This window comes from Amycolatopsis sp. NPDC051373 (genome assembly GCF_040689465.1).
Taxonomy (GTDB): Bacteria; Actinomycetota; Actinomycetes; order Mycobacteriales; family Pseudonocardiaceae; genus Amycolatopsis.
The window spans coordinates 1-55,924 of record NZ_JBFBAE010000011.1 but is presented as its reverse complement, the minus strand read 5'-3'; the positions used below and the strand labels follow the sequence as shown (position 1 = coordinate 55,924).

General features: G+C 71.1%; 61 protein-coding genes (1 of these 61 cut by a window edge). 24 read left to right on the top strand and 37 right to left on the bottom strand.

Translation table 11 applies throughout. The annotated features are described in order from the left end of the window. Both groL and AB0383_RS21560 read left to right on the top strand, forming a co-directional pair. Positions 1-252, top strand: the 3' end of a protein-coding gene (gene groL, locus AB0383_RS21565) for a chaperonin GroEL (protein WP_364171146.1). 1,398 nt of this gene lie to the left of the window's left edge; the window shows 252 of its 1,650 coding nt (coding positions 1,399-1,650); the start codon falls outside the window, past its left edge; it ends in the stop codon at positions 250-252. A gap of 1,091 nt (positions 253-1,343) precedes the next feature. Continuing rightward, the gene (locus AB0383_RS21560) at positions 1,344-1,667 is read left to right on the top strand and encodes a putative quinol monooxygenase (RefSeq protein WP_354875466.1); all 324 of its coding nucleotides are present in this window, start codon (positions 1,344-1,346) and stop codon (positions 1,665-1,667) included. A 117-nt stretch (positions 1,668-1,784) separates the two neighbouring features. Here AB0383_RS21560 and AB0383_RS21555 read toward each other — a convergent pair whose 3' ends face one another. Further along, complete coding sequence (locus tag AB0383_RS21555; RefSeq protein ID WP_366188371.1) at positions 1,785-2,117, bottom strand: hypothetical protein; 333 nt, start codon at positions 2,115-2,117, stop codon at positions 1,785-1,787. Between the two features lie 191 nt (positions 2,118-2,308). Here AB0383_RS21555 and AB0383_RS21550 point away from each other — a divergent pair, with 191 nt between their 5' ends. Together AB0383_RS21550 and AB0383_RS21545 are read left to right on the top strand one after the other, a co-directional pair. Further along, positions 2,309-2,458, top strand: a complete 150-nt coding sequence (locus AB0383_RS21550) for a hypothetical protein (RefSeq protein WP_366188370.1) — start codon at positions 2,309-2,311, stop codon at positions 2,456-2,458. A 79-nt stretch (positions 2,459-2,537) separates the two neighbouring features. Continuing rightward, on the top strand, positions 2,538-2,825 hold the full coding sequence (locus AB0383_RS21545; protein WP_364171152.1) for an antibiotic biosynthesis monooxygenase family protein: 288 nt from the start codon (positions 2,538-2,540) through the stop codon (positions 2,823-2,825). A gap of 9 nt (positions 2,826-2,834) precedes the next feature. Here AB0383_RS21545 and AB0383_RS21540 read toward each other — a convergent pair whose 3' ends face one another. Beyond that, positions 2,835-3,779 carry a LysR family transcriptional regulator gene (locus tag AB0383_RS21540; protein WP_366188369.1) on the bottom strand — a complete coding sequence of 315 codons (945 nt, stop codon included), beginning with the start codon at positions 3,777-3,779 and terminating at the stop codon, positions 2,835-2,837. A 99-nt stretch (positions 3,780-3,878) separates the two neighbouring features. Between AB0383_RS21540 and AB0383_RS21535 the strand changes: the two genes are divergently transcribed. The 6 genes from AB0383_RS21535 (at position 3,879) to zwf (ending at position 8,279) form a co-directional block, all read left to right on the top strand. Continuing rightward, positions 3,879-4,127, top strand: coding sequence for a hypothetical protein (locus AB0383_RS21535; RefSeq protein WP_366188368.1), 249 nt, complete (start codon positions 3,879-3,881; stop codon positions 4,125-4,127). 4 nt (positions 4,128-4,131) lie between these two features. Beyond that, the gene (locus AB0383_RS21530) at positions 4,132-5,007 is read left to right on the top strand and encodes a MoxR family ATPase (RefSeq protein WP_366188367.1); all 876 of its coding nucleotides are present in this window, start codon (positions 4,132-4,134) and stop codon (positions 5,005-5,007) included. Further along, positions 5,000-6,103 (top strand): VWA domain-containing protein, encoded by a 1,104-nt coding sequence (locus tag AB0383_RS21525; protein WP_366188366.1) that lies wholly within the window; start codon positions 5,000-5,002, stop codon positions 6,101-6,103. The genes AB0383_RS21530 and AB0383_RS21525 overlap by 8 nt, the downstream gene beginning before the upstream one ends. A gap of 12 nt (positions 6,104-6,115) precedes the next feature. Beyond that, positions 6,116-6,382, top strand: a complete 267-nt coding sequence (locus tag AB0383_RS21520; protein WP_364171161.1) for a hypothetical protein — start codon at positions 6,116-6,118, stop codon at positions 6,380-6,382. Beyond that, a complete protein-coding gene (locus AB0383_RS21515; protein WP_364171162.1) occupies positions 6,379-6,768 on the top strand; it encodes a hypothetical protein in 390 nt (129 codons plus the stop codon). Before AB0383_RS21520 ends, AB0383_RS21515 begins: the two co-directional genes overlap by 4 nt. Before the next feature lie 110 nt (positions 6,769-6,878). Beyond that, positions 6,879-8,279, top strand: a complete 1,401-nt coding sequence (gene zwf / locus AB0383_RS21510; RefSeq protein ID WP_366188365.1) for a glucose-6-phosphate dehydrogenase — start codon at positions 6,879-6,881, stop codon at positions 8,277-8,279. 68 nt (positions 8,280-8,347) lie between these two features. Here zwf and AB0383_RS21505 read toward each other — a convergent pair whose 3' ends face one another. From AB0383_RS21505 to AB0383_RS21435, 15 genes are all read right to left on the bottom strand, one after another. Then, the gene (locus tag AB0383_RS21505) at positions 8,348-9,691 is read right to left on the bottom strand and encodes an NAD(P)/FAD-dependent oxidoreductase (protein WP_366188364.1); all 1,344 of its coding nucleotides are present in this window, start codon (positions 9,689-9,691) and stop codon (positions 8,348-8,350) included. Further along, the gene (locus tag AB0383_RS21500) at positions 9,688-11,547 is read right to left on the bottom strand and encodes a glycoside hydrolase family 15 protein (protein WP_366188363.1); all 1,860 of its coding nucleotides are present in this window, start codon (positions 11,545-11,547) and stop codon (positions 9,688-9,690) included. The genes AB0383_RS21505 and AB0383_RS21500 overlap by 4 nt, the downstream gene beginning before the upstream one ends. A gap of 104 nt (positions 11,548-11,651) precedes the next feature. Continuing rightward, a complete protein-coding gene (locus tag AB0383_RS21495; protein ID WP_366188362.1) occupies positions 11,652-12,011 on the bottom strand; it encodes a cytochrome d ubiquinol oxidase subunit II in 360 nt (119 codons plus the stop codon). Positions 12,012-12,449: 438 nt separating this feature from the next. Then, entirely contained in the window at positions 12,450-12,809 is a 360-nt protein-coding gene (locus tag AB0383_RS21490; protein WP_354875496.1) for a hypothetical protein, read from the bottom strand. Next, positions 12,806-13,081 (bottom strand): hypothetical protein, encoded by a 276-nt coding sequence (locus tag AB0383_RS21485; protein WP_366188361.1) that lies wholly within the window; start codon positions 13,079-13,081, stop codon positions 12,806-12,808. Before AB0383_RS21485 ends, AB0383_RS21490 begins: the two co-directional genes overlap by 4 nt. 5 nt (positions 13,082-13,086) lie before the next feature. Then, a complete protein-coding gene (locus tag AB0383_RS21480) occupies positions 13,087-13,329 on the bottom strand; it encodes a hypothetical protein (protein ID WP_366188360.1) in 243 nt (80 codons plus the stop codon). A 13-nt stretch (positions 13,330-13,342) separates the two neighbouring features. Further along, the gene (locus AB0383_RS21475; RefSeq protein WP_366188359.1) at positions 13,343-13,570 is read right to left on the bottom strand and encodes a hypothetical protein; all 228 of its coding nucleotides are present in this window, start codon (positions 13,568-13,570) and stop codon (positions 13,343-13,345) included. Between the two features lie 13 nt (positions 13,571-13,583). After that, a complete protein-coding gene (locus AB0383_RS21470) occupies positions 13,584-13,838 on the bottom strand; it encodes a hypothetical protein (RefSeq protein WP_366188358.1) in 255 nt (84 codons plus the stop codon). Positions 13,839-13,848: 10 nt separating this feature from the next. Beyond that, positions 13,849-14,433 (bottom strand): SRPBCC family protein, encoded by a 585-nt coding sequence (locus AB0383_RS21465; protein WP_366188357.1) that lies wholly within the window; start codon positions 14,431-14,433, stop codon positions 13,849-13,851. Continuing rightward, positions 14,427-15,359 (bottom strand): XdhC family protein, encoded by a 933-nt coding sequence (locus tag AB0383_RS21460; protein WP_366188356.1) that lies wholly within the window; start codon positions 15,357-15,359, stop codon positions 14,427-14,429. Before AB0383_RS21460 ends, AB0383_RS21465 begins: the two co-directional genes overlap by 7 nt. 10 nt (positions 15,360-15,369) lie before the next feature. Next, positions 15,370-15,504: a hypothetical protein gene (locus AB0383_RS21455; RefSeq protein ID WP_366188355.1), complete on the bottom strand. Its 135-nt coding sequence runs from the start codon at positions 15,502-15,504 to the stop codon at positions 15,370-15,372. Then, positions 15,501-17,765 (bottom strand): aerobic carbon-monoxide dehydrogenase large subunit, encoded by a 2,265-nt coding sequence (locus AB0383_RS21450; RefSeq protein ID WP_366188354.1) that lies wholly within the window; start codon positions 17,763-17,765, stop codon positions 15,501-15,503. Before AB0383_RS21450 ends, AB0383_RS21455 begins: the two co-directional genes overlap by 4 nt. Positions 17,766-17,775: 10 nt before the next feature. Then, positions 17,776-18,294, bottom strand: a complete 519-nt coding sequence (locus tag AB0383_RS21445) for a (2Fe-2S)-binding protein (protein WP_366188353.1) — start codon at positions 18,292-18,294, stop codon at positions 17,776-17,778. After that, a complete protein-coding gene (locus AB0383_RS21440; protein ID WP_366188352.1) occupies positions 18,291-19,157 on the bottom strand; it encodes a xanthine dehydrogenase family protein subunit M in 867 nt (288 codons plus the stop codon). Before AB0383_RS21440 ends, AB0383_RS21445 begins: the two co-directional genes overlap by 4 nt. A 10-nt stretch (positions 19,158-19,167) precedes the next feature. After that, entirely contained in the window at positions 19,168-19,404 is a 237-nt protein-coding gene (locus tag AB0383_RS21435) for a hypothetical protein (protein ID WP_364171184.1), read from the bottom strand. 287 nt (positions 19,405-19,691) lie between these two features. On the opposite strand from AB0383_RS21435, the gene AB0383_RS21430 reads away from it, so the two are divergent. The 4 genes from AB0383_RS21430 to AB0383_RS21415 all read left to right on the top strand — a co-directional run bounded on the left by AB0383_RS21430 (position 19,692) and on the right by AB0383_RS21415 (position 23,700). After that, a complete protein-coding gene (locus tag AB0383_RS21430; RefSeq protein ID WP_366188351.1) occupies positions 19,692-20,558 on the top strand; it encodes a xanthine dehydrogenase family protein subunit M in 867 nt (288 codons plus the stop codon). 5 nt (positions 20,559-20,563) lie between these two features. After that, positions 20,564-21,037, top strand: a complete 474-nt coding sequence (locus AB0383_RS21425) for a (2Fe-2S)-binding protein (RefSeq protein ID WP_364171187.1) — start codon at positions 20,564-20,566, stop codon at positions 21,035-21,037. After that, positions 21,034-23,379, top strand: coding sequence for an aerobic carbon-monoxide dehydrogenase large subunit (locus tag AB0383_RS21420; protein WP_366188350.1), 2,346 nt, complete (start codon positions 21,034-21,036; stop codon positions 23,377-23,379). Before AB0383_RS21425 ends, AB0383_RS21420 begins: the two co-directional genes overlap by 4 nt. 63 nt (positions 23,380-23,442) lie before the next feature. Next, complete coding sequence (locus AB0383_RS21415) at positions 23,443-23,700, top strand: hypothetical protein (RefSeq protein WP_366188349.1); 258 nt, start codon at positions 23,443-23,445, stop codon at positions 23,698-23,700. A 25-nt stretch (positions 23,701-23,725) separates the two neighbouring features. Here the strand turns inward: AB0383_RS21415 and AB0383_RS21410 are convergent, their stop codons facing one another. From AB0383_RS21410 to AB0383_RS21385, 6 genes are all read right to left on the bottom strand, one after another. Beyond that, positions 23,726-25,012: an MFS transporter gene (locus tag AB0383_RS21410; protein WP_364171193.1), complete on the bottom strand. Its 1,287-nt coding sequence runs from the start codon at positions 25,010-25,012 to the stop codon at positions 23,726-23,728. A gap of 94 nt (positions 25,013-25,106) precedes the next feature. Further along, positions 25,107-27,227, bottom strand: coding sequence for a DUF2156 domain-containing protein (locus tag AB0383_RS21405; RefSeq protein ID WP_366188348.1), 2,121 nt, complete (start codon positions 27,225-27,227; stop codon positions 25,107-25,109). A 23-nt stretch (positions 27,228-27,250) separates the two neighbouring features. Then, the gene (locus tag AB0383_RS21400) at positions 27,251-27,949 is read right to left on the bottom strand and encodes a hypothetical protein (protein ID WP_366188347.1); all 699 of its coding nucleotides are present in this window, start codon (positions 27,947-27,949) and stop codon (positions 27,251-27,253) included. 664 nt (positions 27,950-28,613) lie between these two features. Next, positions 28,614-29,063, bottom strand: a complete 450-nt coding sequence (locus AB0383_RS21395) for a patatin-like phospholipase family protein (RefSeq protein WP_366188346.1) — start codon at positions 29,061-29,063, stop codon at positions 28,614-28,616. Between the two features lie 278 nt (positions 29,064-29,341). Then, positions 29,342-29,551, bottom strand: a complete 210-nt coding sequence (locus AB0383_RS21390; RefSeq protein ID WP_366188345.1) for a hypothetical protein — start codon at positions 29,549-29,551, stop codon at positions 29,342-29,344. A gap of 24 nt (positions 29,552-29,575) precedes the next feature. Then, positions 29,576-29,971 carry an SDR family NAD(P)-dependent oxidoreductase gene (locus tag AB0383_RS21385; RefSeq protein WP_366188344.1) on the bottom strand — a complete coding sequence of 132 codons (396 nt, stop codon included), beginning with the start codon at positions 29,969-29,971 and terminating at the stop codon, positions 29,576-29,578. Between AB0383_RS21385 and AB0383_RS21380 the strand changes: the two genes are divergently transcribed. Next, on the top strand, positions 29,954-30,466 hold the full coding sequence (locus AB0383_RS21380; protein WP_366188343.1) for a hypothetical protein: 513 nt from the start codon (positions 29,954-29,956) through the stop codon (positions 30,464-30,466). The two genes, AB0383_RS21385 and AB0383_RS21380, sit on opposite strands and share 18 nt — an antisense overlap. A 108-nt stretch (positions 30,467-30,574) precedes the next feature. On the opposite strand, the gene ligD is transcribed toward AB0383_RS21380, so the two are convergent. Beyond that, the gene (gene ligD / locus AB0383_RS21375; protein WP_366188342.1) at positions 30,575-31,576 is read right to left on the bottom strand and encodes a non-homologous end-joining DNA ligase; all 1,002 of its coding nucleotides are present in this window, start codon (positions 31,574-31,576) and stop codon (positions 30,575-30,577) included. A gap of 70 nt (positions 31,577-31,646) precedes the next feature. Continuing rightward, a complete protein-coding gene (locus tag AB0383_RS21370; protein ID WP_366188341.1) occupies positions 31,647-33,083 on the bottom strand; it encodes an amidohydrolase family protein in 1,437 nt (478 codons plus the stop codon). Between the two features lie 227 nt (positions 33,084-33,310). On the opposite strand from AB0383_RS21370, the gene AB0383_RS21365 reads away from it, so the two are divergent. The 4 genes from AB0383_RS21365 to AB0383_RS21350 all read left to right on the top strand — a co-directional run bounded on the left by AB0383_RS21365 (position 33,311) and on the right by AB0383_RS21350 (position 37,104). Next, positions 33,311-34,129: an IclR family transcriptional regulator C-terminal domain-containing protein gene (locus AB0383_RS21365; protein ID WP_366188340.1), complete on the top strand. Its 819-nt coding sequence runs from the start codon at positions 33,311-33,313 to the stop codon at positions 34,127-34,129. Positions 34,130-34,225: 96 nt separating this feature from the next. Beyond that, positions 34,226-35,404: a CoA transferase gene (locus tag AB0383_RS21360; RefSeq protein WP_366188339.1), complete on the top strand. Its 1,179-nt coding sequence runs from the start codon at positions 34,226-34,228 to the stop codon at positions 35,402-35,404. Beyond that, complete coding sequence (locus AB0383_RS21355) at positions 35,401-36,198, top strand: citryl-CoA lyase (protein ID WP_364171214.1); 798 nt, start codon at positions 35,401-35,403, stop codon at positions 36,196-36,198. Before AB0383_RS21360 ends, AB0383_RS21355 begins: the two co-directional genes overlap by 4 nt. Before the next feature lie 42 nt (positions 36,199-36,240). Continuing rightward, positions 36,241-37,104, top strand: a complete 864-nt coding sequence (locus AB0383_RS21350) for a dioxygenase (RefSeq protein WP_366188338.1) — start codon at positions 36,241-36,243, stop codon at positions 37,102-37,104. An 86-nt stretch (positions 37,105-37,190) separates the two neighbouring features. Here AB0383_RS21350 and AB0383_RS21345 read toward each other — a convergent pair whose 3' ends face one another. Together AB0383_RS21345 and AB0383_RS21340 are read right to left on the bottom strand one after the other, a co-directional pair. Further along, on the bottom strand, positions 37,191-37,367 hold the full coding sequence (locus AB0383_RS21345; RefSeq protein ID WP_366188337.1) for a DUF397 domain-containing protein: 177 nt from the start codon (positions 37,365-37,367) through the stop codon (positions 37,191-37,193). 3 nt (positions 37,368-37,370) lie between these two features. Continuing rightward, positions 37,371-38,225, bottom strand: a complete 855-nt coding sequence (locus tag AB0383_RS21340; protein WP_366188336.1) for a helix-turn-helix transcriptional regulator — start codon at positions 38,223-38,225, stop codon at positions 37,371-37,373. 122 nt (positions 38,226-38,347) lie between these two features. Here AB0383_RS21340 and AB0383_RS21335 point away from each other — a divergent pair, with 122 nt between their 5' ends. The 3 genes from AB0383_RS21335 to AB0383_RS21325 all read left to right on the top strand — a co-directional run bounded on the left by AB0383_RS21335 (position 38,348) and on the right by AB0383_RS21325 (position 40,831). After that, positions 38,348-38,605 (top strand): hypothetical protein, encoded by a 258-nt coding sequence (locus tag AB0383_RS21335; protein ID WP_364171221.1) that lies wholly within the window; start codon positions 38,348-38,350, stop codon positions 38,603-38,605. Further along, positions 38,602-39,228: a helix-turn-helix transcriptional regulator gene (locus tag AB0383_RS21330; protein ID WP_366188335.1), complete on the top strand. Its 627-nt coding sequence runs from the start codon at positions 38,602-38,604 to the stop codon at positions 39,226-39,228. Before AB0383_RS21335 ends, AB0383_RS21330 begins: the two co-directional genes overlap by 4 nt. 226 nt (positions 39,229-39,454) lie before the next feature. Next, entirely contained in the window at positions 39,455-40,831 is a 1,377-nt protein-coding gene (locus AB0383_RS21325; protein WP_366188334.1) for an NADP-dependent succinic semialdehyde dehydrogenase, read from the top strand. Positions 40,832-40,849: 18 nt separating this feature from the next. Here AB0383_RS21325 and AB0383_RS21320 read toward each other — a convergent pair whose 3' ends face one another. The 9 genes from AB0383_RS21320 to AB0383_RS21280 are packed head-to-tail and all read right to left on the bottom strand — an operon-like array spanning position 40,850 to position 50,084. Continuing rightward, on the bottom strand, positions 40,850-41,629 hold the full coding sequence (locus AB0383_RS21320; RefSeq protein WP_366188333.1) for an SDR family oxidoreductase: 780 nt from the start codon (positions 41,627-41,629) through the stop codon (positions 40,850-40,852). A gap of 57 nt (positions 41,630-41,686) precedes the next feature. Then, positions 41,687-43,450 (bottom strand): biotin carboxylase N-terminal domain-containing protein, encoded by a 1,764-nt coding sequence (locus AB0383_RS21315; protein ID WP_366188332.1) that lies wholly within the window; start codon positions 43,448-43,450, stop codon positions 41,687-41,689. Then, positions 43,443-44,366, bottom strand: coding sequence for an LLM class flavin-dependent oxidoreductase (locus tag AB0383_RS21310; protein WP_366188331.1), 924 nt, complete (start codon positions 44,364-44,366; stop codon positions 43,443-43,445). Before AB0383_RS21310 ends, AB0383_RS21315 begins: the two co-directional genes overlap by 8 nt. Next, the gene (locus AB0383_RS21305) at positions 44,366-45,190 is read right to left on the bottom strand and encodes a CoA ester lyase (RefSeq protein WP_366188330.1); all 825 of its coding nucleotides are present in this window, start codon (positions 45,188-45,190) and stop codon (positions 44,366-44,368) included. The genes AB0383_RS21310 and AB0383_RS21305 overlap by 1 nt, the downstream gene beginning before the upstream one ends. Before the next feature lie 2 nt (positions 45,191-45,192). Next, the gene (locus tag AB0383_RS21300; protein ID WP_366188329.1) at positions 45,193-46,710 is read right to left on the bottom strand and encodes an acyl-CoA carboxylase subunit beta; all 1,518 of its coding nucleotides are present in this window, start codon (positions 46,708-46,710) and stop codon (positions 45,193-45,195) included. Beyond that, on the bottom strand, positions 46,707-47,153 hold the full coding sequence (locus AB0383_RS21295) for a MaoC/PaaZ C-terminal domain-containing protein (RefSeq protein WP_364171233.1): 447 nt from the start codon (positions 47,151-47,153) through the stop codon (positions 46,707-46,709). Before AB0383_RS21295 ends, AB0383_RS21300 begins: the two co-directional genes overlap by 4 nt. Then, a complete protein-coding gene (locus tag AB0383_RS21290) occupies positions 47,150-47,638 on the bottom strand; it encodes a MaoC family dehydratase (RefSeq protein WP_364171235.1) in 489 nt (162 codons plus the stop codon). Before AB0383_RS21290 ends, AB0383_RS21295 begins: the two co-directional genes overlap by 4 nt. 39 nt (positions 47,639-47,677) lie before the next feature. Next, the gene (locus AB0383_RS21285) at positions 47,678-48,460 is read right to left on the bottom strand and encodes an enoyl-CoA hydratase-related protein (RefSeq protein WP_366188328.1); all 783 of its coding nucleotides are present in this window, start codon (positions 48,458-48,460) and stop codon (positions 47,678-47,680) included. Continuing rightward, positions 48,444-50,084 carry an AMP-binding protein gene (locus tag AB0383_RS21280; protein ID WP_366188327.1) on the bottom strand — a complete coding sequence of 547 codons (1,641 nt, stop codon included), beginning with the start codon at positions 50,082-50,084 and terminating at the stop codon, positions 48,444-48,446. The genes AB0383_RS21285 and AB0383_RS21280 overlap by 17 nt, the downstream gene beginning before the upstream one ends. A 98-nt stretch (positions 50,085-50,182) precedes the next feature. Between AB0383_RS21280 and AB0383_RS21275 the strand changes: the two genes are divergently transcribed. After that, positions 50,183-50,764: a TetR/AcrR family transcriptional regulator gene (locus AB0383_RS21275; protein ID WP_364171241.1), complete on the top strand. Its 582-nt coding sequence runs from the start codon at positions 50,183-50,185 to the stop codon at positions 50,762-50,764. A 58-nt stretch (positions 50,765-50,822) separates the two neighbouring features. Continuing rightward, complete coding sequence (locus AB0383_RS21270) at positions 50,823-51,455, top strand: nitroreductase family protein (RefSeq protein ID WP_366188326.1); 633 nt, start codon at positions 50,823-50,825, stop codon at positions 51,453-51,455. 82 nt (positions 51,456-51,537) lie between these two features. On the opposite strand, the gene AB0383_RS21265 is transcribed toward AB0383_RS21270, so the two are convergent. Further along, on the bottom strand, positions 51,538-55,924 hold a 4,387-nt coding region (locus AB0383_RS21265; RefSeq protein WP_366188325.1), incomplete at its 5' end, for an RHS repeat-associated core domain-containing protein.

Sequence of the window (55,924 nt, the reverse complement as noted above, 5' to 3'; positions counted from 1 at the left end):
GTCGGCTCGTCCGCTCCAGGGCACGGCTTCAACGCGCTGACCGGTGAGTACGGCGACATGTTCGAGGCCGGCGTCATCGATCCCCTCAAGGTGACCCGCTCTGCGTTGCAGAGCGCGGCGTCCATCGCGGCTCTGCTGCTGACCACGGAGACGCTCGTGGTGGAGGAGATCATCCAGAACCCGGGCGCCATCATTGCTCCCGGTTTCGGTGACCTCGCGGAGGGCATGGTGCGGCCCTCGAACATCTACTGACCCGGCCGGGCGCCACCGCTCGACGGGGCCGAATGCGGAACCGGTTTCGGTCCCGTCGAGCGAGCGGCACGGTGGTGGCGTGAACGGTACGTCGCGTGGTCGATCGGCAAGGTGCCCGTGTTCTGGCAAATGTCCGACACAACGGCTTGTTGCCGGGAACTCTGGCACCAAGCCGCCGAACCGGCCGATCGCCCTGGCAAGGAAGCGACCCAGGTGGCGAATTGCCAAACCGAACGGCATCCCGCGACGTGATTCGCAGCTTGCCAAGGGTGTTGGCACCAAGCCACACCGACTAGCAACCCACCGCGGCGAATCGCCCGTTGCCGGAACGGCGTGACAGCCAGCCACGCCAGCGGCAAGCCACCAAGCCATGGGCAAGCCGCCATGGCAACGGCAAGACCCACGGCAACGGCCGGCCGCCATACCCATGGCAACTGGCCACCGACAACGGCAAGTCGCCCTTGCCCTGGCGAGACGCCTGGGCAAGGGCAACGCGCCGGCGGGAATGGCAAGTCGCCACGGCATTCGGCCAGTCGCCAGGGCGTGGCGACTGGCAACCGGCAATTGGCCAAGACAACGGCGAGTTGCCATGACCAACCGCGAGTTGCCGCGAAAGCCGCAGTTGCCGCGGGAATGGCAAGACGCCACGGCGACGGCGAATTGCCGTGAGTGCCGCAGATAGCCGTGGCAGCGGCAAGACGCCACGGCAAGCGCAAGACGCCACGGCAAGCGCGACTCGCCACGGCAAGGACGAGGCGCCACGGCAAGTGCGCGGCGCCGTGGCAAGCGACCGACGGAACGGCAACGTGTCACAGCCCGTGGCAAGCGGACAGCCGGACCAGTCGGTTGCCAGGGCAATCTGCCACCGCGATGGCAGGTTGCCAGCATTAATGGCAAGTGAGGCAGCCGTGGCAACGGCAGCCGGGGGCGAAGGAACGCCGCCCCGGCGAACCCGGACTCGGTTCCCGGCGCGGGACGCCCGCCGGGGGCCGCGGCCGGTCGTGAGTACGGGTGGTCGCGGCGCCCGGCTCACGCCCGGTCACGAGGCAGCGTGGCCTCGTGCGCCGTCTGTGCCCCTTTCGGAGGACAGCATGATCTTCATCGTCGTCAAGTTCACCGTCCGGCCCGAGCGGAGCGAGGACTGGCTCGGCCTGGTCGACGACTTCACCCTCGCCACCCGGCGCGAGCCCGGGAACCTGTTCTTCGAATGGTCGCGCAGCGTCGACGTGCCCCACCAGTTCGTGCTGGTCGAGGCTTTCGCCGACCCCGACGCCGGCCGCGCGCACGTGAAATCGCCGCACTTCGCGGACGCGATGGCGTGGATGCCCGGCGTCATCGCCCGCACCCCGGAGATCGTCAGCCTGGACGCCCCCGGCGCCGGCTGGAGCCCGATGGGCGAACTCCGAGTCGACTGACCGCTCCCACCACAGGCCGGACGGGGTCCGGACCGCCGCGAAGGGTCCGGACCCGTCCGGCCGCATCGCCCGAGAATTCACCCGAGAAATCGTCTCGGATATCGCCCGGGAACGCCGTCAGCGCTTTCTGCCCCGCCGGCGCCGGGTCGCGCGGGTGAGGATCCAGGCCAGTGAGATCACCATCCCACCCACCGCGAGACCCCAGGCCGTGACGTCCACGGCGGGCACCCACGAGACCTCCGAGCCGCGGATGACGAAGGCGCCCGTCGGGCGGGCGAAGAGCCCGTAGCCGACGCCTTCCTTGTCCGGCGCCTCCTGTCCGCCGCCCCCGCCGCCGGTCACCATGGCCGCCGGGATGACAACGATGCCATCTTTCTCGACCGGGTCACCGTAGACGCGTTGCGCCGTGTACAGCTCCGCTGTGGACGCGGTGATGTCCTTGAGTCCCATGTGGTCACTCTTTCGTCGAGTCGCTGCCGGTCACGATCCTCGTCGATTACAACGTCCGGGTGAAGTCCCTGGCCACCACGGCTCACGTTGTTAGCGTGGACGCCGCTGACTCGACGGACGGTGGGGACATGACAGCATCCGTGCAGGAGCGGACCAGCACACCACGAAGAACGACCGAAGGAGTGAAACCGTTGTCCCGCAAGGAAGAGCCAGGATTGGCGTTGAGCATCGCACTCACGACGGCACTGGGCTTCGCCTGGGCGGCGGAGGTGGGGTTCGGTGTCGGGGTGAGCATCGGGAACCTCGTGACCGGCAACACGCGCAAGCCGCTCCCCTACTGAAAAACAACGGATAGACCACGAAAAAGCCGCCGCCGCAACGGAAATCGTCTCCGAGTGGGGCGCGGCGAAGGAGTGGCACATGCTCATCGTCGCCGGGCACCTCGTCGTCGCCCCCGGCCGGCGGGAGGCCTACCTCGCCGGCTGCGTGCGCGTGGTCGAGCAAGCCCGCGACGCGCCCGGCTGCCTCGGCTTCTCCCTCGCCGCGGACCTGCTGGCCCCTGGGCGCATCGTCGTCTTCGAGCGCTGGGAGTCGCGGGCGGCCGTCGAGGCGTTCCGGGGCAGCGGCTCGAGCGACGAGCAGAACGCCGAGATCCTCGCCGCCGAAGTGGCCGAGTACGACGTCGCCGGCGTTCGCGAACTGACCTGACCGAAAAGGCTAAGACCAGATCGTCACGTACACGGGCGGCCGGAACCGCGAAGGCGGCACGCCGCTGCCCGGCGCGCGCATCACGTGCATCGCCGCCGGCGTCGTCAGGAAGTGGCGCAGCGAGTTGGCCGCACCCGTGCGGCGGTCGGTCGGCAGGGTGGTCACGTACCAGCACGTCGACATCGGCGTGTGACGCGTCGGCACCACAACCAGCTCGTGGCGGCGCAGCTGCGGCGCCACGAGGTGCTCCAGCGCCACCGACACCCCGCCCCCGCTGGCGGCCGCCGACCACGCGGCCGTCTGGTTCGGGAAGACCTGGATCGCGTCGTCGGGCACGCCGAGGCGGGCCAGCAGCCGGCCGGTGTCGCTGCCCGGGTCGGCGCCCGCCGGGTCGAGCAGCCACGGCCAATGCGCCGGGCTGCCCTGGTGGCGGCAGTGCGGCGAGCCGACCACCACGAGTGACGCGCGGAAGATCGGCGTGCAGTCGAGGTCGCCGCCGTCGCCGGTGACATCGGGGCCCAGCGCGACATCGGCGAGCCGGTTGGTGATGAGCACGGGCAGCTCGGCGGTGCGCGCGAGCCCGGACGACGCGTCGATGGCGTTGCCCGATCTTCGTGTGAACGCCTCCAGCAGCGGGTTGGCGACGAACTCCGCGATCTCGCTGGTCACCGCCAGCTGCAAGCGCGCCGCGACGCCGTTGGCCTGGCGCACGGCGGCGTCGGCCTCGGCGCCGAGTGCCACCATCTGCGATGCGATGGGCAGCAGCCGGCTGCCGCCCGCGGTGAGTGTCATGCCGCCCGAGCGCTTGATGAGCAGCTTGTCGCCGTGGTGCTGACGCAGCGCGGCCAGCGCCTGCGACACCGCGGGCTCGCTCACGCCGAGCGCTTTCGCGGCGTCGGTGACCGACCCCAGCCTCGCCACCAGGACGAACTCGTTGAGCTGGCCCAGTGTCATGGTCAAATACTCTCGGTAACCCCGAATCCTGGACAATACTCCTTAAGCAAAGGGTTAATCCAGAGCTCCGCAACCGCGCCCGCGGTGTTCACTCGCCCCATGGACGACGAAGCGCTGCATGTCCTGCGCGAGGTCTGGCGCGCCCGCGGCCAGGACGCCGACGAGCTGGAAGCGGCCTGCGGGCCCCAGCGTTCGTGCAAGAACATGTCGGCCGTGGGGTTCGGCGGGCTCGCCGACAACGGCGACCTGCACACGGCGTGGCACGACCAGCTCGCCCGCGAGGGGAAGCTGAAGCCCGGCACGAGCACGGTGCGTGACCTCGTGCTCGGCGCGGACGAGCAGCCGTAACGGGATGGCCGAGCCGGACACCGTCGCAGGGCTCACCGCCGCCCTGCGCGACGGCGCGTACCTCGCCGACCGCGGCCTCGCCACGGCGCTGCTGGTCGGGCTGCGGCTGCACCGGCCCGTGCTGCTCGAAGGCGAGGTCGGCGTCGGCAAGACGGAGGTCGCGAAGACGCTCGCCACGGTGCTCGGCCGCCGCCTCATCCGGCTGCAGTGCTACGAGGGCATCGACACCGCCCAGGCCCTCTACGAATGGGACTACGCCCGCCAGCTGCTGCGCATCCGCGCGCTGCAGGACCACCAGGCCGAGTCCGGCGAGGTGGTCGAGCAGCTGTTCGGGCCCGAGTTCCTCGTCGAACGGCCGCTGCTCGCCGCCGTCCGCGCGGGCGCCGGGGCCGTGCTGCTCGTGGACGAGATCGACCGCGCCGACGACGAGTTCGAAGCCTTTCTGCTCGAGCTGCTGTCCGACTTCCAGGTCACCGTGCCCGAGATCGGCACCATCGTCGCGCCCAGCCCGCCGCTGGTCGTGCTCACCTCCAACCGCACCCGCGAACTGCACGACGCGCTCAAACGCCGCTGCCTCTACCACTGGCTCGGCTACCCGGGCGCCGACCGCGAGGTGGAGATCGTGCTCGTGCGCGAGCCCGGCGTCGAGGAAACCTTGGCGCGCCAGGTCGTGGCCGCGGTGCGACGGCTGCGGGAGCTCGACCTCGCCAAGCCGCCCGGCGTCGCCGAAACCATCGACTGGGCTCGCATGCTGCGGTTCCTCGGCGAGCGCACGCTCGACGAACGCTCCGCCGGCGACACGCTCGGCGCCGTCGTGAAGGACCGCGACGACCTTGACGTGGTGCGTGAGCACCTCGCGGAGCTCGCCTCCGGTGGCTGAGCTCACCCGCGTGCTGGTGGGTTTCGCGCGGGCCCTGCGCGAAGCCGGACTGCCCGTGGGCTCCGGCGACGCGCTCGGCTGCTGCCGCGCGATGACCGTTCTCGACACGACCGACCTCGCCGACCTCTACTGGGGCGGCCGCACCACGCTGCTGAAGCGCCACGAAGACCTCCCCCGCTACGACGAGACGTTCCGCCGTTACTTCCTCGGCGCCGGCGAACCGCCCGCGGCGCTGCTCACGATCCTCGCCGAGTCGGGCGTCGACGCCACGCTGGCGCTGCCCGAACCCGAACGCACCGGCGACGAGCACGAGACCGACACGCTGCTCGGGCTCACCGCGTCCGATGTGGACAGCCTGAAACGCAAGTCCTTCGGCACCTGCACGCCCGACGAGCTCGCGGCGATCCGCCGCATCATGGCCCGGCTTCGCCTCACCCCGCCGAAACGCCGCACGCGCCGCACCCGGCCCGCGCGCAAGGGCCACGAACCGGATCTGCGCCGTACGGTCCGGGACTCGCTGCGGACGTTCGGCGAGCCCCGCGCGCTGCGGTGGCGCGAACGCCGCGTGCGGCTGCGGCCGCTGATCCTCGTCCTCGACGTCTCCGGCTCCATGGCCGACTACTCCCGCACGCTGCTGCAGTTCGCCTACTCCGCGCGCCGCGCCGCGGCGAAGGTCGAGGTGTTCTGCTTCGGCACCCGCCTCACGCGGATCACCGACCAGCTGCGCACCCGTGACGCCGACGAAGCCCTGGCGCGAGCGGCCGAAGCCGTGGTCGACTGGGAGGGCGGCACCCGCATCGGCGCCGCGCTCGACGAGTTCGTGCGCACCTTCGGCCGGCGCGGCCGGTGCCGCGGCGGTGTGGTCGTGATCTGTTCCGACGGCTTCGACCGCGGTGACCCGGACGTGCTGGCCAAGGCGGTGGAGCGGCTGTCGCGGCTGTGCCACCGGCTGGTGTGGACGAACCCGCACGGCGGCGCCCTCGACCCGGCGCCGCTCGGGATGAGGATCGCCGCGCCGTACGTGGACCTGCTGGTGGCCGGCCACGACCTGCGCAGCCTGGAGGAGCTCGCGGCAGCGCTGCCCCGAGCTCGGTGAGGAGCACCGGCGATGCGGTGGAGCGTGGGGATCGAAGCGGACGGCGAGCGCGTGTTCACTCGCGAGGAGATCGTGAGCCTGGCCGACGCGGTGGCGGCCTCGGGCGGGATCGCCAGCGGGATCGGCACCACGAGCTACGGCGCGCGCCTGCTCGTCGAGGCACCCGACCGGGAGAAGGCGATCACGCTCGCCACGGCGGAGTTCCGCCGCGCGGCGAAGGAGGCCGGGCTGCCGTCGTTGCCGGTCGGGCGCGTCGAGGCCGTCGGCGAACACGAGTGATCCGCCTCGGCTCGGCTTCGGGGTACCCGTTCGAGGGCCCCCGCCTGCTCGGCGGGTGGACGCCCCCCGCCGTCGCCGCGGTGTACGCCGTGCTCTACCGCCCCGAGCCCGAAGCCCGCCCCGATCGCTACGCCGTGGTGTACGTCAACCACGCGGACGACCTGTCCCAGGCGAGCCTCCCGTGGCGGCACCCGCGCGCGCAGTGCTGGATCGCCCGCGCGGGCTCGCGGTGGAAGGTGCACATCTGCACCTACGAGGTCCCCGGTGGGCTGCCCGCGCACCGCGAGCAGATCGTCCGCGAGCTCACCGCCGTCTACCGGCCGCGCTGCAACGAAACGCAGTTCGATCACAGCTGGGCCGAGGAGTGGATCGGCCACGAACGCTGAGGCGCCCCTCTCATCCCCCACGGATGAGGCCGGATCGCTCGGTCGGCGGCGACGATGCTCCCGGACACGACCGGAGTCCGTGATGCGTCGTGACGGAGCTGGAGGCAGGGATGACAACGACAGCCATCGAGCCGCCGCGGGCGGACGGCCTCGTGATTTTCGGGATCACCGGCGACCTGGCGAAGGTGATGACCTTCCGTTCGCTGTACCGCCTCGAGGCCCGCGGCCTGCTCACGTGCCCCGTCGTCGGGGTTGCCGCCGACGACTGGACACTCGATCAGCTCGTCGAACGGGCCCGGTCGTCGATCGAAGCGACCGGAGACCTCGACAAGGCGGTCTTCGACCGGTTCGCCGCCAAGCTGTCCTACGTCAGCGGCGACTTCACCGACCCGGCCACCTACGACCGGGTCGGAGCCGCTGTCAAGGGCGCCACGACACCGGTGTTCTACCTGGAGATCCCGCCGTTCCTGTTCGCCCGGGTGGTCAAGGGACTGTCCGACGCCGGGCTGACCACCGGCGCCCGGCTCGTCATCGAGAAGCCGTTCGGCCACGACCAGCAGTCCGCGCGTGCGCTCGCCGATCAGTTGCACCAGTACGTCGACGAGGCGCAGCTGTTCCGGGTCGACCACTACCTGGGGAAAATGGGGCTGCAAGAGATCCTCCACCTGCGTTTCGCCAACGCCGTCCTCGAGCCGCTGTGGAGCCGCAACTACCTCGAGTGCGTGGAGATCACGATGGCGGAGAGCTTCGGCGTCGAGGACCGCGGTCATTTCTACGATCCGGTCGGCGCGTTGCGCGACGTCGTCGTCAACCACTTGATGCAGGTGGTCGCGGCCGCCGCGATGGAGCCGCCGTCACGGGGCGACCCGGTGACGCTCAAGGAGTCGCAGGTCGGTCTGTTCCGCGCGGTGGTGGAGGCGAATCCGGCCCACTACGTGCGCGGGCAATACCGCGGCTACCTCGACATCGACGGCGTTCCGCGCGACTCGGCCACCGAGACGTTCGCGGCGCTGCGGCTCGACATCGAGAACTGGCGCTGGGCCGGCGTGCCGTTCTTCATCCGGACCGGCAAGCGGCTGCCGGTGACGCAGACCGAGCTGCGGCTGGTCTTCAAGCGCCCGCCCAAGCTGGGTTTCGGGCTGGTCGGACACGAAGCGCAGCCGAACCAGCTCGTCCTGAGGCTCGACCCGTCGACCGGGGTCCGGATCCAGGTCGACGCGTTCCGCGCCGACGTGGCCCGCATCGCGCCGATCGAGCTCGACATGGAGTTCGCGGACGAGGGCGGCGAGGGCCCGACACCGTACGAGGTTCTGCTGCACGCGGCGATGATCGGGAACAGCACCCGGTTCTCCCGCCAGGACGGCGTCGAGGAGACCTGGCGGGTCATGCAGCCGCTGCTCGACGCGCCGCCGCCGGTGCGGGCCTACGAACCCGGAACCTGGGGGCCGGGCGCGGCCGACGAGATCACGGCCGGGTTCGGCGGCTGGCGCACGCCCTGGACGTCCCGCTGACCAGGCTCGGCCGAGCCGCTCCGGTGGCCGGTCGCCGACGCGAAGTGCTCCCTCGTCGGCCGTCCTCCTCAGGAACGGCCGGCTGACGTCGTGGAGTCGCCTCGGCCGAGTGAGATGTGCGGAACGTCCGCGTCGTCGTCTCCCCAGACGATGCGGTGGGGTTTCGTGGACCACTCGACGATCGCGGCGTGGTCGCGCTCGAAGTAGTCCCACGCCCACGACATGAAGGCGTCGACCTTGCTGTGCACCCCGCTCAGCAGCATCGCGTGGACACCGAGCCAGGCGGCGAACGCGAGGGGCCCGTCGACCTGGTGCCGGTGCTTGCCGACCTCGGCGACGGCGGCGTTGCGGCCGATCATGGCCATGATGCCCTTGTCCTTGTAGTGGAACGGTTTCGCCGGCTGTCCGGCTCGCCGGCGCAGGATGTTGCCGGCGGCCCAATCGCCGGACTGCTGGGCCACGGAGCCCAGTTGCGGCAGCGTCCCGTGATGCCCCGCCGGGATGTTTGCGGCGTCTCCGATCGCGTACACGTCCGGGTGGCCGTCGACCGTCAGGTCGGGCAGCACGTCGACCCGCCCGCCACGACCGGTCCCGAGCCCGGCGGCGGCCTGCACCACGGGCGCCGCAGACTCGCCGCCGCCCCAGATGACGGTGCGGGTGCGGATGGCGGTGCCGTCGCCGAGCTCCACCCGGTCGGCGTGCACCGCCGCGACTCCCGTGTCGAGCCGGGGCTCGGCGCCGTGCTCGGTGAGCCGCTTGTGCGCGTACTGGTGCGACCGGTGGGAAAAGGCGCCGAGCAGTCTGCTGCCGCGGTCGATCAGGAAGATCCGCCCGGAGGTCGGGATCCGCTCCATGGCCACGAGAGCGGTCATCAGCTCGGTGAGCGCGCCGGTGATCTCGACGCCGGTCGGGCCGCCGCCCACGACGACGATGTCGAGGGCATCCTCGCCGAGCCGCTTTTCCGCCACCTCCCGCACCAGGTCCTGTACGTGAAGCCGCAGCCGCACGGCGTCCGCCACCGAGTAGAGCGGGAACGCGTGCTCGGCGGCGCCCGGGACACCGAAGTACTCGGGCTGCGCGCCGGCCGCGATCACCAGGTGCGATCCGCTGATCTTCTCGCCGTCGGACAAGGTCAAGCCGAGGCCCGCGATGTCGAGCTCCGTGACGCGCGCGGTGCGGGTCTCGACCGTCGGGTGGTCGCGGAAGATCACCCGGTGCGGGCGCGCGATGTCTTCCGCGGGCAGCTGCGAAGTGGCGACCTGGTAGAGCAGTGGCTGGAACTGGTGGTAGTCGTTGCGGTCGACGAGGGCCACCCCGATGCCCTCGTCACCGAGCCGCCGGGCACACGCGACGCCCGCCAGCCCGCCGCCCAGCACCAGGACGTTCCGGTTCCCGGTTCGCTGCCCGGTCACAGCGACAGCTCCGCCATGAAGTCGGACAGGATGATCCGGCTCGCCGCTTGGATCAGGGCGAGGTGCGAGAACGCCTGGGGGAAGTTGCCGAGGTGCCGGGCCCGGTCGACCTCGAACTCCTCCGCGTAGAGACCCAACGGCGACGAGATCCGCAGCAGGCGCTCCAGCAGGCTGCTCGCCCGGTCCATCTCGCCGACCATCGCGAGCGCGGAGACCAGCCAGAACGAGCAGATCAGGAACGTGCCTTCCTTTCCGGACAGGCCGTCGTCGGTCTCGTCGGTCTTGTAGCGCAGGACGTAGCCGTTCTCGGTCAGCTCGTCGGCGATCGCGTCGACCGTCTTGCGCATGCGTTCGTCGGTGCCCGGCAGGAAGCCGAACAGAGCCGCGAGCAGAGTCGAGGCGTCCAGCGCGTCGGTGTCGTAGTGCTGCCGGAACACGCCCCGTTCGCTCACGCCGTTCTCGAGGATGTCCGCGCGGATCTCGTCCGCGGTCGCTTGCCACTGGCTCGCGAGCTTGCCGTCGTCGCGGATGTTGGCCAGCTTGGCGGCGCGGTCGAGCGCCACCCAGCCCATCAGCTTCGACGACACGTAGTGCTGCGGCTTGCCGCGCGCCTCCCAGATGCCCTGGTCCGGCTCGCGCCACGCCGCGGTCGCGGCCGCGGCCTGCGACTGGACGAGCGGCCACAGCCGGCGCGGCAGGTGCTTGCTCCTGGCGGTGTGCAGCAGCAGCGAGTCGAGCACCGCGCCGAAGACGTCGTTCTGGCGCTGGTCGAAGGCGCCGTTGCCGACGCGGACCGGCCGGGCGCCTTCGTAGCCGCCGAGATCGTCGCGTGTGGACTCGGTCAGGTCGCGGCGTCCGTCGATGCCGTACATGATCTGCAGGCCGCCGTCGGAGTTCGGCTCGAGGTCGCCGACGAACTGCATGAAGTCGCCGGCTTCCCAGTCCAGGTTCAGGTAGTGCAGCGCCTGGAGCGTGAATGTGGTGTCGCGGATCCAGGTGTAGCGGTAGTCCCAGTTGCGCTCGCCGCCCGGTGCCTCGGGCAGTGACGTGGTCAATGCCGCGACCGTCGCGCCGGTCGGCATGTAGGTCAGGCCTTTGATGGTGAGCGCCGAGCGCTCCAGGGGCGGGCGCAGCGGGTGATCCGGGATGCGGGCCCGGGAGAGCCAGCTGCGCCAGAACCGGACCGTCGCGTCGATCCGGGCTTGCGCCTCCGCGACGTCGGCCGGCGAGGCCAGCCCCTCGGCCCACGACAGCGCGCAGAACGCCTTGTCGCCCTTGACGAGCACGTGCCGAGCCCGCGCGGTGCCACCCTCGATGCCGATGAGCATGTCGGTGCTCAGCCGGAAGGTCTGGCCGGCCCCGGTCGCGTCGGCGTGGTGATCGTCGCCGCCGATGGTCCAGTCGGCCGGCATCCGCCCGTAGTCGAACGCCGGCTCGCAGACCAGCTCTACCTCCAGCTCGCCTTCGAGGCACTCGACGGTGCGCACGAGCAGGTGGTCGGCGTCGTTGTCGGCGGGTGGCCTGGTGTGGGGCGTGACCGTGTCGCGGCCGCGCCGCGGGCCCATCGTCAGGGCGTCGTGGACCAGCAGCCAGCCGTGTGGTGTGTGCCAGGTGGTGGTCATGACGTTGGTACCCGGCACGTAGGCGCGCGAGGTCGGCACGTTGATCCCGTAGGGACCGAACCGGAAGGACCCGGCGCCGCGGTCGAGCAGGTTGCCGAAGCTGCTCGGGGCGTCGAACGCGGGCAGGCACAGCCAGTCGACGGAACCGTCCGGCGCCACCAGGGCACCGGTGTGGCAGTCGGACAGGAACGCGTAGTCGGCGATCCGCGGGAAGGGCGAGGTCGTGGCGTTCACGGGAGCTCCTTCACTTTCGTGACGCGCGAAGTCGCGGGCCTGCTTCGACGATCCGTGGACCAGGCGGCGCGGCAATCACCTTTCGCAGGTGATTGCGGTACGGCTCAGCCGGCCTCGGTGTCGACGGCGGTGTCGGCGGCGTCCTCGAGGCCTTCCTCGGGGAGCAGTCGGCACTGGTCGAGCACGTAGAGCAGCACGAAGCCGGGTAGCACGATCAGCACGGCGAGTCCCACGGCCACGAGCATCGCGGTCTGGGTTCCGGTTGGTGCGGCGGCGGCGGCGATGGTGAGGGTCTCGGGCAGCAGGTAGGGCCGTTGGGCGATGCCCCAGCTGAGGATGATGCAGGCGACCGCGACCACGGCGAGCACCCGTGCGCCGCGGGCCGCGTCGCGGACCAGCAGCACCAGGGCGCCGAACCCGCACAGGACGCTGAGCACGACCGGGGGCAGCGCCCACGAGATCAACCGGCCGAAGACGCCAGGATAATGGGAACCCGAGCGTGAAGGCCATCTGCGAACGCGCCCACGGAACGGGATTCACGCCCGCAGCCGCGTTCGCCAAGCTCGTCAACGTCTCGCCCACGATCACCCCTGCGCGCTTGCCCGTGCACCGGCCCCAGCCGCTCGGAGGGTCCGCCGGTTGTGGCGGTGCCCCCGACCCTGGCGGGTCGCGCACCCGGCGGGCATCACCCGGCGGGGATGACGTCGGCCCCGGCACCGGACCGCAAAGGACGGGAGTCAGCCGGCCGCGAAGCTCGCTCCGCCTCCTCGATGCTCAGGAACGTGCCGCGACGTTTCCGCGCCTCGCGAATCGCGGTAGCCACGTCGCGAAGCACTCCTCATGCGGCGCCTTGAACCCACCCTGATCTCGGCATTGGCCCGGCGCGCCGACGCCGAACACGATCAGTGCGACGCGAATCCCACCGCGTCGTGCAGCCGTGAGCGCCGGGTCCCCGACGCCGGGCGCGCGGGCGGGCGTTCCTCCGTCGGCGGCGTGTAGGTCGCCCCCGCCACGATCTCCTCCGCCATCCCGTACAGCAGCGGCAACGCGCCGGCCACCACCGCGCCCGTGCGGTTGATGTGCGAGACGCCCGGCACGATCGCCTCGGCGTGGGTGTTGATGCGCCGCACGGTGTCCGCGCAGTCCTCCAGGTTCGTGGCGATGCGGGCGAGCAGGCCACCGACCCAGAACAGGTACACCGCGAGGCCCGCGATGAGCAAGGCGATGTCGACGACGGTCAGCACGATCAGGGTGGTGGTCACGATTTCACCTTTCCGAGCACACGGCCGAGGAACAGGTGGCGCTGCAGGCCTTCGGCGAGCACGGCGTCGACGCGCGTGGCCGTGACGGGGATCAGGTCGGTGTGCTGCGTGTTGTCGGCGGCGCCGTGCAGCGTGTCGCGGATGCCCGCGACCCGGCGGTCGATCACCTTCACGTAGTGGATGAGCAGGCTCAGCAGAGCCACCACCAAGAGGATCACCACGAACCCGGCGGCGATGGCGATCCACCACAACGTCTCGTCCTGTGTGGACACTCGGATCAGCCTCCCAGCCGCTCACGGCCGCGCCGCAGGCCGGCGACGATGACCTCGGCGTGGTCGATGGTGGTGCGCAGCTCGGCCGGCGGCGCGGTGTTGCGTTCGGCCGCCTTGAGCTCGTCGTCGATGAGTGGCGCGGCCTGGCCGATGGAGCGCGCGAGCGCCAGGATCGGCACCACGAGCGCCACCACGACGAGCACGATGACGACCCCGATCGAAAACCCGATGATCCAGCCCGTGGTCATGACACTCCCCCTCTCACACCGACTCGCAGAAGTCGCGCACCGGCTTGAGGTTCGCGTTGACCGAGCCCAGCGCGGCGGGCACGGGCGCGGTCTCCTCCGCGATCACGCGCACGCCGCCCAGCACGCTGCCGAGCGTGTGGCGGACGTGGCGCAGGTGCAGGATCACGCGGAGCAGGCCGACGGCGGCGAACAGGATGATCAGCGCGCTGATGGCCAGGGTGGCCCAGGCGGCGGCAGGCATGGCGGAACTCCTTTCAGCCCAGCAGTTTCGCGACGCTGCCGGCGTACCGGGTCGCGCCTACGGCCACTTCGCCGATGGTGCGGTCGGTGCGCGCGAGCGCCTCCGGGACGGGTTCGAGCTGCCCCGCGAGGCGCACGCCGCCCACGAGGATGTCGTCGGCCGCGGCGCGGATCCGCTCGACGGCGGCCAGCACACGGTTGAGCAGGGCGATCACCACGGGCAGCACCGCGAACAGCAGCACGGCGTTGCCGATCCACCACAGGACCACGGTTTCCTCCTCAGGCCGGGGTGCTCGGGTAGTGCGCGAAGAACCGGCGGAACACGCGCCTGAGCGCCATGAGCGTCGCCTGCAGGCCGAGCGTGAACCCGCGGGCCGGGGCCGCCGCGGGCCGCGCCGCCGCCGTCTCCCCGCGTTCGGCGCGCGCGATGGCCTCCTGCACGTTGAGGGCGAACTGGCGCATCAGCACCGACGAGACGTCGGCGATCATGCCCCGCCCGTACTGCGCGGCGGCGCCGGACACCTTCAGGTCCTGCTCGAAGTCGACGCGGGTGCCCACGTCCGCGCGGGCCAGCGTCGCCGTCACGACCATGGCCGCCTGGCCCCGGCCGCGGGCTTCGGCGCCGCTCGCGTCGACCACGAGCCGGCGGGCGTCCTCGTCGCGCGAGGTGATGGCCGCGACGCCGTCGAACTTCAGCGACACCGGTCCCAGGCGGACGCCCACGCGGCCGCGGTAGCGCTCGTCGCCGAGGTCCTCGGTCAGCTCCGCGCCCGGCAGGCACGTCGCCACGGCCGGCACGTCGTCGAAGAACCGCCAGACCTTGTCCACGGGCTGCGCGACCTCGAACTGGTTGCGGATCAGCATCGGCTCTCCTTCTTGGCGTACGCGCCGGGGTCGCGCAGGAACGCGGCGCGGCAGCCGGCGCAGCAGAAGCTGTATTCGTGGCCCTCGAACACCACCGGATCGTCGACCTCCACGGTCATGCCGCACACCGGGTCCACGGTCTCCGCCGGGTCCGAAACAGCGGAGGCCGGCGGACCGGGCGGCACCCCGCGGGCCGCCCGGATCCGCACGAGCTCGGCCAGGATCGCCACGGCGATCTCCCGGTGTGACACGCTGCCGAGGTCCAGCCCGGCCGGCACCTGCACGCGGTCCAGCTCGTCGGCCGCCACCCCGCGGTCGGCGAGGTAACCGAGCACGCTCGCCCCGCGTCGGCGCGAGCCGACGAGCCCGACGTACGCCGGCCGTGCGGCGAGGGCTCGCTCCAGCGCCTCCTCGTCGTGGTGACCCTGCGTCGCCACGACCACAAAGGACCGCGCGGTCACGGCGTCCAGCCCGGTGTGCTCGACGAGCTGCGCGTGCCACCCGAGCGAACCCGCCAGCTCCACCAGCGTGTGCGCCATCGGCGAGCGCCCGACCACCACCAGGTGCGGCACGGGCTGCACCGGCTCGATGTAGACCTCCAGCGCGCCCTCGCTCTGGCAGGAGATCGGCACCACCGTCATGCCCTCGGGCACCGCCGCGCCGAACTGCTCCGGCGAACCGAGCAGCAGCAGCCGGGGCGTACCTTCGACGAGCGCCTGCCGGGCCTCGCGGATCACGGCCGGCTCGGCGCACGCTCCGCCGATCCACCCGCGCAGCTCGCCCTCGGCCGTGATGATCGCGCGGCAGCCCTGCTTGCCCGACGACGGGCCCTGGCGCCACACCACGGTCGCGAGCGCGAACGCCTCACCGCGGCGGGCCATTTCACCGGCGTGGGCGAGGACGTCCCAGCCATCGGATGAGTCCACGGTGGACATGTCAGTCCGTCCGCACCGGCGGCGCGCCGGACACGTCGTGGCGCTGCGCCAGGGCTTCCCACACGCGGTCGGGCAGCAGCGGCATGTCGATGTTGCGCACGCCGGTGTCGTCGAGCGCGTCCATCACCGCGTTCACGAACGCCGCCGGCCCGCCGACCGCCGCGCACTCCCCCACGCCCTTGGCGCCGATCGGGTGGTGCGGCGACGGCGTGACGACCTCGCTGTGCAGCTCGAACCCCGGCGTCTCCCACGCGGTGGGCAGCAGGGCAGCAGATAGTCCATGTAGTTCGAGCCGACGCAGTTGCCCTCGGCGTCGAAGGTGATGAACTGCATGTTCGCCATCGCGTAGGCCTCGGTGAGCCCGCCCATGATCTGGCCCTCGACGATCATCGGGTTGATGCGCACGCCGCAGTCGTCCACGGCCACGGTGTTGAGCACGTCCCACACCCCGGTTTCGGGGTCGACCTCGACGGTGACGATGTACACCGCGAACGGCCAGGTCAGGTTCGGCGGGTCGTAGTAGGCGTGGTTCTCCAGCCCGGGCTCCATGCCGTCGGGCATGTTGCCGTACGCCGCCATCGCGCACTCCTGGATGGTCACGCCGTGCTCGGGCACCCCGCGCACGGAGAACCGGCCCAGCTCCCACTCGAGGTCCTCTTCGGACACTTCGAGCAGGTGTGCGGCGAGCTTGCGCGCCTTGGCCCGGATTTTGCGCGACACCATGGAGATCGCCGCGCCCGCGACCGGCGTGCTGCGCGAGGCGTAGGTGCCCATGCCGAACGGCGCGGTGTCGGTGTCGCCCTCCTCCACCGTGACGTCGTCAGCCGGGATGCCCAGCTCGTGGCTCACGATCTGGGCCCACGTGGTCTCGTGGCCCTGCCCCTGGCTCTTCGCGCCGACCCGCAGCAGCGCCTTGCCCGTCATGTGCACGCGCAACTCGGCCGAGTCGAACATTTTGATGCCGAGGATGTCGTACTCGCGGCTGTTGCCGGCGCCGAGCGGTTCGGTCATCGTGGAGATCCCGAGGCCCAGGCGCCGCCCGCGTTTGCGCGCTTGCTCCTTCTGCCGCAGGAAGTCCTCGTAGCCCACGGCTTTCAGCCCCACCTCGAGGCACGCCTCGGGCTGGCCGGAGTCCACGAGGAACCCGAACGGCGTGCGGTACGGGAACGCGTCGGCGCGGACGAAGTTGCGCCGCCGGAACTCGGCCGGGTCCAGCCCCAGGTCTTTCGCGGCTTGGTGGACCATGCGCTCCTGGAAGAACATCGCCTCGGTGACGCGGAACGAGCAGCGGTACGCGACGCCGCCGGGCGCCTTGTTGGTGTAAGTGCCGCGCGCGGTGAGGTGCGCGGCGGGCACGTCGTAGCAGGCGAACGTCGAGTGCAGCAGCCCGATCTTGAACTTGCTCGGCTGCGCGTCGGCGAAGAACGCGCCGTGGTCGGCCTCGGCATGCATGCGGACGCCGAGGATCTTGCCGTCGGCACGCAACGCCATCTCGCCGTCGAGGTACATGTCGCGGGCGAACCCGGTGGAGATCAGGTTGCCGGTCTTGTCCTCGATCCACTTCACGGGCCGCTCCAGCAGGATGGAGCACAGGATCGAGCACACGTAACCGGGGTACACGGGCACCTTGTTGCCGAAGCCGCCGCCGATGTCCGGGGAAATGATGCGGATCAGGTGCTCGGGCAGCTCGGCCACCATCGCCACGGCGGCGCGGATGATGTGCGGCGCCTGCGTGGTCATGTACACGGTGAGCTTCCGCGTCGCGCGGTCGAAGTCGGCCACGGAGCCGCAGCACTCGATCGGCGAGGGGTGCGAACGCGGGTAGTGCAGCCGCAGTTTCGAGACCACGTCGGCCTTCTCGAACGCCGCGTCGGTGCCGGCCTGGTCGCCGACTTCCCAGCGGTAGACGACGTTGTCGGCCTGGCCCGCCTTGTCGTCACGGATCAGCGGCGCGCCCTCGGCCACGGCCTGGCCGGGGTTCACGATCACGGGCAGCGGTTCGTACTCGACGTCGATGGCCTCGCACGCGTCCTTGGCGATGTAGGGGTCGTCGGCGACGACGCACGCGACTTCCTGGCCCTGGAACCGCACCTTGTCCGTGGCGAGCACCGCCTGGGTGTCGTAGGAGAGCGTGGGCATCCACGCGAGGTTGCGGGTCGCGGCCATCTCGCCGGTGAGCACCAGCCGCACCCCCGGGATCTCCCACGCCCGACTGGTGTCGATCGACTTGATCCGCGCGTGCGCGAGCGGGCTGCGCAGGATCTCCATGTGCAGCATGCCGGGCAGCACGATGTCGTCGGTGTAGTTCCCGCGCCCGCGGATGAACCGGTTGTCCTCCACCCGCTTGCGGCTGACGCCGAGCCCGCCGATCTTGTTCTCGTCCAACGCCTGCGACACGTCGAGCCTCCTATTCGGACCGCAGCTTGGCGGCGGCCCACAGCACCGACTTCACGATGTTCTGGTACCCGGTGCAGCGGCACAGGTTCCCTGACAGCGCCCAGCGGACGTCCTCTTCGGACGGATCCGGGTTCTCGTCGAGCAGGGCTTTGGCCGAGAGCATCATCCCCGGCGTGCAGAAGCCGCACTGCAGGCCGTGTTCCTCGCGGAAACCCTCCTGCAGCGGGTGCAGCTCACTCGCCGTGGCGAGCCCCTCGACGGTGGTGACCTCGTGCCCGTCGGCCTGCACCGCGAGCATCGTGCACGACTTCACCGCGCGGCCGTCGACGAGCACGGTGCACGCGCCGCAGTTGGTGGTGTCGCAGCCCATGTGCGTGCCCGTGAGGCCCAGGCCCTGGCGCAGCAGGTGCGCGAGCAGCAGCCGCGGTTCGCACTCGACCACGCGGCGCTCGCCGTTGACCGTGACCGTGATCCGACGGATCGGGACGTCGCCGGTGGTTTCCTCGTGGATCTCGTGGACGCTCGTCACGCCGCTTCCTCCCCGGTGCGGCCCAGCGCGCGCACCACGAACGTGCGCACCAGGTGCCGCTTGAACTCGGCCGTGCCGCGGTGGTCGGTCTTCGGGCGGGCCGCCGCGGCCGCCAGGGCCGCGGCCTCCGCCACGCTGTCCGGCGTCAGCGGACCGCCCACGAGCGCGTGCTCGGCGTCGGTGGCTTCGATCGTCGAACCGCCCACGCCGGTGAGGGCGATGCCGGCGCGGGTGACCGTGCCGGACTGTGTCTCCACCGCCACGGCGACGCCGACCGTCGCGAAGTCGCCGACCCGGCGTTCCAGCTTGAGGTAACCGCCCGCGGGTGTCCCGCGCGGTGCGGGAATGACGGCCTCCACGGCGATCTCGTCGGGCGCCAGCGCGTTCTCGAACGGGCCGAGCACGAAGTCGCGCACGGCGATGCGGCGCCGGCCGGCGGGTCCTTGCACGACGATCGAACCGTCCAGCGCCAGCACCACCGAAGCCCAGTCGCCGTGGGGATCGGCGTGGCACAGCGAACCGACCAGCGTGCCGCGGTTGCGCACGATGGGATCGGCGATCAGCGGCGCTGCGGCGGCCATCGTGGGCTGCACGGATTTGAGCAGCTGCGAGCGTTCGAGATCCGCGTGCCGGCACAGGGCGCCGACGTGGAGGTTGCCCTCGGCGTCGAGCTCGTGGTGGGCGAGGCCGGGCACGTTGTTGATGTCGACGACGAGCGCGGGCGCGGCGAAGCGCAGCTTCATCAGCGGCACCAGGCTCTGCCCACCCGCGAGGACCTTGGCCTCGTCGCCGCCGGTGTGCAGCAGGTCGAGCGCCTCGGCCAGGGAACGGGGTGCTTCGTACCGGAACCGGGACGGGTACACGCGGGCCTCCTCAGCCGTTCTCGGGAGGTTCGGCCACGGCCGTGGGCAGCGTGTCCTCTTCCGGGTCCTGCCGCGCCCGCTGGTGTGGCGGCCACGGCCCGGCGACCGGGCGGCCCGCCACCTTCAGGAAGTCCACGAGGTCGGGCCACGCCCACACGGTCGGGCCCGGGCCCTGCTTCGGTGCGTCCTCGACGAGCTCGAACAGCCGGGGGTTGCCGCGGCTGTGCCCGTCGGACTCGATCCGCATGACGCGCACCTGCTTCCGCCGTTGGTCAGCTGCCGTGATGCTCCACCGGGACCACGGCCGCGACAATCCGCGATTAACCCTTTGCTTAACCCCGTGCCGAGCTGGGCGGAACCGGTGCCTCTACCTGTTACCAATCCGACCAAAAGTAGGCAGACCCCGGGCATGAGGTAACCGTTGCTACGAAAGCTCGGAGCGTGGCTGTGGTCGGATTGGTAACCAACGGCGCAGTAGGCCATCGGTTAATCCGCTGTTGCGGCGGGCCCGCGCGGCGGGGACTATCGACCGTCATGCAGGTGCCGGCGCAGTTCGAGTACGAGCGGGCCACGAGCGTCGAGCACGCGCTGGCGCTGCTGGCCAAGTACGGCCCGGAAAGCCGCGTGATCGCGGGCGGGCACAGCCTGATCCCGATGATGAAGCTGCGGCTGGCCCGGCCCGAAGCGCTCGTGGACGTCAACGAGCTCACCGAGCTGTGCGGGATCGAGGTCTCCGACGGCGAGCTGCGCATCGGCGCGCTGGTGCGGCATGCGGAGCTGCTGGCCTCGGCCGAGGCCGGCGCGCTGTTCCCGGTCCTGGCCGACGCCGAGCGCGTGATCGCCGACCCGATCGTGCGCAACCGCGGCACGATCGGGGGTTCGCTGTGCCAGGCCGACCCGTCGGAGGACCTGTCGGCCGCCTTCGCCGCCGTGCGGGCCAACGCCGTGATCCGCGGTGAGCAAGGCACGCGAACCGTGCCCGTGCGCGAGTTTTTCACCGGGCCCTACAGCACGGTCGTCGGCCCGGCCGAGCTGTTCGTGGAGCTGCGGCTGCCGATTCGCGACGGCAGCGGCAGCGCGTACGCGAAGGTCGGCCGCCGGGCGGGTGACTGGGCGGTGGCGGCCGCCGGGGCGGAGCTCGTGCTCGAAGGCGACGATGTGGCCGAAGCCGGCATCGGGCTCACCGCGGTCGGCGCGCCGCGGTTCGTCGCGGCCGAGGCCGAGGATTTCCTGCGCGGTGGCGCCGCTTCGGCGGAACGCTTCGAGAAGGCCGGGGTCACCGCGGCCGAGCACTGTTCCCCGGCCGCCGACCAGCGCGGCCCGGCGGACTACAAACGCCACCTCGTCGCCACGCTCACCACACGGGCGTTGCACCGGGCGGCGGAGCGAGCCGGAGGCTGACGGGCGTGGAGATCACGGTGACGGTCAACGGCGAGCCCCACCGCCGCACGGTCGAGCCACGTCTGCTGCTCGTGCACCTGCTACGCGACGACCTCGGGCTCACCGGCACGCACTGGGGCTGCGACACCTCCAACTGCGGCACCTGCGTGGTGTGGCTCGACGACCTTCCGGTGAAGTCGTGCACGGTGCTGGCGGCGATGGCCGACGGCAAGCGGGTGCGCACCGTCGAGGACCTCGGCCAGGGCGCGGAGCTCGACCCCGTGCAGCAGGGTTTCGTGGCGTGCCACGGGATCCAGTGCGGCTTCTGCACGCCGGGGATGCTGATGACCGCGCGCTGGCTGCTCGACCGCGACCCGGATCCGAGCGAAGACGTGATCCGCGAAGCGATCTCCGGGCAGCTGTGCCGCTGCACCGGTTATGAGAACATCGTCCGCTCGATCCGGTGGGCGGCCGAGCACCCGGACGGGGAAGCACCATGACCTCCGGTTCGCTGCCCCGCAAGGAAGACGCCCGCTTCGTGCGCGGGCGCGGCACGTTCCTCGACGACCTCGTGCTGCCCGGGATGCTGCACGGCGCGATCCTGCGCAGCCCGCACGCCCACGCGCGCCTGGTGTCGGTGGACACCAGCGCGGCCGAGGCGCACCCCAAGGTCCGCGCCGTGCTCACCGGGAAGGACCTGGGGATGCGCGGGATGGCGTGGATGCCGACGCTCTCGCACGACGTGCAGGCCGTGCTGGCCACCGACAAGGTCCGATTCCAGGGCCAGGAGATCGCGTTCGTGGTCGCGGAAGATCGGTACGCGGCAAGAGACGCGCTCGAGCTGATCGACGTCGAGTACGAACCGCTGCCGGTGGTCGTCGACGCGCCGGCCGCGCTCGCCGCCGGCGCCGCCGTGATCCGCGACGACCTCGGCAAGGCCGACAACCACGTGTTCGACTGGTCCTCCGGCGACGAGGAAGCGACGGAAGCCGCCTTCGCGAAAGCGGACGTGGTCGCCCGGCAGGACATGCTCTACCCGCGCGTGCACCCGGCGCCGCTGGAAACGTGCGGCGCCGTGGCCGACATCGACGCGATCACCGGCAAGCTCACGGTGTGGGCCACGGCGCAGGCGCCGCACGCGCACCGGATCCTGTACTCGCGGATCACCGGACTGCCCGAGCACCGGATCCGCATCGTCGCGCCCGACATCGGCGGCGGTTTCGGCAACAAGGTCGGGATGTACCCGGGGTACCTGTGCGCGGTGGTCGGTTCGATGGTCACCGGGCGGCCGGTGAAGTGGACCGAAGACCGGTCGGAAAACTTGATGAGCACGTCGTTCGCCCGCGACTACCACATGCGCGGCGAGATCGCGGCGACGCGCGACGGCCGGCTGCTCGGGCTGCGCGTGCGCGTGCTCGCCGACCACGGCGCGTTCAACGGCACCGCGCAGCCCGCGAAGTTCCCCGCCGGGTTCTTCCACGTGTTCACCGGCTCCTACGACCTGCCGGCCGCGTTCTGCTCGGTCACCGGCGTCTACACGAACAAGGCGCCCGGCGGCGTCGCGTACGCGTGCTCGTTCCGGATCACCGAGGCCGTGTACGTGGTCGAGCGGATGATGGACGTCCTCGCGCGCGAGCTGGGGCTCGACCCGGCGGAGCTGCGCATGCGCAACCTGCTGCGGCCTGAGCAGTTCCCCTACACGTGCGCCACGGGCTGGCAGTACGACTCGGGCGACTACCCGCGCGCACTGACGCTGCTGAAGGAGATCGCGGGCTACGACGAGCTGCGCCGGGAGCAGGCCGAGAAACGCGCCCGCGGCGAGCTGATGGGCCTCGGGCTGAGCTTCTTCACCGAGGCCGTGGGCGCCGGCCCGCGCGAGCACATGGACATCTTCGGCTTCGGCATGGCCGACGGCGCCGAGCTGCGCGTGCACCCGTCCGGCTCGGCCGTGCTGCGCCTGTCCTGCATGTCGCAGGGCCAGGGCCACGAGACGACGTTCGCGCAGCTCGTGTCGGCCGAGCTCGGCATCCCGCCCGACGAGGTCGAGGTCGTGCAGGGCGACACCGACCACACGCCGTTCGGCCTCGGCACCTACGGCTCGCGTTCGACGCCGGTGTCGGGTGCGGCCGCAGTCACGGTGGCGCGCAAGGTGCGAGAACGCGCGCGGCAGGTCGCGTCGGCGATGCTCGAGGTGAGCCCGGACGACCTCGAGTGGGAACGCGGGCGCTGGTTCGTGCGCGGTGTCCCCGGCCGGGGGCACACCATCCGCGAGATCGCTCTGGCCGCCCACTCCGACCTGGCGCTGCCCGACGGCGTGGAGGGACAGCTCGACGCGAGCACCGTGTACAGCCCGCCGAACCTCACCTATCCCTTCGGCGCGTACCTGTGCGTGGTCGACGTCGACGCGGACACCGGCCAGGTGCGCGTGCGCCGCTTCATCGCCGTGGACGACTGCGGCGTGCGGATCAACCCGATGATCGTCGCGGGCCAGGTGCACCGTGGCCTCGCCGACGGCATCGGCATGGCACTGATGGAGCTCATGGCCTTCGACACCGACGGCAACCACCTCGGCGGCTCCTTCATGGACTACCTGCTGCCCACAGCTTTGGAGTGCCCTTCTTGGGAGCTCGGCGAGACCGTCACGCCCTCGCCGCACCACCCCATCGGCGCGAAGGGCATCGGCGAGTCCGCGACCGTCGGCTCGCCCGCGGCCGTGGTCAACGCGGTGGTCGACGCGCTCGCCCCGTTCGGGGTGCGCCACGCCGACATGCCGCTGACGCCCGCCGCGGTCTGGCGCGCCATGCGCGGCTCACCACTGCGGGCCGACCTGGCGATCTCCTGAGCGGGGTGAACCGGCGGGGCCGCGGATCCGTGTTCGAGGTGAGGGACGCGGAAAGGAACCGCCATGACCACGACACCGCTCAACGGCCGGGCGCTCGCTCTGTTGCGCGCCGTCGCGGCGGGTCGCGCCGAGCTCGGCGCCGGCAGGGAACCCGACCTGCGGATCGACGGCCTGCTCTGCTCGGACCAGCCCACCGCGCACGCGCTCACGCACGCCGGGCTTGTCCGGCCGGTGCGGGAGGTCGCGCCCGGGCAGTGGGTGCCCGCCGAACTGACCCCGGCGGGGGCGCAGGCGCTAGACGACCTGAACTCCGCCGCCTGAGGAACACCTTTGGCCGCCGCCGATCTCAGCCGGTGGTGACCGGCGAGCGCGGAAACGCGATCACCGCACCGAGACTGATCAGCGCGACCGCCACCATATACAGCGACACGGACAGCGACGTGCCGGTCGACGTCTGCAGCGCCGTCGCGATCAGGGGCGCGAAACCACCACCGAGGACCGCGCCCACCGCGTACGCGAACGAGGCGCCGCTGTAGCGGTAGCGCGGTTCGAACAGCTCCGCGAACAGCGCCGACTGCGGCCCGTACGTCGCGCCCAGTCCGAGGTTCAGCACGACCACGGCGACCCCGAGCAACCACGGCTGGCGCGTGTCGACGAGCAGGAAGAACGGGATCGACCACACGACGAGCAGCACCGAACCCGCGAGGTACACCCGTTTTCGCCCGACGCGGTCCGACCAGATCGCGCCCGCGATGATGCTCACGAGCCACACGACACTGCCGACGATGATCTCCACCAGCATCGTGGTGCTGCTCAGCTTGAGCACGGAAGTGCCGTAGGACAACAGGTACGCGAAGAAGACGTAGCCCAGCGCGGTGTTGGCGATGAAGCTCAACGCCGCCACGGTCACCTCTCGCGGGCGGCGGCGCAGCACGTCGACGATCGGCACGCGGCTGCGTTCGCCGGTCTCGCGCAGCCGCGCGAACACGGGACTTTCGGCCACGCGCAAGCGGATCACCAGACCCACGACGACCAGCACGAGACTGACCAGGAACGGCACGCGCCAGCCCCACGACCGGAAGTCCTCCGGCGACAGGGAGCTCGTCACCGCGAAGAACACCAGCTGCGCGATGATCAGCCCGGCGGGCACGCCGATCTGGGAGAACGAGCCGTATCGCCCGCGCCGGCCCGCCGGGGCGTGCTCGACCGCCATCAGCGCCGCGCCGCCCCACTCGCCGCCGGCCGAGATGCCCTGCAGCACGCGCAGCACCACCAGCAGCACGGGCGCGAGCACGCCGGCTTGCGCGAACGTGGGCAGTACCCCGACCGCGGCCGTCGCGAGCCCCATCAGGACGAGCGACGCGACCAGCATCGCCTTCCGCCCGACCCGGTCGCCGAAGTGCCCCCACACGATCCCGCCCAGCGGCCGCGCGACGAAGCCCACGCCGAGCGTCGCGAACGCCGCCAGCGTGCCAGACGCCGGTGAGAGCGACGGGAAGAAGAGCTTGTTGAACACCAGCGCGGTGGCGGTGCTGTAGATGAAGTAGTCATACCACTCGATCGTCGTGCCGATCGCGCTTGCCACCGCGACGCGGCGCACCTGCTCGCCGCGCACCAGGACCTGCTCAGCCATCCCCGTCCTCTCCCCCGTTGATCAACCCGGCGAGCATAGTCCGCGCAGGTCGAGGGGAAACGGCCAAGAGTCGCCCGGGTGCCCGCCCGTCCCGTCAGTTCTTCCCCATCCGCACCAGCGAGCCCAGCGAGGCGTCCGGCAGGTAGGCGCGCGCGAGCGCGACGCCGATCCGCGGCAGGTCGGCCTCCTCGCGGTAGGCGAGGTACATCGGCACGTAGCGGGGCTTGAACTTCGTCTTGAACGCGTGCAGCGAACGGAACCCGTAGTAGGGCTCCATCGCTCCGCCGAACGAGTCGAGGAGGCGTTCGAGCGGCGCGGCGGGCGGGGCCTCCGGGGCGCGGGCCAGCGGGGCGCCCGACAGCGAGACGAACCGAGCGCCCTCGGCGCGGAACGCCTGGCAGGACGAGGCGATGAGGAACTCCACCACGGGCCGGAACCCGTTGCCACGGCGGCGCATCACGTCGAGCGTCCAGCCCTCGACCTGCCCGTCGCCGCCGTACACGGGCAGCCACGACGTGACGCCCTGGACCACGCCGTCGGCGTCCATGGCCAGCCCGACGCGGACACGCGGGTCCAGCGCCTCGTCCACACCGCCGAGGGTGAAGCCCATCTCGGGCATCCCCTTGTCCCCCACCCACTCCTCGGAGATCGCGCGCACCTGCGCGACGAGCGACCACGGTTCGTCGGCCAGCGTCACCAGGCGGAAGGCGACGCCCTCCTTCACCGCTCGGTTGAGTGCCGAGCGCACGGTCTGCCACGCCTTCCCGCGGAACTCCAGGTCGTCGAGGTCGACGAGGGTGTCCTCGGCGACCTGCACACGCGCCCAGCCGAGCGAGTCCGTGACGGCGGTGGTCTCGTCGGTGACGGAGAACAGGCACGGCACCAGCCCGGAGTTGTCGCACAGCTCGGCGAACGCCGTGATCGTGCCGGCGGTGTCGGGGCCGATCGGGTCGCCGAGGGCGATGGCCACCCCGGCGTGGCGGCGGTAGGCGAGGTAGGACTCGCCGTCGGGGCCGAAGAAGTGGGAGTTCTCCGGCCAGAGGGTCATCCAGGACAGCGTGCCGCCGCCGTGGCGTTGCAGCAGCTCGGTGGCGCCGTCGACGTCGCGGGAGCCGAGCGCGCGGCGCCGCTTCCGCCGGGAGGAGACGCGGAACGCCCCGCGCGCGGCGATGAGCAGCGTCAGCATGGCGCCCCAGAGCACGGCGTCGGCGATGAGGAACGACGCGTTTTCGATCGTGTAGGCGAGGCCGAAGATCTCCGCGACCAGCACGACCACGGCGATCACAACGCCGAGCGCCACGATCAGCGAGGCGAGCCCGACCGCCCACCGCCACGCGGCGCGTTTGCCGCGCCGCAGGCCGTTGATCATCAGCGCGATCACCACGAGCACGATCGCCAGCTCAGGCACCGAGTCGGCCTGGCCCGCCGTGGAGCCGAGCGGGCTGACGCCGGGTGCGATGCGCACCACGATCTGCACCGCGCCCGCGATGACGAGCCCGGTGACCGCCAGCAGCCGCCACTCCCGCCGCGTCGGGCGGCCCGTGGAGCGGAGACGTTTCGGGCCGGCGAGCCGGCGCGCGAGCGGCAGCGTGAGGCCGACGGCGAGCAGGTGTTCCAGGTCGGCCAGCGTGCCGATGTAGAGGATGGACACCCCGACGTACACGCACAGCAGTGCGCGCAACCGCAGCCGCCACGGTGAGCGGATGGTCGCGCTGACCACGGCGACCACAGAGAGCGCGCCCGCGGAGAACCCGACGTCGGTGCGGCCGGCGAGCTGCGTCGCCCATTCCCAGCCGGTGCCGCGCAGCGCGAGCAGGATCAGCGCAGCGCCGAGGGTGGCGGCCAGCTGCGCGCCCACGGCGATCGCGGCGGTCCGGCGCGTGCCCAGCCGTGCTTCGGACGGGCCGACGAGCAGGGCGAACCCGCCGGCCACGGGCAGGTAGAAAAGCGGGTTCAGCGCGAAGAACGGGCCGATCAGGAACGTCCACCAGCGGCCGTCGAGGAGCGAGGGCAGGCCGTAGGACACCTGCGGGAACCACTCGCGCGTCTCGACGGCGCTCCACAGCGTGCCCGTCGCCAGGCCGAGCGCGACCATGGCCACGACGACGCCCGTGGTGAACGGGGCGCGCCGCCACAGCACCAGCGCGATCGACCGTGCGCGGGTGAGGAACTCGGGGGTTTTCGCGTGCTCGACGGTCGCGGTGTGTTCTGCCATGGTTGCCGGCCCGGTCCGCGGTCTCAGTACGGCGGCGGGGCCGGTGTGGTCGGCTCCGGGGCCCGGCTGCGGGGCCGGCCCATCGCGAGCGCGACGATGGCGGCCACGACCAGGACCAGCCCGCCGATGAGGAGGCCGAGCGCGTAGCCGAACAGGCCCGGCAGGTTCAGGTCCACGCCGAGGCGGGAGTTCACGCCGGGCGTGCCGTCGGCGTTCATCACGACCGCGCGGTAGTCGCCGTCGGTGATCTGCCAGGTCACGTCGGTCGCCCCGGACGCGACCCAGAACGGCTGGGTGGCCGGCGGGACCGCCAGTGCCGTGCCGTCGCGGCGGACGGCGTCGAGCGCGAACGGGTCGAGGTTGAAGTTGCGCGCCTGCTCGATCGCGACACCGGTCAGGTACCGGTCGACGTCCGCGGCGGGCCCGATGCCGATGAACAGGCCGGACGAGTTGCCGCCCGTCGCGTGGACGCTCACCGAGGGCGAGCCGAGCGCGCGGGTGAGCCGGCCGGTGTCGGTGATCTGCGCCGTGTCGGTCACGATGGCCGCGGTCGGGGTCGTGACGTCGTGCTCCCCCGACCTCAGCGACCCGCCGGAGCCGAACACGAGCAGCAGGACGCCGCCCCCGATGGCCAGGCACACGCCGATCACGAGCACGACCACCGCGATGACGATCACGGCGATCCGCCCGGGGCTGCGGCGCGGCGGATAGGTCTCGGTCATCGGCGCCTCCCCGGCTCGAAGACAGCTCTCGGCAGACGAGCCGTCGGGTGTCCATTGTGGTCGGTGGGTGACCAAAAACGGTCACGCGGTGGAAACTCACCCGTCGAGCTCGCTGCGCGCCAGTTCCCCGCACGACACGATGCCGGGGTTCGTGGGGCACGCCCCGGCCCGGCGACCGAGGAACGTCGTCGCAGCATGAATCGGATGGTAACCCCGCTTTCGGGCACCTCCGGCCGGCTCGAGACCGGGCACCTGCCGGATCCCCCGCCCGGCGCGGCGTGGCACCGCGCGGCCGGACTCTCCGCGCGGCTGGGCACGGGCGTCGGGCACGCCGACGTTCCGGTCGCCTTCTCGGGGATCGATGCTGCTGCCGGCGGCGTGCCGGTGCGTCGGCGATCGGGCCCGACCCGGGTGGACACGGTTCGGGGATCCGCTTGCGGTGCACCGGTTCGGCGGTGCTCATCAGCTTCAGCCACCCTGTCCCGCTCGGCGTTCAGGCCACGCGATGACGACCCCTGCCGTGCGCCGTGCCCGGCTCTCGGACGCCGGGGTGCCTGCGCCGGACTTCGAACCGGGTCTCGATCACGTACGGCCGCGGTGCTGCTGACGGCCTCTTCCGGTGATCGATTACCGGCTGTGAAAAGTGCATCCGCAACCGGGTGCGTCAGCGCCAGTCGCGCGCCGTGCGGCGGCCCTGCCGGCCGGCTTCCCCGGTGGGACGGCGAGTGGCGGGATCAGCCGGGTTCGCCCCGATGGCGGCCAGGGAATCCGCGTCCGGCTCGACGTAGGCGACGGCCGCACCGCCCGTCCGCAGGTCGCCGATCGCGACGGCGAGTGATGTCTCGCACGGGAACAGTTCGAAGTGGCCCAGCGGTGCGAGCACAAGCACCCGCGCCGCGCCCGCCGCGTAGTCCGCGCTGGTGTTGGAGCGGACGGCGCCGTCGACGTAACGGCGACCTTCGATCGTCACCGGCGGCCACAGTCCCGGCACGGCACAGCTGGCGGCGAGGGCGTCGACCAGCCGCACCCCCGAGCCGCTGTCGAACCCTCGTGGTTCACCGCTTTCGGCATCCACGGCGACGAGCTTCAGCCACGGTTTTTCGGGCCACGTCAACGAAGGCAGCCCGGACTCGATCACGGCGAGGCGGGCGGCTTCGGGAACCGTCTGCCGTTGGAGCGCAGAACGGCCAGCGCGCGGCGGCTCTCCGGCGACGTTTCCGCCCCGCTCAATACGGCAGCGAGGTCCGCGCCGAACGACGCCGGGTCCACGTCCGCCTTGACCTCGTCGGCTTGGCGGCCGGGTTCGGTCCGGCGCGTCGGCCGGGCCCGTCAACAGCCCGGTGAGCCACGCGATGCCCGCGATCCCGCCTCCGCCCAGGACCAGCGCGTCGGTCACCACGGCAGCTCGCCGTGGCGGTCGGAAAACGTGCCGGCAGGACCGTTCGCGCCGATGCTCGCCAGGCGCACGATCGCGCCGGTGCCCTCCTCGGCGGTCTGGATCCCGTCGCCGCTCATGCCGTGCGTCTCGGTCGCGGTGAACCCGGGATCCACCGCGTTCACGCGGATTCCCGGCAGTCCCTTGGCGTACTGCACGGTCAGCATCCCCACCGCCGCCTTCGACGACGCCTACACCGGCAACGGAAACCGCGACTCGTGCCGCTCGGGCTTGTTCACCGTCTCGAACGACCCCAGGCCGCTGCCCACGTTTACGATCACCGGCGCGTCGGACCGGCGCAGGACCGGCAGGAACGCGTGAATCGTCGGGACCACACCGAACACGTTGACGTCGAAGCTCTCCCGCATGTGCCCCGCCGTCGCGTCTTCGGGCTCGAGCATGCCCTCGAACGCGCCCGCACAGTTGACCAGCACGTCCAACTCGGTCAACCGGCCGGCCGCCGCGGCAACGGACTCGTCGTCGGTCACATCGAGCTGCAGGAACTTCGCCCCGAGCTGATCCGCCGCCTCGCGGCCCCGCGTGACGTCCCGCGCTCCGTTGTAGACGGTGTGCCCGGCGGCGACCAACCTGCGCGCGGCTTCCCGGCCGAGACCCCTGGCGCCGCCGATGATGAGCGTGCTTGCTGGTCATGGTTCTTCCCCCGTCAGCTGTCGAAGAGAGAGTTCTGGCACGATCACGGCATGGCCTCCGCCCACGAGCTGTCCGCGTCGCTGCAACTCCTGGTGGGCCGCAAGATCAGCGCGGTCAGCTTCGTCCGCGACTACGTCGAACTGCATTTCGACGGACCCGTCTTGCGAGCACTCACGAACCCGTTCGGGTTGTACGGCTGCCGCGCATGGCGCTTTCCCGAAGGACAGTCGCTGGTCGTCATGCGCTATTTCGTCGGCAACGTGATCGACGGCTACGAAGTGGTCCCCCACCGCTACCTCGCGGTCGACTCCGGCGAGCATCGCTTCGCCATCCCGCTGGACGGCGACTCCCGCAGCGGCCCCGAAGCAGCCCATCTCGTCGGGGTCGACGAAAACGGTCAGCCCGACGCACGACTGTTGTCGGTCTGGTAGCGAGGCCTTCATCGACTGCCCGACCGCCGCCGATCGCGTCTCGAGGCCGGGACAACCCACTGGTGCGATCAGGGCGACAGAGGAACTTCCACCTCACCCGGCACCCGATCAGGTCGACGGAACTTCCACCTCACCCGGCAACCGATCCGGCCTCAACCCCCGCCAAGCCGTGTGCCGAAGCCGCTGGTCGCCCGGTGTCAGGCGGCGGTACACCACCTCGCCGACGAGCGAAGGTGCCAGCCAATGCGCCCCCCGGGCCCGGTCCCGGGGCACCGCGTTGGCGAACGGGCTCACCGGCCGCTCCAACGGCGCCAGTGTCTCCCGCAGATCCACCAGCATCTGCTCGGTGAACCCTGTCCCCACATCACCGAGGTACAGAAGATCGCCCGTCGCAGGATCGTGCGCACCGAGAAGCAGCGCGCCCAGGGTGGAAGCACGACGCCCCTGGCCCGGCCGCCAGCCCCCGAGGACGACTTCCGTGCTGCGGATCAACGGGTGCTTCAGCCACTCCGGACTCCGCCGGCCTGGGTGGTACCGCGAAGCTCGCGCCTTGACCACCAGGCCTTCGAGCATCATCTTCTGCGCCACGTCCAGCAGGTCCTGCGGCGACATCCCCTGCGCCGACAAGTCCGTGTGGCTGTAGGAGGGGGTGATGGCCGCCAGGCGGCGGTCCCCAGGCGCAAGTGACTCAAGAACAGCCCGGCGTTCGTCGTACGGAGCGTCCAAAAGCGAATCGCCGCCGAGCCGCAGCACGTCGAACACGAAGTACGACACGGAACGCAGGGAACTGTCGTGGTTCTGCAGCAGCCCGAAGTCGGGATGCCCCTGCTCGTCGAGAGCCACGATCTCGCCGTCGAGCACCGCGGGCCGCCCGCCCAGCGCGTCGCCGAACACGCCCAGCAGCTCGGGGAAGCGCCCGGTGAAATCGTTGTTGTTGCGGCTCGTGAGCACGGTGGTGCCGTCGGGGGCCACGCGCATGATGGAGCGGTAGCCGTCCCACTTGAACTCGTAGGCGTAGTCCGGGCTGTCGCGCAGGAGGCCGCCGTCCGGGGTCGCGAGCATCGGCTCGATCGGGGCCGGCACGCGCGACCGCTCAGCACCGCCTGCCATGCCGGCCTCCCGCCTCGGACGTCTCGCTCGCCCCACCGTAAGGCGAACCGAGCGGAAACGTCCACAGTGGTCACCCGCCGTGCGTGCTGCCGCTCTGGTAGTCGGTGTAGGTGTACGGGTTGTCGAGGACCTTCGCCGCGGGGACGTCGGGGTTCATGCCCTGGTCCCAGGCCTCGTCGCCCAGCTGCGCGCGCAGGTGTTCGACCGTCGCGTCCACCGTGCGGCGCACCGCCGCGAGGTCGGCGTCCACGAGGCGGCCGTCGCGCTTCACGATGCGGCCGTCGACCAGCACGGTGTGCACGTCGCCGCGCTGGGCCTGGAACGCGATGTGGCCGTGGGGGTTCAGCAGCGGGAACGACACGGGCGAGTGATCGTTTTTCACCAGCACCAGGTCGGCTTTCTTGCCGACCTCGACGCTGCCCAGCTCCGCCTCGCGCCCGAGGGCCCGGGCGCCGCCGCGGGTGGCCCACTCCACGACCTGGTCGGCGCGCAACGCGGCGTGCGTGACGGTGTCGCCTTTCGCGTGCGCCTCCAGGTGCTCCCGGGACCGGTCGGCGCCCAGTGTGGTGCGCATGGCAGTGAACAGGTCGCCGCTCCACCACACCGACGTGTCCATCGACAGCGACACCGGGATGCCGTGCGAGCGCAGCGCCCAGGTGGGCGGGTAGCCCTGGCCCGCGCTCTGCTCGCTCTCGGTGGACACCGACACCGAACCGCCCGTCGCGGCGATCCGGTGGTACGAGTCGGCCGAGAGCGACGCGCCGTGCACGTAGATCGTCTCCGGCGTCATGAAGCCGTGGTCGTGCATGAGGCGGATGCCGTCGTCGCCGGTCGCCCCCCACACGCCCGCGTGCGTGGTCACGGGCACGCCGAGCTCGCGCGCGACCTCGAACGCCGGCTTCTCCGGGAACGCCGGGTCGCCGGTCACGTCGAACGCGAGCTGGAAGCCGAGCATCGGGTCGCCGGTCATGCGGCGCGCGACGAACTCGCGGAACTCGGGCGCAGCGGTCCAGTGCGCCGGCGCGTCCTGGATGTTGCCGTACGCCAGCACGAACCGGCCCGGCACGGCCTGCAGCGCGTCCACGGCCGCGTCGGCGTGCTCGGTCGTCTGCAGCCCGTGCGACCAGTCCACTGTGGTCGTCACGCCCGCATCGAGCGCTTCCCAGGCGGACAGCAGGTTGCCCGCGTAGACGTCGGCCGGGCGGAACGTCTTGCCGTGTTCCAGGTAGTACCAGACGAAGTACTGCGTCAGCGTCCAGTCGGCGCCGTAGCCGCGCATCGCCGTCTGCCACATGTGCCGATGGGTGTCGATCATGCCCGGCATCACGATGCCGCCGGTCGCGTCGATCTCCACGGTGCCGTCCGGCACGGCCAGTTCCGGGCCGACGGCGGTGATCGTGTCGCCGGTGACCAGCACGTCGTGCCCGGGCAGCACGCGGCGGGTGGCGTCGACGGTCAGCACGGTCCCGCCGCGCAGGACGACCGGCCGGCCGGTGGGCTCGCTCATGGCTGCCTCTCTTCCACGCCGGAGCCCCACGGACCCCCGACGCGTACAATCGTCCGCTTGACGGACAACCAGTGGGGTGAAGACACTTTTGCGCACCGCGGAGCCCCTGTCAATGCCCGGCCGGACCCCGCGCCGCGCGAGGCCGGGCGATGCTGTCCGTCTCGCGGACAGCGAGCGGATACGCTTCGCGGGACGCAGTGCCCGCCAGGCCGTGAGGAGGTCGTGCCATGCCACGAGAGGGAACCGGTCCGGACTTCATCGAGGCGCTCGCCCGCGGGCTCGAAGTGATCGCCGCCTTCCGGCCCAACCAGCCGGTGATGACGCTCGCCGAGGTCGCGACCGCCACGAAGCTGGCCCGCCCCACCGCACGGCGGATCCTGCTGACACTGGAAGAACTCGGCTACGTGCGCGCGGCCGAGCGTGGTTACGCCCTCACGCCCCGCGTGCTCGAGCTCGGCGTCGCCTACGTGCGGTCGATGGGCCTGTGGGACATCGCGCGCCCGCACCTGGAGAAGCTCGTGGCGCAGACGAACGAGTCCTGCTCGATCGCCCAGCTCGACGGGTCCGACATCGTCTACGTGGCCCGGGTTTCGGTGCCGAAGATCGTGTCGCTGGCCGTGCAGATCGGCACCCGGTTCCCGGCGTTGCCGACGTCGCTGGGCAAAGTCCTGCTCGCGGCCCTCTCGCCCGAGGAGCTCGAGACCACGCTCGCCGAGCCGACGCGCTCCGGGCTCGTGCCGCGCTGGCAGCCCGGCCACGCCGAACGCGACGCCGAGCTGCGTGAGGTCCGCGCCCGCGGCTGGGCGCTGACCGACGAGCAGCTCACCCTCGGCATCCGCTCGGTGGCGGCGCCCCTTCGCGACGGGGCCGGCCGCGTGATCGCGAGCGTCAACGTCAACTGCCACGCCGCCGAGACCCCGGTCGACCGCCTGATCGGCCACCACCTGCCACTGCTGCTGCAGGCCGCGGGCGACATCAGCGCGGACTTCGCGCGCCTGGAGGACGTGCCCCACAGTGCCGCCACCGCCGCGCCGACCGTGTCCTGACCCGCGCTTGACCGGCGCGCCGCGCTGGCGCAGACTCTCAGTTGGACGACCCGGACGGACACTGGTCCGCCTGACGGACACGAAGAGAGGCGAAGCATGGAAGACTCCCCGGCGGGAGCGGGCACCGGACCGCTGTCGGGGCTGCTGGTGGCGGACTTCTCCCGGGTGCTGGCCGGCCCGTACGCCACGATGCTGCTCGCCGACCTCGGCGCCGAAGTCGTGAAGGTCGAGGGCCCGCAGGGCGACGAGACCCGCACCTGGATGCCGCCGGTGCGCGGCGAGACCTCCACCTACTACCTCGGCGTGAACCGCGGCAAGCGCTCCATCGCCCTCGACCTGCGCGACGAGGCCGACGCGGCGCTCGGGCGCGAGCTCGCCGCCCGGGCCGACGTGCTCATCGAGAACTTCAAGCCCGGCGGCCTCGCCAAGTACGGCCTCGACTACGAGACCGTCCGCGCCCTCAACCCCGGCCTCGTCTACGCGTCGATCACCGGCTTCGGCTCCGGCGCAGGCAGCCACGTGCCCGGGTACGACCTCATGGTGCAGGCGATCTCCGGCCTGATGAGCCTCACCGGCGACCCTGCCGGGCCGCCGTACCGCGCCGGCATCTCCGTGTTCGACGTGATGGCCGGCAACCACGCCGTGATCGGCATCCTCGCCGCGCTGCGCCACCGCGACGCGACCGGCGCGGGCCAGCTCGTGGAGGTCAACCTGCTGTCCTCGGCGCTCACCGGGCTGGTGAACCACAGCTCCGCCTACGTCGCCGGCGGCGTGGTCCCCTACCGGATGGGCAACGCGCACCCCAGCGTCTTCCCGTACGAGCCGCTGCCGACCGCCGACGACGACATCATCGTCGCCGCGGCCAACGACGGCCAGTTCCGCAAGCTGTGCGACGTGCTCGCCATCCCGGAGATCGCCGAAGACCCGCGCTTCGCGCACAACGCCGACCGCACGCGCAACCGCGAGGAGCTGCGCCCGATCCTCGTCGAGCGCCTGGCCGCCCGCGGCGCCGTCGACTGGTTCGAGGCCCTCACAGCCGTGGGCGTACCGTGCGGCCCGATCTCCACGATCGACGGCGGCTTCGCGATGGCCGAGCGGTTCGGGCTCGATCCCGTGGTCGAGGTCGGCGAAGGCGACCGCGCGGTGCCCACCACGCGCCACCCGTTGCGGCTCTCGGCGACCCCGGCGTCCTACCGGCTGCCACCGCCCGAGCTCGACGAGCACGGTGCCGAGCTGCGCGCCTGGCTCCGTACCCCGCGAGAGGAATCCGAGTGAACGAGCCGGTGTACGAGACGGCGCTCGGAGCGTCGTCGCTCGACAAGATCACCCTGCTCGGCCAGGACCTGGCCCAGGACGTGATGGGCAAGGTCGGCTTCGGCGAGCTGGCCTTCTGGCTCGCCACGCAGCGTCGGCCGACGCCGGGCGAGACCCGCGTGTTCGAGGCCGTGCTCGCGGCGCTGGCCGACCACGGCTTCACCCCGACCGCGATCGTCACGCGGCTGACCTACCTGTCCGCGCCCGACTCGATCCAGGGCGCGCTCGCCGCCGGCCTGCTCGGCGGTGGCTCGCGCTTCCTCGGCGTCACCGAGGACTGCGGCCGATTCCTGCACGAGGTGCTCGCCTCCGCCGGAGAGATCCCCACCGACGACGCCGGCTGGGACGCGCTCGCCCTCGAAACGGTGCGCACGAAACGGGAAGCCCGCGAGTTCGTCCCCGGGCTCGGGCACCACGTGCACAAGCAGGGCGACCCGCGCACACCGCGCCTGCTGGAGATCGCCGCCGAGGAGGGGCTCGTCGGCCCGCACCTGGCGCTGTTCACCGCGATCGGCCGCGTGCACCCGCAGGTGCTCGGCAAAACGCTGCCGCTCAACGGTGCGGGCGTCTGCGGCGCGGCGCTGGCCGACCTCGGGCTGCCTCTGGAGCTACTGCGCGGGTTTGCCCTGCTGGCCCGCACGGCCGGGCTCATCGGGCAGCTCGCCGAGGAACTGCGTCACCCTGTGGGCAACGACATCTTCCTCGCGGTAGACCTGAACAACCGGCCTGTCGCGCCGGACCCGTACACGCCCTGACCCCCTGACACGCACTGGAACCGGCCGAGGAAAAGGACGCCCATGGAGCTCGTCACCGAGGACAACATCACGGAGCTGGCCGCGCGGCGGTGGGGCACCGCGCACGACCCGCGCACGAGGGAGCTGATGACCGCGCTCGTGCGCCACCTGCACGACTTCGCGCGCGAAGTGCGGCTCACCGAGCCGGAGTGGATGGCCGCGATCCAGTGGCTCACCAAAACGGGCCAGATCAGCGACGAGAAGCGCGAGGAGTTCATCCTCGCCTCGGACGTGCTCGGCCTGAGCATGCTCGTCGTGCAGATGAACCACGCCTTCGAGAAGGAAGCCACGCCGGCCACGGTGCTCGGCCCGTTCCACATCGACGGCTCCCCCGAGCTGGACTTCGGCGGCGACATGTCCGACGGCGTCGAAGGCACCCCGCTCTACGTCAGCGGCGCCGTCCGTTCCCTCGACGGCTCCCCCGTCGCCGGCGCACTGCTCGACGTGTGGCAGGCGGACGCCGACGGCTCGTACGAGTCGCAGCTGCCGGAGATCGACGAAGCCCGGTTGCGCGCGAAGTACACCGCTCGCGCCGACGGCACCTACTGCGTGCGCACGATCGCCCCGAAGGGATACTCGATCCCGATGGACGGCCCCGTCGGCGACCTCATCTCGCGCACCGACATCAGCCACTTCCGCCCGGCGCACGTGCACTTCCTCGTGAACGCCGCGGGGCACGAGCCGCTGATCACGCACCTGTTCCAGGAAGGCGCCGAGTACCTCGACAGCGACGTCGTGTTCGGCACCAAACAGGAGCTCGTGGTCACCTTCGAGCCCCGCGAGCCGGGCCCGACACCCGACGGCGGCGAGTCGGCCGTGCCGTGGGTCGAGGCGCGCTACGACTTCGTCCTGCAGCCCGTCGGCTGATCCCGAGAATCCCGACAGTAGAGGCAGTAGAGGCAGCAGAAGGCCCCCAGCGCTCACGAGTCGCTGGGGGCCTTTTGCCTGCGCGGTCAGCGCCCGAGCTGCTCCAGCAAGGCCGGCCACGCGGCGGCGCGAACGTCGAGTTCGCCGCCCTGGCGGTCCTTGGTGTCCCGGATGCCGACCGACTTGATGCCCACGGCGACCTCGACGCACTGGCCGCCGCTACTCGAATACGACGACTTACGCCACAACCGGGTCTCGTCCACGTTCTACCCGCCTTGGTGCTCGGATCGGATGGTCGCCATCAGGTTAGTCGAATCGTCGAAGCCCAGCGCCGTCGCCTGGAGTACCTCCCACGTCGACTCGTACCGGTCCACGTCGCGAGCTTCCTCCAGGTATGAGCCACCGGTGAGGGTGTCGAGGTAGACATACGTGGCCCGATCGGCAAGATCGAGCAGTGTGAAGGGAGTTCCCATCGCCGGATGGCCGCTCACGTCTGTCGGGAGCACCTGCAAGCGGATGCCGGGCGAGTTCGCCGCCGAGATCAGCGCAGCGACCTGATCCGCCATCACACCGCGTCCGCCGACAGGGCGCCGCAGCGCCATTTCGTCGAGGATCACCCACATCCGCAGGTCTCGGGACCGGGCACTCTCCTGGAGTTCGGTCCGGACCTTGAGCCGCTGCTGAATGGTCTCCTCGCTGGCATCCGGCAGACCGAAGCGCAGAACCGCCTCGGTGTACCCCCGGGTTTGGAGCGCACCCGGCACAATGCCTTCCTCGAACTCGCGAATGCGAACCGCGTCGGCCTGCATTTCGATGTAGTCGGTGAGCCGATCCAGCGCATCATCGGAGTAGGCAGCCCACCACCCGCGCTGCTTGGAGCTTCGCGCGAGCTGCACGAGCGCATCCGTTGTCTGCTGGTCCGCCCCGTAGACCTGGGCGAGCCGGTAGGTGTCGTCGCCGTTGACCATGTGCCGCAGCGTTTCGATCCGGCTGAGCTTGGCTTCGGAGAACCCCGCGGCCTCGGCAGCGTCCACAATGGTCAGCCCCGCTTCGGTGCGCAGCCGGCGAAGCGCCGACACCAGGCGCCGACGGCGAAGGGAAGGCGGGTTGGGCACGATCATGCTCCTTTCGAGTGAGGCGAGAGTGTAAATATTGCACTCTCGCCTCAGCTGCTTCAAAGTGTAGTCCCGTGCACACGTGACGTGTCCGGGGAGGGTGAGCGATGACAATAGCGGCAGATGAGGTGACCGGCGAGCTGTCACCAGCGATGATCGAGCGCGGCCTGTTCGCCGTGCATTTCTGGGCAGGAGACACACGCAACCACCGGTACCTGCGCGCTCAGCTGGAAGACGAGGGACGGGACACCTTCAGCCCCGGCTGCACGCAGAACGGCTTTGTCATTCCAGCGCGGTGGGCGTTCCGCTCCGAGCTGTCGCAGGAACTCGGCGATGACCGTGACAAGGCGCGCGACTGCCGCACCTGCTTCCGGCGCCCGCGATGACTGCGCTGGTCCAGCGGTCGGCGCTCGAGCAACTCGACATCGTCGCCGCGCGGCTCGAGGAGGTCCGCGTCGCCGAGGGCCTCACCCTGCGGGAAGCGGGGCGGATCCTCGGCATGCTCGCCGGGAACATCCACTCGCTGCGCACCCGGGCCCGCACCAGCCAGACCCTGCCGACCCTCGACGCCTACGCTCGCCACCTCGGCTATCGCCTGCACGTGGTCCTCGTCGAAGACGACCCAGGACAACGCCGCCCGCCCTGGCGCGAGCGCATGCCCCACGGCGACAACGCCGGCGACGCCCAGGCGATGTCCGAGCTGTGGCAGCTCCTGCAGCACCTGCACACGCTGCGCCGGAAGGCCGGCCTGACCCGCGACGAAGTCGCCGAAACCCTCGGCATCAGCCCACTCACCTTGTGGCGCCTCGAAAACCACCCCGGCGCAGCGGATGCGGCCTTCACCAACGTGCTGCTCTACGCCCGCTTCTACGGCTACACCGTCCAACTCCTCCTCGCCGAGCCGCTGGAGGTGAAGGCGATCGGCAAATGGATGCGCGACGACGGCTCGGTGATCTACGACGGCAACCCCGAAACCGGCGACGACGAAGACCACCCCGACGGCGAATGATCTCCCGGCCGCCGCGTGCTGACCCCGACCGGGCGCGGCGGCCGGGTCCCCACTCCCGCCTCGGGCGGGCTGAGCCGAAGCCCCCAGGGACTCACGAGCCTGGGGGCTTCGTGCTGCGGCCTGCCTGCCGCCTGTTTGCCTGCCAGGCGGGCCGGGAAGACCTAGGCTCGTGCTGGGGACGGCCCGCGCGGCCGCACCGCGACGAGGAGAAGGGACGGCTCCGCCCATGGCGATCGCCACCATCAACCCCGCGACCGGGGAGACGGTCAAGACGTTCACCGAGCTGACCGAGGCCGAGGTCCGGGACAGGATCGGGATCGCGCACGAGCAGTGGCAGACCTACCGGCGCACCACGTTCGCCGAGCGCGCCGCGCTGATGCATGCCACCGCCGACCTTCTCGAGAAAGAAGCCGACGACGTCGCGCGAATGATGACGACCGAGATGGGCAAGACGCTCGCCTCGGCCCGCGCGGAGGCGCTGAAGTCCGCCAAGGGCATGCGGTACTACGCCGACCACGCGCAAGCGTTCCTCGCCGACGAGCCGCTGCCGGACCCGTCGGTGGTCGGCGCGTCGCGTGCGTTGGGCCGCTACCAGCCGCTCGGAGTGGTGCTGGCCGTGATGCCGTGGAACTTCCCGCTGTGGCAGGTGATGCGCTTCGCGGCGCCCGCGCTGATGGCGGGCAATGTCGGGCTGCTCAAGCACGCGTCCAACGTGCCGCAAACCGCGTTGTACCTCGAGGACGTGTTCCGCCGCGGCGGATTCGGTGAAGGCTGCTTCCAGACGCTGCTGGTCTCCTCGCGCCAGGTCGAGCCGATCCTGCGTGACGCGCGCGTCGCCGCCGCCACGCTCACCGGCAGTGAGCCGGCCGGGCGTTCGGTCGCCGCGATCTGCGGTGACGAGGTGAAGCACACCGTGCTGGAACTGGGCGGCAGCGACCCGTTCGTGGTGATGCCCTCGGCCGACCTCGACCGCGCGGCCGAGACCGCGGTGACAGCGCGCACGCAGAACAACGGCCAGTCGTGCATCGCGGCGAAGCGCTTCATCGTGCACACCGACGTCTACGACGAGTTCGCCAGGAAGTTCGTGGAGCGGATGCGCGCGCTGACCGTCGGCGACCCGTTCGACGACGATACGAAGGTCGGGCCGCTGGCCACGGAACAGGGCCGCACCGACGTCGAGGAACTGGTGGACGAGGCCGTTTCCGCGGGCGCCACCGTGCTGTGCGGTGGGAAACGCCCGGATCGCCCGGGTTGGTTCTACCCGCCGACGGTGATCACCGACATCACGCGCGAGATGCGCATCTTCACCGAAGAGGTGTTCGGCCCGGTCGCCTCGCTCTACCGCGCGGCGGACCTCGACGAGGCGCTGGAGATCGCGAACGCGACGTCGTTCGGCCTCGGGTCCAACGCGTGGACCGAGGACGCCGGCGAGATCGAGCGGTTCATCGACGACCTCGACGCCGGGCAGGTGTTCATCAACGGCATGACGGTGTCGTACCCGGAGCTGCCGTTCGGCGGTGTGAAGCGCTCGGGTTACGGCCGCGAGCTGTCGTCGCACGGAATCCGGGAGTTCTGCAACCTCAAGACGGTCTGGGTCGGCTGACGCACGGGGCCCCGGGCGTCAGAGCACGCCCGGGTACGCCCCACCGTCGATGAGCAGGCTCTGGCCGGTGACGAACCCGGCCTGCGCCGAGCACAGGTAGGCGCACGCCGCACCGAACTCCGCGGGCTCGCCGAACCGTCCGGCGGGAATCGCCGCGCGCTGCCGGTCCGCGACGGCTTCCGGCGTCACTCCCGCGTTCGCAGCCGCCGTTTCCTGACCCGAACGCAGGCGGCGGGTGTCGAACGAGCCGGGCAGCAGGAAGTTGATCGTCACGTTGGCGTGCGCGACGGACCGGGCGACACCGGCGAGGAACCCGGTGAGGCCGGCCCGCGCGCCGCTGGAGAGGTCGAGCCCGGCGAGCGGCATCTTGACCGAGCCGGACGTGATGTTCACGATCCGGCCGAACCGGCGTTCCACCATGCCGTCGACGACCAGCTGCACCAGCCGGATCGGCGTGGCCATGTTGGCGCGCACGCCGGCGAACAGCGCGTCTTCGTCGACCTCGCGGAAGTCGCGGAACGGCGGACCGGCGTTGTTGTTCACGAGGATGTCGACCGGTCCCGCGGCCGAGAGCAGCGCGTCCTGCACGGCGTGGTCGCCGAGGTCGCCCGCCACGGGCACCACGGTCGCGCCCGTTTCCGCCGCGAGCTCCGCGGCCGCGGCGCGCGTCGAGTCCTCCGAGCGCCCGTTGACGACGACGGTGCAGCCCGCCCGGGCGAGCTCCGCCGCGCAGGCCCGCCCGAGGCCCTGGGTCGACGCGCACACCACGGCCGTGCGGCCGGCGATTCCGAGATCCACGAGCGTGCTCCCCTCCTTTGACATCGGAAAATCGCCAACGGAAGTCCCGAGTGGACTTTACCCGGCGATCTCGCAGAGCACGTCGCCCTGGGCGCGGCTGTCGCCGACCGCCACCGCGAGCCCCGTGACCACGCCGGATTTGTGCGCCTTCACCGGGTTCTCCATCTTCATCGCCTCCACCACGGCGATGAGGTCGCCGGCCTCGACCTGGTCGCCTTCGGCCACGGCGAGCTTCACGACCGTGCCCTGCATCGGCGTCGTCACCGCGTCGCCGGACACGGCCGTCGCACGCGGACCGAGTGCCACGGCCGCGGAAGCCGCGCGGATCTCGTCGGCCCGGCTGCCCACTTCGGACAGACCGGGCAACGCCACCCGCAGGGCGCGGCCGCCGACGGAGATCGACACCTTGCCGTCGTCGGCGGGTTCGGCGGAGTACTCGGGCAGGGTGTTGGCGAAGTCCTCCTCGATCCAGCGCGTGTGGACGGTGAACCCGTTCTCGGCCGTGAACGCCGGGTCGCGCACCACGGCGCGGTGGAACGGCACCACGGTCGCGAGACCCTCCACCGCCAGTTCGGCCAGCGCCCGCCGGCTGCGAGCCAGAGCCGTCGCGCGGTCGGGCCCGGAGACGATCAGCTTGGCCAGCATCGAGTCGAACTGTCCACCCACGACGCTGCCCGCCTCCACACCGGAGTCAAGGCGGATGCCGGGGCCCTCGGGTACGTCGAAGCGGCGCACGGTGCCGGGCATCGGGAGGAAGCCACGACCCGGGTCCTCGCCGTTGATGCGGAACTCGAACGCGTGCCCGCGTGTTTCGGGATCGGCGATGGTCAGCCGCTCGCCACGGGCGATGCGGAACTGCTCCAGCACGAGGTCGAGGCCCGTCGTCTCCTCGGTCACGGGGTGCTCGACCTGCAGCCGGGTGTTGACCTCGAGGAACGAGATGGTGCCGTCGGTGCCGACGAGGTATTCGACGGTGCCCGCGCCAAGGTATCCCGCCGCCGCGCAGATCTGCTTGGCGGAGGTGTGGATCAGCTCGCGCTGCTCGGCGCTCAGGAACGGCGCCGGGGCTTCCTCCACCAGCTTCTGGTGACGGCGCTGCAACGAGCAGTCGCGGGTGCCGGCCACGACGACCGTGCCGTGGGCGTCGGCGAGCACCTGTGCCTCGACGTGCCGGGGGTGGTCGAGGTAGCGCTCGACGAAACACTCGCCCCGGCCGAAGGCCGCGACGGCTTCGCGCGTGGCGGACTCGAACAGCTCGGGGATCTCTTCGAGCGTGCGCGCGACCTTGAGCCCGCGACCCCCGCCGCCGAACGCGGCCTTGATCGCCACCGGCAGCCCGTGCTCGCGCGCGAACGCCACGACCTCCTCGGCCGACGCCACCGGCTCTTCGGTGCCCGGCACCAGCGGCGCGCCGACGGACCGGGCGATCTTGCGCGCGGTCACCTTGTCGCCGAGGTCGCGGATCGCCTGCGGACCCGGGCCGATCCACACGAGACCGGCGTCGAGCACGGCCTGGGCGAAGGCGGCGTTCTCCGAGAGGAACCCGTAGCCGGGGTGCACGGCGTCGGCGCCGCTGACCTTGGCGACGTCGAGGATCTTGTCGATGTCCAAATAGGACTCGGCGGCCGTGCTGCCGTGCAGCGCGTAGGCCTCGTCGGCGAGGCGGGTGTGCGGCGCCCGGGCGTCCGGGTCGGCGTAGACGGCGACCGACCCCAGCCCGGCGTCACGCGCGGCGCGGATCACGCGTACGGCGATCTCGCCGCGGTTGGCCACCAGCACCTTGGTGAACACCTTCGAGACCACTTCGGTGGACTCAGACACGGGACACTCCCCTCTCCCGGATGCCGGGCAGAACCTCGGTGGCGAACAAGTCGATCGCGCGGTCGTGGTCGGCGCACGCCGGGGCGAAGATCACGCTCTCGGCCCCCGCCGCCGCGTACTCCGCCAGCCGCTCCCGCACGCGGGCCGGTGTGCCGAACAACAGGTAGCGGTCGGCGTAGCCCTCGAAGTCCTGCTGGTAGGTCTCGCTCACCGCCGACACGACCTCACGCCTGGCCCGGTCGCCGTCGGTGTCCACAGCGGACCACAGATAGACCCCGCCGCGGATGTCCTCGGGCGGGCGCCCGTATCCCGCGGCCAGCTTCCGCACCTGCGCCACGCTGTCGGCCAACCGCTCCGGTGAGACCAGGTAGGGCAACCAGCCGTCCGCGTGGCGTGCGGCCCGGCGCATCGCCGCGGGCCGCCGGCCACCGACCCACACCGGCGGCCGGACCGCGGGCACCGGCTGCAGTTCCTGGCCCTCGATCGTGGTGAACTCGCCGCGGAACGTCACCGGTCCCCCGGCGAGCAACCGGTGCAGCACTTCGAGCGCCTCGTCCGTGCGGCGCCCACGCTCGGCGAGCGGCACGCCGACGGCCTCGAACTCCGGCGGGTGTTCACCGCCCACGCCGACCCCGAGCTCGAACCGACCGCGCGACACCGTCGCGAGCGCGGCGACGAGCTTGGCCGCCAGCGCCGCCGGATACACCGGCAGGATCGTGAGCGCGCTCATCAGCCCGATCCGCTCGGTCGCGCCCGCCGCCGCGGCAAGCCCGACGAAGGCGTTGGTCATCGGGCCGTGGAAGAACACGTGCTCACCACAGCAGAAGAAGTCGAACCCGGCCGCTTCGGCGCGGCGCGCGACCGCCGGGATCTCACCGGGGTCCGCCCCGGGCGGGAACATCAGCCCGACGCGCATCAGCTCTCCTCCGGCACACGCGCCAGCACCGTGCGCGCCATCCGCACGTGGACGTCGTCCACCATTTCTCCGTCGACCACGGCCACGCCGGAGTCGGCCGCGGCCAGCACCGCGCGGGCGCGCGCGACCTCGGCCGGCGCCGGCGTGAAGACCTCGTGGGCCAGCTCGACCTGACGCGGGTGCACGCAGATCTTGCCGGTGTAGCCGATCGCACGGCCGGCTTCGGCGTCCACGCGGAACCGGTTGTCGTCGCGGATCGCAACCACGGCCTGGTCCACAGTGGACACTCCACCGAGGTGGGCGGCGAGCCGCACTTCGCTGCGGGCGAAGAGCACCTCGTCGCCGCGGGTGGTGCGGACGCCGCCGATGTCGGCGATGTAGTCCTCGGCTCCGAAGTAGACGGAGTCGATCGCGGCGCTCAAGAGCTCACGGCAGTACGCCACACCGCGCACCGTCTCGAGCCCGACCACGATCGGCACGTCCGCACCGACCTGGGCGCGGACCACGTCGATCTCTTCGCGCCGCTCGTACTTCGGCAGGACGACGCCGACACCGCGCAGCGACGCGACGGCTGCGAGATCGTCGGCGAACCACGGCGAGGTACTCGGGTTGACCCGCACCAGCACCGTCGTGCGCGGGCCGACCTCGAACCCGGCCAGCGCGGCCACGGTCGTCTCGCGAGCTTCGGCCTTCTGCGCCGTGGGCACGGCGTCTTCGAGGTCGACCACGGCCGCGTCGGGCGCGATCGCGGGGATCTTCGCGATCATCGACGCCTTCGAGCCCGGCATGAACAGGAGGCTGCGGGGAACCAATCCGGTCGTCATCATCACACCGGGCTGATCAGGTGGTGGCGGCGGTGGCCCGAACGCTCCCAGCTCCCGGCCGCGCGCAGGCGGCCCAGCAGCTCGGCCCGCAGCGCCTCCGGCTTCACCACCGTGTCGACGTGCAGCTCACCGGCCATCCGCAGCAACGTGAAGTCCGCGGCCTGCTCGGCAACGCGTGCGGCCACGAACGCCTCGCGCTCCGCCGGGTCCTCGATCGCCGCGATCTTGTTGGCGTACACCGCGTTCGCCGATGCCTCGGGGGACATCGTGCCGATCGTCGCGGTCGGCAGCGCGATCGTGGCGCGCGGTTCGAAGCCCGGCGCGCACATCGCGTAGAAGCCGGCCGCGTACGCCTTGCGCAGCACCACGCTGAACTTCGGCACCTCGGCACTCGCCATCGCCGCGACCATCTTCGCACCGTGCCGGATGATCCCCTGCCGCTCCACCGCGACGCCGACCATGAAGCCCGGCACGTCCTGCAAGAACACCAACGGCACGTTGAACGCGTCGCACATCGACACGAACCGCGCCGCCTTGTCAGCCGAGTCCACGAAGATCGCGCCGCTGCGCACCGACGGCTGGTTCGCGACGAACCCGACGGTCTGCCCGCCCAGGCGCGCGAAGCCCGTCACCATCTCCTCGGCCCACGCGGACTTGATCTCGAAGAAGCTCCCGGCGTCGACCAGCCGCAGGATCACGTCGCGCACGTCGTAGGCCGCGTTGGGGTCCTCCGGGATCAGGCCGTCGGGCCACTCCGGGATCTCCGGCGCCACGGCCTCGGCGCGGGCGGGCGCCGAGCGCCAGTCGTCGGGCAGGTACGACAGCAGCAGCCGCGCCGCCGCGATCACCTGCCAGTCCTCGTCGAACACCTCGTCGCCGCAGCCGGAAACGGTGGCGTGCATGGTCGCGCCACCCATTTCCTCCAGCGTGGTGCGCTCGCCGGTCACCTTCTCCGCGACGCGCGGCGAGGCCAGGTACATCGACGCGTTGCCCGCGACCATGCCCACCCAGTCGGTGAACGCCGGCATGTACGCGCCACCCGCGGCCGACGGCCCGTGCAGGCAGCAGATCTGCGGCACCCTCCCGGAAAGCTTCACCTGCAGCTGGAAGATCCGCGACGCGCCGCGCCGCCCGGAGAAGAACCCGAGCTGGTCGGTGAGCCGCCCGCCGGCGGAGTCGACGAGGTAGAAAACCGGCAGCAGGTCACGGTCGGCGCGCTCCAGGATGCGCACCTGCTTCTCGCACGTCAGCTCGCCCCACGACCCGGCCTTCACCGAGAAGTCGTGGGCGATCACGGCGACCGGCCGGCCCTCGACCGTGCCGACGCCGGTGAGCACGCCGTCGGCGGGCAGGCCGTCGCCCGACGCGTCGGCGAGCAGCCCGTCCTCCACCCAGCTGCCGGGGTCGAGCAGCAGCGCGATCCGTTCCCGCACCGGGAGCTTGTTCGGCCAGCGGCTCGCGTCGCCACCCGCCAGCGCGACCTCTTCGGCCTTCTCGAGCTCGGCTGTCACCTCGCTCATCGCGCCGCCCCTTCCGTGACCACCAGGGTCTTCAGCGACGCCGCGAGCACGGTTTCGCCCCGCTGGTTGAGGATCCGGAACGCGGAGGTGACCACACCCTTGCCGTCGCCGCGCGGGGTCAGCTCGGTGACCTCGGTCTCGACGTGGATCGTGTCGCCCACGCGCACCGGCGTGATGAAGCGCAGCTTGTCGATGCCGTAGAACGCCTTCATGGCCTCGGGCCAGAACGTGACCAGGCCCAGCGCGACCGACAGCGAAAGCGCGCCGTGCGCCACGCGTCCGCCGAACACCGGGTCGGCGCCGAAGTACTCGGCGTCGGTGTGCGCCGGGTGCCAGTCGCCGGTGAACATGGCGAACTGGACGATGTCTGTCTCGGTGATCGTGCGGGCCCGGCTGACGTGGGTGTCGCCCACCTTGATCCGGTCGAAGTACTCGGTGATCACGCGGCATCCCCCACCGGTCGGCGGTGCATCAGGCCGGTGCGCTTTGCCCGGCACACCAGTTCGTCGCGCTGGTTGTAGGCGCGGTGCTCGAACACGACGATCCCGGCGCCCGGCCGCGACTTCGAAGCCCGGGCCTCCACGACCTCGCTCTCCACGCGGATCGTGTCGCCCGCGAACACCGGCTTCGGGAACTCCACCTCGGACATCCCGAGCTGCGCCACGATCGTGCCCAGCGTGAGCTCGTACACCGAGAGCCCGACCACCAGCGCGATCGTGAACATGCTGTTCACCAGCGGCTTGCCGAACTCGCTGCGCGAGGCGTAGTCGGCGTCGAGGTGCATCGGCGCCGGGTTCATCGTCATGGTCGTGAACAGCACGTTGTCGGTCTCGGTCACGGTGCGCCGCGTCGCGTGCCGCACCACGGTGCCGACTTCCAGCTGTTCGAACCACCGGCCCGAGACCGGGCGATCGGTGTCTGTGCTCATGGTTTTACCTTTCCGTGCCGGGCCACCGGCGATCTTGAGTCAGAGACTGCCGAACCGCGGCGCTCTGCGCTCGGCGAACGCGGCCAGCCCTTCCCGCGCGCTTGCGCCGGCCAGGTGCGCGAGCAACGTCTCCCGCTCCGCGGTGATCGCGGCGGCGGGTTCGTCGGCGAGTGCCTTGCGGTGCAGGCGTTTCATGCCGCGCAACGCGTCGGGCGCGTGCCGGGCCAGGCGCGCCACGAGCGCGTCGACGGCGTCGTCGAGCTCGGCCGCGGGCACCGCGCTGCTCACGAGCCCGAAGCCCGCGGCGGTGGCGCCGTCGACTATTTCGCCGGTGTAGAGCAACCTGCGGGCGATCTCCGGGGCGACGGCGTGGGTGAGGCGCACCGAACCGCCGGCGCCCGGCAGCAGCCCGTACTCGAGGTGCCGGTCGCCGATCTGCGCGGTCTCGCTGACCACGGCGAGGTCGCAGGCGAGCATGATCTCGCAGCCACCCGCCACCGCGTAGCCGTCGATCACGCAGACGGACACGAACGGCGCGGCTTCCAGCCGGTCGAGGGTCACCCCGATGGACGTGATGTACTCGCGCACCGCGGCCGGGTCGTCGAGCACCGAACGCAGGAACTTCAGCTCGGCGCCGGCCGACAACGTTCCGCCCCGCCCCCGCACCACGACCACCGAGCACTCCCCCGCGGCCGTGATCGCTTTGTCCAGACCGGCGATCACCTCGGGACTGAGCGCGTTGCGCGTGGCCTCCTGGTCGATCGTGATCCGGCCGACGGGACCGTCCGCACTGAACCTGACGGCTTCACTTCCTGATGACAATTCCCGCCGCCTCCCGGTCCCACAGCTCGCCGACGCGGTCCGCGGCGGCGGTCTTCAGCTTGTACTTCTCGATCTTCTCGCTCGGCGTCTTCGGCAGGCCGTCGATGAACTCCAGGTAGCGCGGCACCATGAAGTAGGGCATGCGCTCGTCGCAGAACGCGATGATCTCCTCGTAGGAGGCGCTCGCGCCTTCTTCGAGCACGACGTACACCATCAGGTCGTCCTCGCCCAGTTCCGAAGCCACGGGCACGGCGGCGGCCTCGAGGATCGCCGGGTGTTTGCAGACGATGGTCTCCACCTCGTAGGCGGAGATGTTCTCGCCGCGGCGGCGGATGGCCTCCTTCTTGCGGTCGGAGAAGAAGAGGTACCCGTCTTCGTCGAGCCAGCCGCGGTCGCCGGTGTGGAACCACAGATCGCGCGTGGCGCCGACAGTGGCGTCGGGCATCTTGTAGTACTCCAGCATCGTCATGCCGGGTTCGTTGGGGCGCAGGCGGATCTCGCCGACCTCGCCCTGGGCGACGGGCCGGCCCTCCTCGTCCACGATCTGCACGCTCATGTCGGGCCGCACCCGGCCCGCCGAGGGCACCTTCTCCAGCGGGTCGTCGGGGCTGAACACGGTGACCGCGCAGTTCTCGGTCATCGCGTACACGGAGGTGACCTTCGCGCCGTAGCGTTCGAGGAACCCTTCGGCCAGCTCGCGGGAGTTCGGCACCATCATGCAGATCCGCACCGAGTGGTCGCGGTCGCGCTCCGAGCGCGGCTGCTGCCAGATGATGTTCGCCATCGCGCCCAGCGCGTTGAACACCGTGGCTTTCGACTCGCGGATCTGCGACCAGAACCGGCTGGCCGAGAAGTGCGGGTACAAGGCCACCGACGCTTCCGCCCACAACGCGGCGTACACCGTGTACCAGATGGCGTTGCCGTGGAAGACCGGCAGGCACGTGTAGAGCACGTCGTCCTGGCGGTAGGAGTTGAGCGATGCCATCTGGTGGCCCACGGCGTGGCCCTGCGCCTGCGGGCAGATCGCGCCCTTGGACGGGCCCGTGGTGCCGGAGGTGTAGAGGATCAGGTGCGGGTCGTTCCAGCGCACGGGCTCGGCGAGCCGCGGCGGCTCGGGTGAGGCCTGGCCGAGGTCGGCGAGGTCGTGCGTGGTGATCCCGTCCAGCGCGGCCAGCTGCGCCGGGTCGGAGCCGAGCCCCAGCACCGTGCGCACGGCCGGCACCTCGGGCAGCACGGCGGCGACGCGCGTGAGCAGGTCGCCGGCCACGCACACGGCCGTGGAGTCGGACTGGTCGAGGAAGTAGCGCAGCAGCTCACCCTTGGCGGCCGTGTTGAGCGGCACTGCCACGGCGCCGAGCTTGCCCAGGCCCCAGAGCGTCCACAGGAACTCCGGACCGTTGGGCATCATCATCGCCACGTGGTCGCCCCGGCCGATGCCGAGGGCGGCGAACCCGTTGGCGTAGCGGTTGGTCATCTCGTCGAGGTCGCGGTAGGTGAAGGTGCGCCCCGCCCAGTGCAGGAACGGGCGGTCGCCGACGCGGGCGGCTTTGTCGGCGAGGATGTGCGCGGTGGTCCTCTGGTCGATCTCGTAGTAGCGCATCGTCGGGCTGCCTCCAAGTCTCACCTCCGGACGCTAATCGCACAGGCGCGATCGGTCAACAAACAGTTGTTGCACGCGATTGGCCCATCGACTCGTCACTCGCCGTAGTGTCTAATGGGCGGGTGTCCGAACGAGCCACCGACTACGTCACGCCCATCGTCGAGATCGCCGCGAGCCTGTTCGCCCGCAAGGGCTACCACGGGACTTCGATGCGCGACATCGGCCGGGAGGTCGGCGTGCACGCCGGAAGCCTGTACGTGCACATCCAGAGCAAAGAGGACCTGCTCGAGGCGATCGTGCACAGCATCATGGAACGCTCCGAGCGCGACATGGAGGAGATCATCGCCGCGGGCGGTACCGCCACCGAGCAGCTGCGCCAGGTCGCCGCGCGCGACCTCAAGCTCATCGGCGAGAACAAGGAGTTCGCCACCGTGTTCTTCCACGAGTGGCGCCAGCTCAGCGAACCGCGCCAGCAGGCCGTGATCGCGAGCCGCGACCGCTGGGAAACGGGGCTGCGCGGCATCATCACGCAAGGCATTGAGGCCGGCGAGTTCCGTGAAGCCGACCCGCGCATCGCGGGCATCGCGCTCACGAGCATCCTGAATTGGGCGTATGTCTGGTATTCCCCGGACGGCTCGCTCACCACTGACGAGCTCGCGGACCGCTTCGCCGATCTGCTGATCGAAGGCCTGCGCGCACACTGAATCCCGGCTGTGGTCGCGGTCTCGCGCGGCGGGCACCTCGCGGACTTATGATCGCGGCATGCTCGAACTCTCCCCGGATCAGCTGCTGTCCACCACTCGCGCGGTGCGCAAGCGCCTCGACTTCAGCCGCGACGTGCCCGACGACCTCATCCGCGAGTGCGTCGCCCTCGCCCTGCAAGCCCCGGCCGGCTCGAACGTCGTCACAGCCCGCTTCGTGGTCGTGCGCGACGAAGCCAAGCGCTGCGCCATCGGCGAGATCTACGGCTCGATCTTCGCGCAGTACAAGGCATCGCCCGGCTACCCGGGCAAGAACGACGGCGCCACCGAGCGCGACCGCGTGCAGTCGCGCGTGGCCAGCTCGGCCGATTACCTCGGCGACCACATGGGTGAAGCGCCAGTGCTCGTGCTGGCCTGCAACGAAGGCACCGACCGCGCGTCAGCCACGGCGGGCATGTCCAACGTGTTGCCGGCGACGTGGAGCTTCATGCTGGCCGCCCGCGCCCGTGGCCTCGGCACGGCGTGGACGTCCATGCACGTGGTCCGGGAGCAGGAGGTCGCGGACCTCCTCGGGATCCCGTACGAGACCGTCGCGCAGGCCGTGCTGACCCCGCTGGCGTACACGAAGGGCACGGACTTCCGCCCGGCCTCCCGGCCTGCTCCGGACGAGGTGACCCACTGGGACAAGTGGTGACTTCGAGGAGTACGTAGAAACAACCGGGTCCGGCCCGGTGAATTCCCAGCCGGACCCGGTTCTCCGACAGCTCGGCCGAGCGTCAGCCGAGGCCGTGCTGCTTCGCGATCTTGCTGCCGTACTCCTTCCACCAGTTCTCGTTCACCGGGTTGGCGTGGTAGGTCGAGGTCCACTTACCCTTGACCGGGTCGTACTGGCTGGTCATGTCGTACTGAATGCCGTCATCCTTGGCGTTCTTGTCGTACTGGATCACCTTGTTGTTACGATCTTCGACCGCGGCCGCGTAGTCGTCTTCGGCGGCCTTTTTCTTAGCGTTCGCATCCCCGAGCTCGCCGGCTTTACGCTGAATATCTGCTTTGATTTCCTCCAGCTTGGCGGTCTTCGCTTCCGGAGTCAGATCCTTGGAAGCCTTGACTTCAGCGTATTCCGCCTGCTTGTTCTTTCCTTCGATCTTGATTTCTTCGATGTTCGAGTCGTGCTCGTCGATCTTGGCCTTCTTGCCGGCAATGTCCTCGTCGATCTGCTTGGCCGGACCCTCGTTGGTGTGCTTGGCGACCTGCGGCCCGAGGTACTTCTCGTGGAACTTCCCATCCACCTGCGCCGGGAACTTGGTCCCCGAACCGCCCTTGTACGGGTCCATCCCGAGGAAACTGTTGCCGCCGGTCTGGTGCTTGGCCTGGTGGGAGTCGACGTGCACCTCGACCCCGTCGTGCTCGCCGAGGCTCACCGAAGCCTTGCCACCGCCCGAACCCGAACCCGACGCTGTGTCGGTGTCGTTCGCCTTGGACTTGCCCTTGCCCTTCTTGTCCGGGACGTTGCTCGCGTCGTTGCCGGCGCCCGGGCGGTCGCTGACGTTGCTCGAGCCGCCCGCGCCGCAGGCGCCCTTCTTCTTGGCCAGGCCCAGTGGATCGCAGTCGGCGAACGGGTTGGGCACGTAGGCGACCGGGTTGTCGGCCGGCCCCAGCCCGAGCGGGTCCTGGCTGAGGTAGCGGCCGGTGGCCGGGTCGTAGTAGCGGTAGACGTTGTAGTGCAGGCCCGACTCCGCGTCCGCGTACTGGCCCGGGAAGCGCAGCGGCGTCAGCGTCGTGCCACCGGAGCGGTCCCAGAGCCCGCCGCTTTCGCGCCACGCGGTGGCGCCGTCGGCGTCGATGAGCTCCGTCGGGGTCCCGAGCAGGTCGGTGACGATGGAGTAGAACCGCTCGTCCGCGGCGGCCGGCCGGCCGATCTGCACGATCGGGCGATCGTCTTCGGGGTGGTACTCCCAGGTCGTCACGGTCTGCCGGCCGACCTCGTCGACATGGCTCTGTTCCACCAGCTGCGCACCGCTCCACGAGAATGCGAAGCTCTCGGCCATGTGCCACGTGTCGCCGGCGAAGACCAGGCGCTGCTTGCCGATGCGGCGCCCCACCGGGTCGTAGCGGTACACCCACCGGCTGCCGTCGGGTGTCAGCAGTCCAGTCAGCCGGTCGTGGGCGTCCCAGGTGTAGCGCCACACCCGCTCGCCTTCGCGGCGCATCACTACGCGCCCCTGCAGGTCGTTTTCGTAGGTCGCGGCGCCCGCGGCCACCAGGCTGTTGCGGGCGTAGTGCCGCCGCCCGGCCGTGGGGCCGGCGGTGGGCGCGCCGGACTCGACGACGTTGCCCAGACCGTCGTAGCGGTACTGCCGGCTGCCCTGCGGCGTCTGCAGTTCCACCACGCGGCCGACGGAGTCGAGGGACATCCGCGTCGGCCCGGCCACGTCGTCGTCGATGCCGGCGAGGAAACCGTCGCGCCGGTAGGTGAACCGGCGGCTGCGCTCGGACTCGCCGATCCGCACCGACTGCGCGATCAGGTTCTCGTCGCTGTCGAAGGCGTGGGAGACGACCACCCGGTCGTCGACGGTCCGCGACACCTCCCGGCGGCCCTCGTCGTGGCGCAGGCGCACCGAGTGCCCGCCGACCGTCAGCGCGTCGGGGTTGCCCGCAGAGTCGAAGCTCCACACGCTCTCCACACCGGACGGGGTGCGCCGGACCAGCGCGCCACCGCCGTCGCGGCCGGTGGTCACGGTGCGGCCGTCGACGGTCTCGCTCAGCAGCTCGCCCTCCGGGTCGTACTCGACGCGCAGCTCGACGTCGCCGATCACGGCGTGGATCATCCGCCCGACCGGGTCGTGGGTGTAGCGCGTCGTCCCCGTCGGGGTGCGGCGTTCGAGGACGTTGCCGAGCTGGTCGTACACGTACTCGGTCACGTCGCCGGCTCCGTTGACCGACCGGACCAGTTGCCCGGCCGGGTCGTACTCGAAGCGCAGCACGCGTCCGTCGAAGTCGATCTCTTCCAGGACCCGGCCCGCCGGGTCGTGGCGGTAGTGCCACTGCAGCCCGAGCGGGTTGGTCACCGTCGTGAGGCGGAGCTCGGTGTCGTAGGCGTAGGTGGTCCTCGCGCCGGAGGCGTCGACCGACGCCGTCCGCAACCCAAACGGCCCGTACTCGATCCGGGTCGCGAACCCCGCGCCGTTGACGTGCTCGACCTCGTTGCCCTCCGCGTCGTACCGCCGGGCCTCCCGGGTCCCGGACGGGTGGACCCGCAGGTTCTCCTCACCCTCGACGGTCCAGCCGAGCCGGACCTGCCGCCGCGACCGGTTGAGCACGGTGGTCGCGCGGCCGAACACGTCGCGCGCGTCCGGCGCCGCGATGGCGCCGGTGCTCGTCGGCGCGACCGCCGGGCTCGCGTTCTGGCGGTCGATCACCTCGGTGTAGCTCAGCGCGGTCGACACCCCGAGCGGGTCGGCCAGCGGATCGGGCACGTTGTCGCCGCTGTACGTGCGGCTCCAGTAGCGGTTCTCGTCCCGCACCGTGATCGTCAGCTCGGTGTCGTCCCCGCCGACCTCGACGACGGAACCGTCGGGGCGGGTCACGGACATCAGCTCGCCGTCGGCATCGTAGGAGTACGCCGTCGTGCGGCCGAGCGGGTCGACGCGCTCGAGCAGCCGGTCGTAGCGGTCCCAGACGTAGCCCGTCACGTTCCCCAGCGGGTCGACGCGGCGCAGCATCTGGTTCGCCTCGTTGAGCTGGTACTCCGTGACGTTGCCCAGGGAGTCGGAGTAGCGCGTGATCAGCCGCTCGCGGTCGTAGGCGAAGGCGCCGCTGAAGTAACCCTGCGGGCCCACGGTGCGCACGCAGCGGCCCTCGGCGTCGTAGACGTAGCGGTACCAGGTACCGGTGCGGTCCTGCCAGCCGACCATGCGGCCGTGCACGTCGTAGTCGTAGCCCGCCGCGAGGCCGGACGAGTTCGAGGCGTTCGTCAGCTGGCCCAGCCTGTTGTAGCCGAACCTGGCGACGGTCACCGACACGTCGCCGGCCGCATCGACGACGTCGACCCCGGTGATCCGGCCCTGCTCGCTGAGCAATCGGACCGCACGACCGTCGGATCGGGTGAGCCCGGCCGGCACGCCGGACGGACCGTACTCGAAGTCGATCCGGTCACCGCCGGCGTGCTCGATCGCGACAAGGGGGAACACCCCGGGACGCGACCCCGCGACCGCGGCGAACTCCAGGTCCACCTGCCCCGCCGGGTCGGCCAGCCGATAACCCGACTCGGTGGCGACCAACGGCAGCCTCGGGCCCTCGATCGGGAGCACGGCCGCGTTCGCGCCCGGCAACGGGTACACGAGGATCATCCCGTCCGCCGAGAAGTAGCAGGCGTTCTCGTCGTCGAACTCCAGACGCTGGTCCAGAGTGGACGCCCACGTCGCGCCGAACAGCCGGCCGGCGCGGTAGGACGAGATGTGCGTGCGCTCCAGCGAAAGCTCCGGCAGCCCGGGCATCAGCAGATCGAGCGCCGTCATCACCACGTCGCCGGTCGCGATGTCGACCGGGTCCGACTCGCACACGCGATCGTCGCTGCCGACCGCGCGGTCGCGTGGTGGCTCCGGCTTGTCGGGCAGACCCCTCGAGTTCCCGGCACCGGACGTCTTGGTGCCCGACCCGGAGTCGGGCGTTTTGGTCGGGGGCAGGTCGCCACCGCCGGCACTGCTGCCCCCGCTCGAGGTGCTGTCGCCGGTTTTAGGCGGGGGCGTGCCCCCCTCGCCCTTGCCGCCGCCGGCACCCGACGCATGGGTGGCGTCGTCGCCCGACTTCGAGCCGGCCGGTGGCGAGTAGTCCTTCGAACCGCCGCCCTCGTAACCCGAGGCGTGGGTCCCGTCGTCGCCGGCCGACTTGCCCGGCGGCGGCGTGTAGTCCTTCGGCGCGCCCTCGTAACCCGAGGCGTGGGTCCCGTCGTCGCCGGCCGACTTGCCCGGCGGCGGCGTGTAGTCCTTCGGCGCGCCCTCGTAACCCGAGGCGTGCGTCCCGTCGTCGCCGGCCGACTTGCCCGGCGGCGGCGTGTAGTCCTTCGGCGCGCCCTCGTAACCCGAGGCGTGAGTCCCATCGTCGCCGGCCGACTTGCCCGGCGGCGGCGTGTAGTCCTTCGGCGCGCCCTCGTAACCCGAGGCG

Coding starts and splice junctions, on each gene's coding strand:
- AB0383_RS21560 (WP_354875466.1), top strand. CDS start 1,344: ATGATCTTCATCGTCGTCAAGTTCACCGTCCGGCCCGAGCGGAGCGAG.
- AB0383_RS21555 (WP_366188371.1), bottom strand. CDS start 2,117: ATGGGACTCAAGGACATCACCGCGTCCACAGCGGAGCTGTACACGGCG.
- AB0383_RS21545 (WP_364171152.1), top strand. CDS start 2,538: ATGCTCATCGTCGCCGGGCACCTCGTCGTCGCCCCCGGCCGGCGGGAG.
- AB0383_RS21540 (WP_366188369.1), bottom strand. CDS start 3,779: ATGACACTGGGCCAGCTCAACGAGTTCGTCCTGGTGGCGAGGCTGGGG.
- AB0383_RS21535 (WP_366188368.1), top strand. CDS start 3,879: ATGGACGACGAAGCGCTGCATGTCCTGCGCGAGGTCTGGCGCGCCCGC.
- AB0383_RS21530 (WP_366188367.1), top strand. CDS start 4,132: ATGGCCGAGCCGGACACCGTCGCAGGGCTCACCGCCGCCCTGCGCGAC.
- AB0383_RS21520 (WP_364171161.1), top strand. CDS start 6,116: ATGCGGTGGAGCGTGGGGATCGAAGCGGACGGCGAGCGCGTGTTCACT.
- zwf (WP_366188365.1), top strand. CDS start 6,879: ATGACAACGACAGCCATCGAGCCGCCGCGGGCGGACGGCCTCGTGATT.
- AB0383_RS21480 (WP_366188360.1), bottom strand. CDS start 13,329: ATGACCACGGGCTGGATCATCGGGTTTTCGATCGGGGTCGTCATCGTG.
- AB0383_RS21475 (WP_366188359.1), bottom strand. CDS start 13,570: ATGCCTGCCGCCGCCTGGGCCACCCTGGCCATCAGCGCGCTGATCATC.
- AB0383_RS21465 (WP_366188357.1), bottom strand. CDS start 14,433: ATGCTGATCCGCAACCAGTTCGAGGTCGCGCAGCCCGTGGACAAGGTC.
- AB0383_RS21435 (WP_364171184.1), bottom strand. CDS start 19,404: ATGCGGATCGAGTCCGACGGGCACAGCCGCGGCAACCCCCGGCTGTTC.
- AB0383_RS21430 (WP_366188351.1), top strand. CDS start 19,692: ATGCAGGTGCCGGCGCAGTTCGAGTACGAGCGGGCCACGAGCGTCGAG.
- AB0383_RS21420 (WP_366188350.1), top strand. CDS start 21,034: ATGACCTCCGGTTCGCTGCCCCGCAAGGAAGACGCCCGCTTCGTGCGC.
- AB0383_RS21415 (WP_366188349.1), top strand. CDS start 23,443: ATGACCACGACACCGCTCAACGGCCGGGCGCTCGCTCTGTTGCGCGCC.
- AB0383_RS21410 (WP_364171193.1), bottom strand. CDS start 25,012: ATGGCTGAGCAGGTCCTGGTGCGCGGCGAGCAGGTGCGCCGCGTCGCG.
- AB0383_RS21405 (WP_366188348.1), bottom strand. CDS start 27,227: ATGGCAGAACACACCGCGACCGTCGAGCACGCGAAAACCCCCGAGTTC.
- AB0383_RS21400 (WP_366188347.1), bottom strand. CDS start 27,949: ATGACCGAGACCTATCCGCCGCGCCGCAGCCCCGGGCGGATCGCCGTG.
- AB0383_RS21390 (WP_366188345.1), bottom strand. CDS start 29,551: ATGCTGACCGTGCAGTACGCCAAGGGACTGCCGGGAATCCGCGTGAAC.
- ligD (WP_366188342.1), bottom strand. CDS start 31,576: ATGGCAGGCGGTGCTGAGCGGTCGCGCGTGCCGGCCCCGATCGAGCCG.
- AB0383_RS21370 (WP_366188341.1), bottom strand. CDS start 33,083: ATGAGCGAGCCCACCGGCCGGCCGGTCGTCCTGCGCGGCGGGACCGTG.
- AB0383_RS21365 (WP_366188340.1), top strand. CDS start 33,311: ATGCCACGAGAGGGAACCGGTCCGGACTTCATCGAGGCGCTCGCCCGC.
- AB0383_RS21360 (WP_366188339.1), top strand. CDS start 34,226: ATGGAAGACTCCCCGGCGGGAGCGGGCACCGGACCGCTGTCGGGGCTG.
- AB0383_RS21350 (WP_366188338.1), top strand. CDS start 36,241: ATGGAGCTCGTCACCGAGGACAACATCACGGAGCTGGCCGCGCGGCGG.
- AB0383_RS21340 (WP_366188336.1), bottom strand. CDS start 38,225: ATGATCGTGCCCAACCCGCCTTCCCTTCGCCGTCGGCGCCTGGTGTCG.
- AB0383_RS21330 (WP_366188335.1), top strand. CDS start 38,602: ATGACTGCGCTGGTCCAGCGGTCGGCGCTCGAGCAACTCGACATCGTC.
- AB0383_RS21325 (WP_366188334.1), top strand. CDS start 39,455: ATGGCGATCGCCACCATCAACCCCGCGACCGGGGAGACGGTCAAGACG.
- AB0383_RS21310 (WP_366188331.1), bottom strand. CDS start 44,366: ATGCGCGTCGGGCTGATGTTCCCGCCCGGGGCGGACCCCGGTGAGATC.
- AB0383_RS21305 (WP_366188330.1), bottom strand. CDS start 45,190: ATGACGACCGGATTGGTTCCCCGCAGCCTCCTGTTCATGCCGGGCTCG.
- AB0383_RS21300 (WP_366188329.1), bottom strand. CDS start 46,710: ATGAGCGAGGTGACAGCCGAGCTCGAGAAGGCCGAAGAGGTCGCGCTG.
- AB0383_RS21290 (WP_364171235.1), bottom strand. CDS start 47,638: ATGAGCACAGACACCGATCGCCCGGTCTCGGGCCGGTGGTTCGAACAG.
- AB0383_RS21270 (WP_366188326.1), top strand. CDS start 50,823: ATGCTCGAACTCTCCCCGGATCAGCTGCTGTCCACCACTCGCGCGGTG.